Source organism: Citrobacter europaeus (assembly GCF_037482245.1).
GTDB classification, from domain to species: Bacteria; Pseudomonadota; Gammaproteobacteria; order Enterobacterales; family Enterobacteriaceae; genus Citrobacter; species Citrobacter europaeus.
Genome location: NZ_CP148084.1, coordinates 4373400 through 4431070, shown reverse-complemented (window position 1 = coordinate 4431070; position 57671 = coordinate 4373400). Strand labels below are relative to the sequence as shown.

Sequence of the window (57671 nt, the reverse complement as noted above, 5' to 3'; positions counted from 1 at the left end):
GAATCTGCTGCGCCCGCGCTGGCGAGTTTCGGCCAAAGCAGTCACGGCCATCCACTGTTTCCGTTTAATCCGGAAGCAATTGGACAGTTGGTTGAACGCCACTGTCAGGATAAAGAACACGGGTTAGTTTTTGTCCCGCGAAATATACTGAATGCTATCCTGCGTGAACCGCTAAAAAATTATCGCCAGAGCTATCTTGATGGGCAATTCCCACCGTCAGGATATGAAGGGATTGTTTGTGGTCAGGAACTTCAGCAAAGGGTGCGCCTGTCCGGTGTTAGCCAGCCCGATCGGGTCAATTCACTTCTGGCCATTTGGGGCGGTAACAGTGCCCACTTGGTTGGCCTGACACCAGCCATCTGTGAAGAATTTGGCCTGCCGCAGGCGGCAGAGTTGTTGGGTGATCCACCACCACCACCACCACCACCACGACCACCACGACAACCCGGAGGCAAGGGGCCACTGCCACCCGGAGGCGATGATCCACTGCCATCCGATGAAGCTCCAGCCATCCAGGAATGGAAAGCCGCGCTGGAAAAATGGAACCAGGGCAACACGCTCGATCAAGCCAAAGCGCGTGATATCCGTAAGTGGTTACTTGAAGCGTTGATTGCGCGTATTGACTGGTCAACTGAGCTGATCCAAACCTCGCTCACGGCCAGTTCAGCAAAAAACCAAGGAAGGATCCACTTACCCCGCGTGCTGGTGGGTAATCAGTCGCGCCCGCTTGTGACGCTTGAAGATACTCCCGAGCTGTACAGCGCCTGCTTAGCGATGGCACGCTTCAACCTTTACCAGAACTGGGATTTCGAAGGTAGTGAGATCGATTACGCTGCCTTCCATAACTTTGTCGACCGTATTGAAGCAGAAATAAAATTCACCGTGTTGCAGGAAGAACGCGAGGAGCTTTCCAATATTGTCAAAGACCTACAGTTGAGTTGTGCCTTCCTTGGGCTGGATGGCTCTTCATCTCCAGTCTCGACCACCCTAGTGCAAGCCCTGTTAACAGAACCACAGTCTACGGACGAAAGTCATCCGCTGCTGGACGACTTCTTAACCCAGTCGCGAGCTAGCGTGATCGATGAACACCGGAACCTACGCGAGCGTTTGATCGCGCTTACTGCGGCGAAAAAGTCAGGCGCCCAACCTTATGCCATCAACGGATTAATGTTGGTGGAAGCGGCAAAAAGCCAACAAGTCGCCGCCGGGAAACGACCGAGTAAGATCCACGAAGTCAAAAACAGACTGGGTAGTTACCGGGCTCTGCTGCTGAAGACTCAGGAGGGCATTACTGAACGCCTGAGCGATGGCAAAGGCTCCAGTCTGGCAGCAGTTAATATCTGTGACATCATGAAGGAGATAGTCGAATTGGCGAACAGCGCTGATGTCGTCCGCCCTGTGGGTGAAACAGTGCCGGTTCTGCTGAAGTTGTTGAAGGGCTGGAAAGAACTGGAGTTGAAAAACCAGATCAGACAACTGGAGAAACTGACTCTGCCAGCCGATAAACCTCAGGTTCTGATGAGGGAAATTCTTGCCGTCAACGGCAAACAATACGAGGCATTTCGGCAACTGCTGGAAGCCTGGAGCAAGTTCGAAGATGCTACCGGCTGCCATCTGCAGCAGCGACACCGTGATGAGGGCGGCGACCAAATTGAGGGAGCCGAAAATGAGATCGCACAGACCCTGACAAGGCTGACTGAACAGTTAGCGCTGCTGGAGAAAAACTTAGCATGAGTGAAGTAAGCATCAGTGAAGTGGTAATCTCCAGCGCGTCGGAAGAGATTAGCGTTTTTGCACGGCGCAGCGGTGAATTTAAAACGCGCCTTGAGCGCCATCAGCAACTGAAAAAGGCTCAGGAGATACGCAATAGCTTGCTGCAGGTGGCGCAAAAAATCGATGCCCCGGCGAAAAAACTAGCGCAGATCCTCACGAGCTATCTGCTGCTACGACAGGTTTGCGATAGTGAGAGCGGTAATCCAATTGTTGGCCTGTTTGACCGCGAAACATTTGGCAATCCACAGGCCCTGCTGACGGCCTTTCTTCAGCAGTACAGGGCGCGTACATACGATGTTGCTCAAGCCCAGGAGTTTGGTCTGCTGGTTTTGGAAATTGAGCGCTTAGCCAGTACTCTCAATGAACATACCAGCACTGCGTGGCGTGAATACATCCGTACGTTAAAAGCGCAGTGGGAAGTGGACCAGAGGCTTTTCAGCAACCTTGCTCATCAGGAAGGGCAACGAAAAGTACAACAGCACTACTGTGACCTTGTCGCTCAGTTCACCAACAGTAGTCGTGGGCTGCCAAAAACTGCTGACGAAGTTGAGGCCATAATCGCTCTGCATGAGCAACTTTGCCACCAGCGCGATGCACTCAAGCTGGACGTGCCGGAAGAGGTCAATCTCTTCCTCAAAGCCGTATCTGGGCAAGGTGCCACGCTCGATATGTTGACGCCTAATGTACTTAGTTGGCTGACTGAAGAAGACGACCCGACGCGCTATCGTATAAGACGTCTATAAGGAGCCGTAGTTTCAATGGAACAGATTATTCGCGCAGTGCTTGATGAGTTGGAGTCGCAGGAGTCGGTATTGCTCACTTGGGGTAACACCCAAGGTTTTTTCACTCAGATCGAGTTGAGCAATATCATCACTCAGGTTCTACAGAGCTTCCCGCTCGACGCCGGAGGCCTTACAAGCTTCGGCATAGCGAAAGTTATGATCGATCGTGGATTGCTACTGCGTCACCAGCAAAATGGTGTTTCGGTGTTTCGTACCCGCATGGCGGAGGCAGTGCGCCTTTACAGCCAGTTGCGCCAGATGTTTCCTAAGCACGGCCTTAATAATAACTGGCGTACCGCATCGACGTTGGTGTCTGACTATCGCTTCTTACGCCGCCAACGCAAATACCCGAAGCGTAACCAGCAGGCTGCTGAAGTTTTGCAGCAACTTGATGAAATAGCAGGTTTTACCTCTACGCACCGCCAGTTACTATCGGCCCTGCTCAGCCACTCGAGCGGAATGTACAACCTCGCCTACTTTCAACAAGAAGCCTGCAAAAACGTACTGCGCGGATTGCAGCAGAGCCAGCACCGCTCGACTGCTACCATTGTCTGCGCCGGAACTGGGACTGGTAAAACTTTGGCGTTCTATCTGCCTGCTCTGACCTTTATCGGCAGTGAACTGGTCGCCAAAAGAAAAGATGCGGTAAAGGCGCTAGCAATTTACCCTCGCAATGAACTGCTGAAAGATCAGTTTATCGAAACGCTGCGTCAGGTACGTAAACTGAACGGTTTGCTGGAAGAAAAAGGCGTGCGCAAAGTACGTATCGCCGCTCTTTTCGGCATGGTCCCGCTAGATAAAGACGCGATTTATCGTGATTACATGAAAACGGCTTGGAGCCGGCATCGTGACGGCATGTCCTGCCAGTATATTCCCTGCCCGACGGATAGCTGTCGTGGCAAAATGGTCTGGCGCACCGCTGATCTTGAAAACAGCTTTGAACGTCTGCATTGCGATAGCTGTAAGCAGACCATCGAGCCTGATGAAGTGATCCTGACGCGTAAGCGTATGAAGATCGAGCTGCCAGATATTTTGTTTACCAGCACCGAAATGCTGAATAAGCAGATGGGCAACCCGTTTCTGGCATCGCTGTTTGGCATCGGCAAAAATGTCGTCCCGCCATCGATGATGCTGCTTGATGAGGTGCATACCTATTCCGGCGTCAGTGGTGCACAGAACGGCATGCTGATCCGCCGCTGGCGGCATCTGTCCGGTGCTACACCGCACTTTGTTGGGCTGTCCGCAACGTTGGAGCAGGCGACACGCTTTATGGCTTCGTTAACCGGGTTGGAAGAGTACCTAGTGGCGGAAGTTAGTCCGATCGAAGACGATATGGAGACAGAGGGCGCGGAGTATATGCTGGCTCTACGTGGCGACCCGGCGTCCCGCTCTAGCCTTTTGTCCACCACCATTCAGGCCTCCATGCTAACCAGGCGTATGCTCGACAACGCCGCAGTGCCGGTCAGCAACGGAATGTACGGCACGCGCAGTTTTGTATTTACAGATGATATTGACGTCATTAACCGCCTCTATTTCCAGCTACTGGATGCCGAGGGTCGTTACTCGAATGGCAATATCAATGCCAAAAAAGAACCGCTGGCGATGCTGCGCGGCGATGCGCCAAATGAAGAGAAATTTACCTTTGGTCAGCAGTGGCCGTTAGCTAAAATGATTGGCCATACACTCGATTCTGCTGACCGCAGCAACGTTAAGCGCACCTCTTCGCAGGATGCTGGCGTCGACCATGCAGCGGATCTGATTGTCGCTACCGCGTCACTTGAGGTCGGATTTAACGACCCGAACGTCGGTGCCGTTATCCAGCATAAAGCCCCGCGCGATAATGCCCAATTCCTGCAGCGTAAAGGACGTGCTGGACGTCAACGAACCATGCGCCCGTGGACCGTGGTTGTGCTGTCCGACTATGGCCGTGATCGCATGGCATTTCAGTGCTACGAAAACCTCTTTGAGCCGGTACTAAAGGCGCGCCAACTGCCGGTCGGCAACAGTTACGTACTGCGTATGCAGGCGGCCTTTGCCACTATGGACTGGCTCTCCAGCCGTAACGAGTATCTTAATCAGTGGAATCGTGGTATTTGGGATGACCTATCCATCCCGCAGGACAAAGGTAAGCCATCTGAAGCTCAGTCAAAGCTGGCCGATCTGATTGAAGACCTTCTGAACAGCCAGAAAACCCAGCAGGAGTTTAACTCATGGTTGGCTGAAGCTCTGGGGATTAAGGACGAAAAACTGCTGCAGTCATTGCTGTGGCAACCCCCGCGCGCGATTATGACCGCGTTTCTTCCTACGGTACTTAGAAGACTGCGCTCCAACTGGTCGCGCCTTGGCATTGAGCAGGCCGATAACTGCCGCAAAAGCACGCCGATGCCTGATTTTATACCGTCCGCGTTGTTTAACGACCTCTGCCTGCCGGAGTTACAGATTAACCTGCTAGGTGAAGTCGGTCAGGAACCCGATGCGCACAGCATGCCGATTCTGCAGGGGATGAAAGATTTTGCCCCGGGGCGTATCAGCAAGCGCTTTGCCATCAAAAACATTCGCGAATGCCACTGGCTAGTGCCGAAAAAACTCGAGCTGAAAGATGGTTCGCATCCATTCCCGATTGATGATTACTGCCCGCCAGACAAACGGGAGTCCATGCCCGATTGTCACATTACCACTCGCACTGGCATGCAGGTTATCTCTTGCTTCCGCGCCTGGGAAGTGACTGCAAGCACGCCGCCAGATGACCTTAAATTGAGTGAAACCTCAAACGCGTTTCTTAACTGGCACAGCGAGATCCGTCCACCTCAGAACGGCATCCCTGCGGAAGTGCCATCCAACAATGACTGGCAGGATATTTTCCAGCAGGTGGAATTTTACGGCCACCAGCAGCACTGTCCGATCGAAGCCGTGCGCTTTGCCAGCGGATCACGTGCCAATATTAAATTCAGTGACCAGCGTGAAGACCTGCAGATTGACTTCAAATTTGAACACCAAGGCGAACCCGCTGCGTTCGGCTTCTCGCTGTGGGTAGATGCGATAAAATTCCAGTGTCGGTTACCTAATTTTGATCTCGCTAGCATCAGCAACAACCGTGAACTGGTGGCCGGATTGCGCACAGCGCGCTTCCTGTATGAAGTCAGCAACGACGAGGCAATCAGTGTCAATACTTTCCTCGGCGGTTGGCTGGCAGAAACTGTCCTGGCAGGTATTGGCAGCGAAGCAGTATTGAAAAACTGCACCCTGGAGCAGGCGTTCCGCGCAATGGAACACAACAGCGCAGGGATCGCCTTGATTGACGTTCCTGCTCGAATCTTCCAGACGTTGTATGATGCGCAGACCGGTGAAGAGATAGAGCAGGATCTACAGCAAAGCTTGCGTGAACTGTTGTCCCAGGCTCCGGTGATGGCAAGAATTGCCGACTGGGTGGAACTGCTGTGGCAACCGCTGGATAACACCTGGTTGGAGTGGTTGACCCTCAACTTCACCAACACACTGGGTGCGGCGCTGCTACAAACCGCTATGCAGTTGTGCCCAGATGCCGACGACAACGACCTAATCCTTGACCTCAACGGTGGGCCGGTGCGCACTGCGCTGCTCGCGCCTGACCAGCGCGAAATCTGGCTGTCGGAAACCACCGTGGGCGGTGGCGGTATCGTTGAGAAGATCCAACAGATTTACCGTGAAGATCCGCGCAGTTTCTTCGAGTTGCTAGACTTTAACCTCAGTCCAGGCAACTACGAAACAATGGACAATAACGTCTGGCATCTGCTGCAAACCATGGTAAACCCGGCATCATCTCTGCCTGCGTGTATGAACGAAATGCGCCTTGCCAACAATCATGCCAGCCGGGTTCAGGCGCAGCGCAACTTGCTGGGAGAATTGCAGCGCAGCGGCTTTATGACCAGCCACAGTTTCCTGTCGGCGATCAACACCCGCCTATTACGGCCGGGGACCGATGCCAGTAGCGACGTCTTTTTACTGCAGCTGCAACAGGATTGGCGACAGCAGGAGCAGCGACTTGGCATTGAACTACCACAGCGTGTCTATGCCTTTACCTGTAGTCAGTCCAGCGCGCTTGACCAGCAACTACAACAAGCGAGCCATGGGCAGCACAACTTGGAGACTTGGCGTTTAAATACCTGTAATGGCCTACTGTGGCCACGTGGGTATACCATTCGTGATAGCTGGCTAACTTGGTACAACCCTTACAGCTTTGCCGGGCCAACCGAGCGCCTCCTGCTGGCCCATGTGGTGCAGCATAGTTGTGCTCAGGTGGATCTCAGCCAACCAGACTGGATGCAGCAGTGTCACCAGCATCTGGAAAATAATGGCAAATGCGAGTTAGTGGCCAAACCGGGCGATGCGATAAATGGAGCCATCGCCACTCTTTTAGTCACCCCAGTAGAAATGTATGGGTTGTTCTTCTACCCGCGCGTCAGTGCCCTGCGCCGCCACAGCAATGTCACCTTCGCTATGATTGAAATTCCGGAGGCGATCCAATGAATACCCGTCGTATCTTTAAATCCAGGACCTCACGCCAGAGTGAAGTTCTTGATGTACTCAGCTCCTTGTTGGTAGCGGAGATCGCTCAGCCCAGCACGGAATTGTGGATTGTCTCGCCGTGGATCACCGACCTCGACCTGCTGGATAATCGCACCGGCCGTTTCGACTACCTCGAACCGGCCTGGGGACAGCGTCAGGTGCAGACCTCCGAACTGCTGGCGCGTGCGGTAGCCAACGGCGGTACGCTTAAAGTGATGACCAACGAAACCCAGCATAATGCACGCTTTATCCGCCAGTTAACCGAACGCGTCGCCAACTACGGCATGCTGGGTAGCCTGTACATTGGTCAGAAAGAAGTGCTGCATACTAAAGGGTTCCTCGGAGATCATTTCTTCCTAAGCGGCTCAATGAATCTGACGATCGGCGGGATCGTGATCAACGATGAACAGATTAACTTGACCACAGACAAAACCGCCATTGTGCAGGCGTTGTTAGCATTTAACGACTTTTACCAACCGGCACAGGGAGGTGTGCAATGAACAGCGCTGATAGCGAACAGTTCCTGCGAACCTTTTTCCATAGAGAAAACAATATTATCTCTTGGGAAAAAATCGCGGGTGGCCTGCTAGAAGCATCAACCCAACAGCGGTTGACCCCCTGGCTTGACGATGTCCGCAACGGATGCTTCCCGGTGATCCTTCCGCGCGTTGTAAAGGGCAGCAACGACAAAGTCACTTGGTATGCAATGGCCGATGAGGAACGAGACTATGCGGAGTTGCGCGAGTTATTAGACGCGCACGTCGGCACCTCTTGGTCAGACTTTAACCGCCAGCGCACGATGCTGGATCCGAGCGATCCGGTGGAAAAAGCGTTGATAGACCACTATAGCGATAGAGTATATAAATTTAGCTCGCTTTCTCTGTCGAGGATCCCTGAGATTTTCAATGGCATAGAGCGGTTGCGCCAACAACTCGCCAGCCGCCCGAGTCACCAGCTCATACTTCTGCGCCCGCGTGGCCGTATTCTGCGTGATGTCCGTTCCGCCTTGCGTCGTCGTGACGTGCCGCAGACTCGCCTCTATCTTCAGGAACTACGTGAAGCTGGTGGCATAGGCCATATTAACGAACTGTTTATCGAACTGCGCTGCATGGCTCTGGAAGGTGATGCCAAAAGCCTGCTAGATTCGACTCAGTTGCGGCAGGTCTTGGATATGCCGCACCCGTTGGTGTTGGCTGAAGAAGTGATGACGGTCTTCTATCAGCAGTTTCTGCTGAAGTATGAGCAGTTGAGCGACCTCGCCGCCCAACGACAAGCATTTAATAATTTGCTGGTGAAGAACGTACCGCGCCTGTTCCTAGTGACCCAGGGTATCAACACACCATCGGCGATCAAAAATATCCTACTGTGGTTACTTTCTGACACACAAAGTGATCCGGCAAGACTGAGGGAACAGGCACAACAAGTGGTTGCCGGTATGAAGGATGCAACAGACGATGACCGGCACTGGATCCGCCGGTTGCTGGAAGCATTCCCGGCCGTTGCAGTGGACTCCCTACCGGCGACGAGCACCGATGAATTGCTTGCCAGAGCCGATGAATATCCTGAAAGCGTTCTGAATGACTTACTGTTGCTACCAGTCAGCGCTCGCGGCGTAGCCATTGCTTTGAAATGTGCCTGGGTCGTAAGCAGTGCAGAAGCTGCTGTGAAGGCTGTCAGTTATCTGCACCAACTGGCACAACAGGAGCGCGACTTATTGCTGGCGAAACCGGCCTTCCAGCGTTATTACATTGCCCTACAGTTGATGCTGCCATCCATACGAACAGAACAGGATACTGCCGGTATCAGTAATTGGCAGGACTGGTTGAAGGAAGTGCTAAATAACCCTCAATGGTCGGGGGCGATAGAAGCGGTAGAAAAGGCCAGCAGCCAATGGAACGCAGCAGCTTTCAACCCAGAGGCATTTGTTTCGTTGCTGGATAAAACCAACAACTGCGCCAGTATGGTGTTGCGTGATGCTATCCCAGTGCTGCTCGAGTGGCTGGATAACTATCAAACCAACTCTTCCTGGCAGTCTGTCCGGTTGGCATTGCTGCAACAACTGACGCTGGACGACAATAGTTCACGCGAAGATATCTTTACTGCCTGTGAACTAGCACGCGGTTATTTAGAGGGCGACAGTAATGCGCAAGATTACCGCGAATTAATAGAAAATCTGCAGATGATGATCGAGAGTTCAGGTACCACCAGCGCTAGCGCTTGGCTGGATATACTAGAACTGTTCTTGGTCTACCCGACTGCTGACCAACTTGCCAGAGAACAATTATTCAATCTGGTACTCAACATGTTTTACCGCAACCCAGCCCGCTATAGTGAATTGCAGTGGAGCCTATTGGCTCAGTTTGCTGGTGAGTGCGGGCTAATCTGTGAAGTTCCCCATCAGATTTTAGAAGACAGCGGTGAGAAAGCTGATGAGGTTCATGTCGGAGCAACATTGAATGACAAGGTAGTAGGCATTTATACATTGACGGATTCGGTAGCGCAGCGTGTGAAAACACAATTACTAGCCGATTACCCTCAGGCCGATATTCGCCTCAACAACGATAAAGGCGGCTCAACCATGCTGCGTTCATTGGCTAAAGAAGCGGATGTATTTATTTTTGCTTGGCTTAGTTCTAAACATTCTGCTTATTACGCGATAAAAGAAGAACGAGGGGATAAGCCTTTACTGCAACCTTCCGGCAAAGGAAGTACCAGTATGCTGGACTGCATACGTAGTTATCTGAAAGTCTAGTAAAGGTAAGACACTTAGCTGTGACGTAAATACGTTACAGCTAAGGTCAATCTTGGGCTACTCACCCCGATATACGCAACCCGCAGTACAGGTTTCTTTCACCATGACAGCACTCAGAATCGGCAACTGTGTTTTAACCTGATTCCAAATCCATTCAGCAAGCACTTCGCTGGTGGGATTTTCCAATCCAGGAATATCATTGAGATAGTAATGATCCAGGCGATCTAGCGTTGGCTTGAAAATGGCCTTGAGTTCAGCGAAATCAATAATCCAACCTGTGTGTTTATCAACTTCACCAGTTATCTCAAGGCGCACGACAAAAGAGTGTCCGTGTAAGCGGCCGCATTTATGGCCTTTAGGAACATTGGGAAGACGGTGTGCGGCTTCAAATGTGAAATCTTTGTATAACGTAGTTTTCATGGTGACCTCATTTTTTGTTATACAGTAACAATAAGAAGCAAGATTTCCTAGCATTTAAGAATGAGCATTAGCACGCTTGCGTATTCCGACCCAAACCGGATTGTTTTCGATTGTGAGCCTCTTTGCAGGATGAGCATGCAACTCAATTGGACGTTATCGCTAGTCACAGCCCTACATCGACTAATATCACCGCTTCGTACGTAAGTTTAAAGATTGGCGGCAAAAAAGAGCTTCAGCATTCTCATGACGCTATTTCAGTTGGATAACTGAAATCTCCACTACGACAACTCAGGCTATAACTAACTGGTCTCGCATGGTGCGCAGAGCCAGACGGCTTTACTGACCCTGAGGATAGCATTGGGGAGGAAGTGCTGTAGCCGTCTGGCTAATTGCCTTTCACCCGAATCAGGATTTACATACGGACAGTGCTGTCGCCCGTTCTCTGTTAGATCGCCGTGCCAGTGTGCAAACCACGGGCGTTCGGTGATGTATTCAGGATGGTATTGCGGCTTACTGCCGCAGAAGTGGCAGGTGTAGCTGTCGTAAGGGTGAAGCTGTCCAGTGGTTGCTCCCGTGAGACGCTTATTAGCGTCAAGCGCAATAAAACATTTGGCGTAAATCGTCATAGTATTGGTCCTGTGCCATGCGACACGCAGGCGTAAGCCGTCCCGAGGAGGGCAGCAGTGCGGGTCATACGACTGGTTGATTTAAATTAGGGGGAGATGTGATTGCGTTCGACAGGTTACTGACGGGACTGCGCTATGCGTTGCTGTAGCCAGGCTTCCACTTCGCTTTCAAGCCAGCGGGAGCTGCGACCCAGTTTGATTGGCTTCGGGAATAGACCATCTTTAATTAGCTTGTAAAACCATTTGTCCGTAAGCCCTGTAAGCTTCGTGATGAACCGCATATCCACCAACTGGTCATCAAGCAAAGAAATTTGTTCTGTCATGTTGCTGTCTTCCATTGTGGGATAATCCTGAGCTGGCGGTTGATTGCTCGTTACCACCAGCCCTTCCACATCAATGGATTGATACGTAAAAAGTGCAGAACGTGAGTTACACCGTGCGAGGACGCCCCAGTCCGCTGGGTGGCGGTACCTCGCTGGCTCCGTAATGATAATGACCGTGCTTTTGCTCTTCTTTGGCAAGGTAGCTGATGATGTAGCGCAGGTTATCGATGGCTTCGGTATCATCATAGTTCACTGGCTTATCAATACTGACTTCATAAGTGGGTTTGTATTCGCAGCGGTTGTAATAGCCTTCTCGTTGCGTTACTTCCCGCCATATTGTTCCGACTCTCTCAGCTATTGGGTAGGTAGCCTGGTTAAGGTGCCTGTCGAGATAGAACACGATATGAGCATGGCAGCCGTGGTCTACAGAGCTCTCCAGTACCCAGAAATATCCTGACAGATTTGTGTGCTGCAGGGTGCGTTCAACCAGCATGCGCACCTCTCGCTCGGTTTCATTCCATGAATGACGTTTATAGCGCTCTGTACCTTTCTGATAGAACAGGTCGAGTCTGAGTGCCTGTATTCGGGAGTATCGGTTCAGTAGCTGATTCAGGTGGTCATTGATCAGAGACAGTAGAAACCAGTTCATCGTGTATCTGGAATTAAAAGGGTAAGGAGTGTGCATTGATTTATCCTTTGTCAGGTGGAGTACAAAGGATTGGGATGAGATGTAATTTTTAAGAGAAGCGGGGATACGGCAGATACAGGGAGCTGTGTATCCGGGGCAATACAGGCAGGGTTGCTTGTTGGGGGAAGGAGCTGTGAACAGGGCGGTATAGAAACAGGGAGTGCCCCTTAATTATACTAAAAACCCAAATGTTCATATCAGCTGTTTGAGGATTCTAATGAGGTGAACAGAGGAGATTCGTAGAGTAAAAACTACAGGAATAATGCAGTAAAACGTCAAAGTAATATCACAATAAAATCAGTAGGATATCAGTAATAAATCAGTCATTCCTCAGCCTGTGACCCGTCTCTCTCCACATAAAAGATGCTCATGCTAATCTGTGTTCAGGAGCCAGAATTAGAGGGAAGAGACGATGTTGCATTACGATATGATCCGCTACGAGATAATGTATCTAAAAATGCTTGGTGCGCTTTCCAACACTGATTACTCCTTACAGTGGAGTACTTATGATTCGCCGGATCAGTTTCGACGTTTAATCTCTGAGATCCTTGAACGGCATTTCCTGGGCGATCAGGACAGGATCAAAGTTGGCCGGAAAACTCTTAAAGAATGGGCTGAGTTGCTACTGATTGATAAAGGTTATTTTGATTGTTTCAAAGGTACACCAAGAGCATTGTGGTTTGCTCACCATTATATTTTTGAATACCCAGTATTATCTGCAGGGCTGACGCTTGGTGGGTTGGGGAATGACCTCGGTTGTTCAGGAAGATTTAATTCTCTTTTAATGGATAATAATATCTTCACAAATCTTGATTTCCCTAATTTGAATATCGACCTGGACGATATCGATTGGGACCTGATAACCAATCCAAAGGCCACAGCCTCGAAAAAACCGAAACGTGTTTTCTCCCGATTTTATCTGAACGCGGGAGCAAGTACCGATCTGTACAACCCCACCCCGGTAACTGAGCGTGAACTCATCAATGGTGTGATGAGATACATTGATGAAGCTCCATGCTCACTTGGAGATAAGATCTCTTATTTCAAAAAACTGCACGAGCGCTGGCTTGAGCAATATGATTTTTTTCTGACAGATTTTGACTGGATGTCACGTCATGATGAAATTCAATTAGTCTATCTCTGGGACTATCTCAAAGGAAAAGAACGAATAGCGGGCTATCTTCGCCCTTATAATACGTCCATGCGTTATGACATGATTATTGCGGCTATGGATGTGTGGAACGTCCAACCTGAAGAGAAGCTGGAGTTTATTGAGAAGATGAAACATGCCTGGCAAGCATCAAAATCTTATCGGCGATCTGCTAAATAGCGTTGTGATCTCAGTGGTTTCTTCGTCTGATTTCTCATTGTAGTGATGAATCTGAGTCGACCCTTTGAGTCGATCTAGGGTCCTCTCACTATCTCCTCCTTGTCCCGTTAAGTACAGAGCACATAGTCGAGGTATGAAAATTAGAACGTTTACTTCTGGCTCGAAGCGTGCAAGCTAGCTGATCTGAAGGTCCGCTCTGAGCGAGGAACGGAAGTTAAAAATAAAAACACTGATACAAGATATAGTGCGGTGATTCAATTAGACACGGTGGAAGCGTGCCTCCACCGCGTTAATTATCTTGTGAATTGGTGTCTATTACCGGGTACAGCGTGGGAGAATATTTCACTATAAAGATCAGCCACATCTGGTCAGACAGCGGTTATTGGCGCCATCCTGGCCGGTCATTATCAAGGGTTTCGGAGTCCGTAAAAATAGCAACTCGAGGTGTGATACCAAATTCAGGTGGATAACTCAGAAATTCATCTGATGTTTCATCGACCATCCAGGCTGAATCTTCATCAATTCTGGGAACCATGTAATGCACCATTGTTCGGCATAGTCTGGAATCAGGCTTAAAGCGAGAGATGGCTTCTATATTTTTCTGGCGACGCTTGTCGGCAACGTCACCTTGCACATCCACATCAATGGCAATGTGGGCAATGCCGGGTCCAAAATTCAAAAGCTGATCATCAATTGTTTTCAGAAGTGAAGTTACATGTTTCGAACGTCCCTCAAAAGAGGTTTCATTTACGCACCGCCAAGTCACAAGCGCTGCTTGGTAAACAAACTCAACGAATCGATTGTCGCGGTCATCTGGTTTTACCCGTGCATAGATATTATAATATTCATCGCGCAGCACATCTCCCTTAATCAGACGAGCAAACTTGGTATTAAACATGATGGATCCATTAATCAGAATATCTGTAAGCAGAGGGGTAAGGCTTATGGGTCTCACTACGCCCTGACCATAAATATCATTCCAAGTGTAGATATTTCCTTTATAGTGCTTGAGGTGTTCATATATATAATCATGGGGAATATCTTTCACCTCGGACTTATAAACAATGTCCATCCATAAATTGAATTCTTCAAGGATTCTCATCGTTTTTTCATGGTTTATTATTTCCCGATGATGTTGTTTTTCAATAGTCTCATACTTTCCTTTTTGTAGCCTTTTACACTCAATATAAAAATCCTGGCCGTCTTGATTTTTATATTTTAGATCCGGAGTTTTAGCGATTCCTTTCTGCTCGGGTATAAATTCTACTTGAAATCCCCTGTCAGCATAATTACCAGCTACAACTAGCTCAAACAAGGCCGTGTCGGGGTAGACCGTTTCGTCTTCTAACATTCTCCTAGCTCGCTCCCTGGCACCTGGTATGGCCTCAATAAGGTGGCAGTTTCTTCCAAGTTGCTTGACCCAGGGGATAATATTAGAAGCTATACTAATGTCGTAAACCCTCCGATTGTCGAGTAATGATTTCGCCTGAGCAAAGAAGCTCGCGACAATATCATGCCCATAAAGCTTGATGTCAAAATCCTTGCCAAAATTGGTAGGGTCATTTGTCGAAGAGATATATTTACATTGTGCCTTTTCAAGGCGCGATAGGAATGCATCACTATCGCCTTGCACTTTGCATAGCCATTCAAGGCCCATGGAAACGAACTCATCGTCCATGACACCAGTATGTTCATTGAATTTCATCACATTTCTCCATAATGATAACACTTTGCATTATATACTTTAATAACGAATGCTTAATATTGCCCATCAACATTGTTGATGGATAAGTGGATTCTCAATCGTCAAAAAAGAGTTAGCCGCTAAAATTGAGCCGATAGTTACGTTAGCTAGCAACATTAGCTTCTGGCACAGAGTTACCCTAGTGCAGGGCATAATGGGCAGTTAAGAGCGAGAGGCGGATAAATGCTAAATCACGTCAGCACCACATTGCAGGTAACAAGCAGTAGACTGGAAGTCGTCGTTCTAGGGCGATAACCGTACCGGCACTTGCTATAGTCCTTTACGTCGCTTTCTCATATGTTTGCGAAAAAGAAGAAGTGCTCAAGCGATTATGTTCAGATTATGAGGTGGGGGTTATATGATTGATTTAAAATGCTCTTTACCGCATTATGTATCAGACAGAGCGAAGTAGATGGAAGGAACTGTTAATGTATTAATACAGCCTTCCATCTAATCACTGTTAGCCGTATCAAGGAGCGGCAAGCGAACCTATGAACTTGAAATTGCACATACTTTCTCTCTCTGCACTGTTATTCGCTTTTACTCCTGTGTGGGCTGAAGAGTCTGGAGAAAACACCATATGTGAGCTTCCGCGTCCACCACAGCCTCGCAAGTCTGCGCAGCCTGTTAGGCCCGAAATAAGCCTCGTCTGCGGATCAAACACCGTTACCCAGACAGTCAGCATGCAGCCAACACCAACCACAACTACAGTCCAGACTCCGAGCGGCAATGTGCCCACGGCTTCATCAACCCTTATCGCGCTGATCTCTGCTGCTGCTGGGGTATTCGGCGCACTGGCCGGCGGACTTGTCAGCTACCTAGTTGCCAGGCAGAAGGCGAAGTCTGATTTGGAACTCGAAACCAAACGCCTGCAGGCGAATCTGGTAGCCACAGAACGGCTTCGTTGGTTACAAGATATTCGTGAAAGGTTTTCGAACTTATATAAACAGCTAGATATGCAGTATAGTTTTGCGAAGCGTCCAGTGGCTCCCAACAACATTGCTACCATACAGAAGCAACTTGATGAGATGTCTTCTGAGATTATTGAGCAATGCAACATGATCATGCTAATGCTTAATCCAGCAAAACCTGATCAAGCCAAGCTTTATGACACGCTTCAACTGGTGCTTACATTCATACTGAGAATATTCCAGCAAACGCCAGCTAGAATCACGAACTTAGATGACTCCGAATATGCCACATATAAGCAAGCCGCATTCGACGCAATGACAAGCCTGGGCGTAGAAACTTGGCGACAAGTGAAATCCTTGTCATGAGCGTGCGACGGCTAACATTTAAATAGATGTTAATTGATCTGCACTCCAAATTTTACTTATCGTTGTGCTAGTTACGTCCCTTTATGGCACAGGGCTCCTGTTGCAGCCCTAACAACCTTAGACTTCAATCAATTCAGATATCTCTAACGTATCATCTACCTCAATTCCCAGATAACGGACTGTGCTTTCCTGTTTCTTATGGCCCAACAGACGTTGGATCACCCGAAGATTCTTGGTTTTCTTGTAGATCAGGTATTGTTTTGTTCTTCTAAAGGAATGTGTGCTGTAAACTGAATCTTCGAGACCAAGCTTTTCTACCCCCCATGAAAGATTCGGTTGTATTGTCGGGTTGATATGTGCTGGTTAGTTCCGACTCGAGACCGGAACAAGAAGTCTTTACTGTCCAAGGCCATATTGAACAGATCCAAATCGTGCATTTTACCTTCTAGGTCAAGTCTGATTTGGAACCTACTGATATTAGATATCTGAAATGGTCTTTTATGGCCGATGATATGGTTTTTGCTCCACGGTGACATGTTCACACTCAAATCTCCTGCAATGGTGAGATTTGAGTGGAATTATCGTTCATGAGCGAAAAAAGAACATGTATTTTTTAATGTGCCTCTACCTGAATTAGAGGATAAGTCTCTTTTTATATATTTAGTGCATTTAGTTGGTCACGCAGTCTTTCTATTTCTTGTTCCAAGCGTAGCTTTAAATTTTCTTGTGAATCCGTACGAGTTAGCCCTTGAGTCTCATTAATAGAATCAATTTCAAGCCCTTCTAATTTAAAGTAATTATACGTAAACTTTGACTTCTCACAATCCTCATCATAAATATACTTTATTGCGCAATGATCACCTACTTGTTCTTGCCTTCTGATTATGAAGTTAGAGTATTTCTCATGATTTGGATGAATGAAGAGATATTGAGATTCATCATCAAAATTGGCCTCGATATCCTGTATGGAACGAATAAAGCCAAGCTCGTCTTTTTTTATTTCCATATTGCATCTTTTACAAGCAACGGAAAGATTTGATATATTGTAAGTTAATTTACTATATTTACTTTTCGGTAAGATATGCTCTCTATCAATCATAAAACTACCAGTACCATGTAATATTGTTCGACAATAGCAGCATTGGTTTGACTGACGTTGCATATGGAAATCACGTATTCTATTCTTTATATCTTTAATTGTATCTTTGACGCTGAATAATTGCTTATCATCATGAGCCCAAGGATTTTCTTTACTTAAGGCAAATTCAATGGCCTCTTCTTCTTTTTTTGAAAGCTTAAATGTAGTTAGCTTAGGTTCTAAAGGATCGTTAGGCATTTTTTAATTCCTGTGCAATTGCTTTAGCCAAACCTACAGCGGCTTTAAAAGTGAGTGTTTGAGATTTATCAAAGGTACCTTTTTCCATAAGATTAATTTCAGAAATTGTCTCATCAAATGATCGCTTTCTAGACTGAAATTCATCTAGAATAGTAACTATTTTCTCACTGAGATATGTGCTCTTAGGCCCAATGGTTTCAAATTGCTCCCATAAAGTAGCTTCGATATTTATTGATGATGACTTGCTCCACTCATTACTTTCTGGATGATAAAAGGATGGGGAGATATATTCCTCAAGCTGAGCTCCAGACACAATAAGAGGGGAATGGGTAGCAATAAATATTTTTACCTCTCGATATCCAATTAATCCAACTAGTTTGCTCACGTACTCTTTTTGCCATTGAGGGTGTAAGCTATTCTCAGGTTCGTCAATGAGTAACTGTTCTGCACCATCTAGTTCACACAAGATATAAATGAATGAAGTAATTAAACTTAACTCCCCAGAACTAGCTCCGGCTAATGGTATTTTCCCTCCATTTATCTTGTGAAGTGATATTTCTATAGGTTTAATTATTTTCCTGCCACGCAGTTCTCCTTCAGAACGTAATATTTCGTTTAGAATGGATAGTTCTCTAAAGTTAAAGTCTTTATCAGCGCGACCAAAGTCGAAGTCGAATTCCAGAGACTCACTGCCATGATTCATTATTTCATTTATTATATAACCGCTTGAATTATCATTATTGAATCTTGATTCAAATATTTCGTCTCTGTTTCGTATAGGTTTCACTGTGACTGTAATTACTGGTTGATAGCCACAATAAATGAGTGTTCTGGAAATATCGCTAAGCTTGTGAGGGCCTTCAGATAAAGATAACATTATTGCTTTCTTCATCACATTGTTAGGCAAGGACATTGAATTCTTAGCAGAGAGACGTTTAATTTTAGGGGAAGGGATGAATCTGTCGTGTATAGAATTACATATGACTATTGATTTAAATACGGTATCTTCGTACGCTCGTTTAAGAAGGAACTGACTTTTTCCAACTCCATTTTGACCGACTACGAAATAGACGTTCATTCAGGCATCTCCAGTTTATTGTTGAATAATCATCCTACAAAAAATATAATTATATTTCAAGTTCTGTTCAGCAAATAATTTTTAATGGTTCTAGAATGGCACCAACGAGAATGCATGATTCTAAATAGATATTTCAAGATAAAGGAAGTAAGGTCTTTTATATTTTAATGGATATAACATTCTCCCCGGGAATTTAAATTAAAAAAACATCAGCCAACGTCCCCTCCTGGCACAAAGCGAACATTCCTTGACGTCCTGTCAGGGAAACCCACCTGGACGTTCAGGTGATTCTGTCGATTATAGTCATAAAAAAGCCGCCCCGGAGGGACGGCTATAAACTCGCCAGTAAACAACCTGATTTTACCGCTTACGCGGTTCTGTCGTTGCGGTGTTCGCTGACCCACTGCGCCTTTACAGTTTATCGCTTATGAATCCATGAGCCTTAAATGTCCTGACAAAATCCTCATAGCGCGCAATCATCACCCCCGATGTTTCACGCACATTTTGCTGATGAAAGCGGAAGTTTGCCTCCGATTCAACACTCTTACTCTTCCAGTCATGGGGAAGGCTTAGCATCACTGGCTTTCTGTTCGGGTAATCAACACTCATAAACGGTAGCGTACTATCTACATATGCGGTCATAGCGTCCAAAAAAGCGTCTTTCGCACCATTCACTTCAGTATTGAATAACCGATACTTTTCACCGCTAAATTTTTCAGCTTTTTCAATGTTTAAGCAAACATCTTGCCGTATACCGCTCAGGTAGCTCTGCTCAACCCATTGAGTAGTATCCTCATAAGGCAGTAATTCAAGGATCTGGTCGATGATCTTCAGATCATGTTCATCTTGCTTTTTTTTTACAGGGTCCTCAGCAGATTCATTGGATGTGTGGTAAACGTTGGTGGTCTGATTAATATCCCGCCCGGCCTGGTTCACATCACCCTCGGTTTTCTTTGCCTTCTGTTTAATGTTGTTTTGCTGTCTGATTCTATATGTAACACCGCCCCCAATACCAAACAGTGCCAGTACGCCGACTAATAAGCTAAGATAGGTAGCTGCGTCTGCACCAAAATGTGCATTAAGCCATTCAGTCATTTGAACTATGTCCTTACAGTGTGAGTAAGGATTATAATAACAGAGCTAACTTGTGCAGAAACGAAAAAAGGCAGGGGAGGTAACCCCCTGCCTTTAATCAAGTTCCTCCATCCCTTACGGGCGTCCGGTCAGTTGCTTTATGGCAACCAGACCAGCTAGCATTATCTGCATCACCAGTAAGACTGTTGTTAGCGTTATCACTTCGACGTCTCCTCTTCCAGGAGAGCGCCACACGTAGTAAGTGCTTTTGGTTCTACCCGCCCCCTCACTCCGCATACCATTAGTTAGCAGGTACAAGCAGTACTCTTTTGTGTGGTAAGCAAACAGGTCAGCACTGGACTGACGCCTTGAGCTTTAATATTTCCTTCCGATCCATACAACTAGGTCTGTTAAAAGCCCCTAGGACGAATTCTACAGAGATGGCTATGGTGCAGGTTTCGGCTATAGGGCTCTTTGATGTAATCGAGGGTCATAACGTTGGCAATGTCTGCTCCTGGCACGAAGCGGATCTCGTTTAGTCCTGGGCTACACAAGGTCCTTTGTGTATTAATCTAAAATTCAAAATAATTTCAGATAGATATTATCTCTGTGAATCCCCGCTTTCCTGACTGGAACTCGGGGTTTTTTATTTTTCACGCTGAGACTACTGTATGAATAAACCTGACGGCCTTCAGGCCCTTGAACCACCGCTCGCGTCGCTTCCGCACACGCTTCGCCAGCTTATTCTTGAACGTATCCAGAACCTGACCCATTACGAGCCGGTAATTGGCATCATGGGCAAAAGTGGTACAGGTAAATCCTCTCTTTGCAACGAACTTTTCCGGGGTGAGGTGTCCCCGGTGAGTGATGTGAACGCCTGTACTCGCGACGTACTGCGCTTCCGGTTGCGCAGCGGTCGTCACAGTCTGGTGATTGTCGATTTACCGGGGGTTGGTGAAAACGGGCGGCGGGATCAAGAATACCGTGCCCTGTACCGTCGAATCCTGCCGGAACTGGATCTGGTGTTGTGGGTCATTAAGGCCGATGATCGGGCACTAACCGTGGACGAGCAGTTCTGGCACGGTGTGATGCAACCTTACAGGCAAAAGGTACTGTTTGTGATTAACCAGGCCGACAAAATCGAACCCTGTCATGAATGGGATACCCTCACCAGCAAACCTTCAACACACCAACAGGGAAATCTTAAAGCGAAGCAGGCTGCGATTATGGCGATGTTTAAACCGCATCATCCGGTCTGTGCGGTGTCCGCCAGCACTGGATGGGGCATTGAGGATATGGTGGCAACCATGATGCGCTGTCTGCCTGACCGCGCCACCAGTCCGGTGGTGACACAACTGCACGGGAGACTCTGCACAGAGCCGGTAAAGTCGCAGGGCCGTGACAGTTTCGGTGACGCTGTGGGTTGTGTTTTCGATACGGCTGAGTCATCGTCATTCCTGCCTGCGCCACTGAAAACGGTGATTCGAACCGTGCGGGAAGCCGTGGTAACCGTTGCCCGTGCCGTCTGGGACTGGATTTTCTTCTGAAAAACCGCGTATAGCGGACACTTCCCGTCCTTCCTGTGCTCAATTAATGAGCGATTAATGCACCTTCAACGCGCAAAGGCGCATTACAGCTGTAATCCTCGCACTGAAAAAATACGCCTTCCCATGTCCATACCCTGTCCGACCCCTTCGTTACACTAATCACTTAATTTTCAGCCTGTTAACGGGATGGAGAAAATCTAATGTCCCAGACTGAGCGTCGCCATGAGCGGCTGGCGGTTCGGCTGTCCCTCATTATCAGCCGCCTTATTGCTGGCGAAACACTGGATATGGGCCTTCTTGCCGCAGAGTTTGGTGTATCGCTCCGTACCCTCCGCCGGGATTTTCGTGAGCGACTGATGTACCTGGACCTGGAATATCGCGACGGCACCTGTCGTCTGCTTTCAGGTAGCCATCAGCGCGAACTGGCTGTGCTGGCTTTTGCTCGTCAGTCAGGTGTGGAGGCCTTGTTTCCTGACATGGATAACCACATGGTCAGCTCACTGCTGAGTGGGCCCGGTGAGTCTCCGTGCCTCATATGGGCAGAATCGGAGTCATTGTCGCCGCCCAGGCCAGGCATATTTACACGCCTTGTCAGGGCTATATCAGAGCATCGTCGCGTGACGCTGCTGGCTGAAGATTGTCGTTGCTCAGGGCTTGCACCATACCGCCTCGTACTCTGCGGCGGGCATTGGTATCTGACTGGCGAGCATCATCATCGCGTGGCAGTGTTTCCGCTGAACGATATCCATGCGGTTACCTTGCACCCGGAACTGTTCGTGCCCGACCTTCAGATTCGTAACGTTCTCGCCGAACCGGAATTACTCAGAGCCCTTCCCCATTTTCACGTTTTTCACTCACTGCTCGCCAGAACCGGCGACGGTCTTTTACCTCATAAGGAATCATGATGAAGAAATTACTGATTACAACGGCACTGGCCGTCAGTCTCTGCGCAGGCGCTACCTTTCCGGCGTCTGCTGAAACTGTCGTGGGTACCGTCAAATTCTGGCAGTACATGCAGGCGGATGGCTGGAAATCAGCAGATGGCATGGACAACGACGCGCTGAACAATACGCTCTATCAGGCCAGTGTGATTGGCAATTATCCCTGGACCAGGCAATTCCTGCTGCGTCAGCGTGGTGGTGGTGCTTATTTTCTCGCCGACAATAAAACACATACCGTGCGCAAGCTGAATCTGAAACCTGCCAGCGGTTATTATTCCGACCTGACATCGGTCTATCAGGGTGAAGACCAGGGGAAAGGGTGTTACTTCACTATCATCGACACCCAGTATCAGTTGGAGCTGGTTAATGAACCTCACAGCAAGCAGGTGCTTGCTGCATTTCCGGAAAACTGTGTCAACAAACAGCAGCAGGCTGCCCTGGCGGCGAAGCGTTCTGCCTCAGAGCAGAAACTGCAGCAGTGGGTAGCTCAACAGAGTCTGGCAGAGTTGTGCCGGCGCACCGGCAATTGCTGAAGCCAAGGAACGGACGATTAATAAGGTATCTGCACCATGAAGAAATTGTATCGACCTGTTCTCACTGTTTTGATGGTTATCGGTGCCATGGGGGTTTCTGGCTGCGACCGCAAGGAAGATGCGGGTGTGAAAACGATAGCCAGTTTTAAGGACCTGACTCCGCCACCGTTCAGCAAGGTTGTCTCGCATAAATCCGATATTGCCCAGGAATGGGTAAAGAAGGATGCTTTCGGCACACCGCAATATACGGTGATGAAAACCAACCAGTCGCCGGAAGGCTGTGAGTCAGGCAATTATTACTACATTGCGGATATGCAGCAGAAAACGGTGCAGCCACTGATGGCAGCCCTGTGCCTTGCGGACAATATCACTCTGAGCTTCAGAATTGAAACCGACAGCTATACGGGTGAAAAATCGGTGGTGTATTCGCACGATGGCAAGGAAATGGGGAAACTCTATCTGCCGGAGAATCAGGAGAAAAATCCATGAAGAAGCTGAAAGGCGTTATCTCAGTTTTCGCTCTGAGCCTTTGTCTGCTTTCACCGGCTCAGGCCGAAGAACAGCGTTAAATCAGCATCCGCAACACAGACATGGTCTGGGTGCCGGGCAATGTCTGCGTGTGGCAGTTTCGCCTGGACAACGGCGGCAGTGGTGAGGGGTTTGGGTCTCTGACGCTCTCCCTACGTCTGAAAGACAAAGGGGGAAACACGCTGGTTAAGGGGAATATGGCGGTGGCTGCATTTGGTGAGAGCGATGCGACTCGCTCTCAGGAAGCCTCGCTGGAGAACGAATGCGTGGAAAACGTCAGCTCTGTCGAAATCATGAAGGCAACGGAAGAGCGTAATGGTTACCAGATTGACCTGCCACTGTCTGTTTTCGACCCGCAGTATTACCAACCGCTGCAAGTCACGGTTGTCGGAGGTAAGGCGTCTTAGCCAATTCTTTACCCGTTTGATTCAGCCCCTGTCGCTTATGCCACAGGGGCTTTTTGTTTTAAGGAGCCTGTATGCCTGAACTCACTGAACTACCAGAGGGACCGTTTTCGCGCCAGCAGGCAGAGGCGGTTGCGGCTCAATATTCCAACATTGCTATAGAGGACGACCAGGGTACGCATTTCCGTCTGGTTATCCGTCATGAGCGTTGCATGGTTTGGAGAGCCTGGAACTTTGAGCCGGATGCCGGTTACTGGCTGAACCGGTATATCACTCGTTATGGCATCCGCAAATTTCCTGCATAACCACCACCAGCACATCACCGATACAAACAAAGTCAGGGCACACCTCTTTCGGGAAGTGTGGCCTTTTGTCTTTTTACCCACTGCATAAGGAGTTACCCATGCGATTAGCCAGCCGCTTTGGCCGTATAAACCAGATACGCCGTGACCGGCCTCTGACCCACGAAGAGCTGATGAGTCATGTCCCCAGCGTGTTCGGGAGCGACAAACATGAATCTCGTTCAGACATGTACACCTACATCCCGACCATCACCATCCTTGAAAGCCTGCAGCGTGAAGGCTTTGAGCCGTTCTTTGCCTGCCAGACGAAGGTTCGGGACCAGAGCAAGCGGGAGTACACCAAACACATGCTTCGCCTGCGTCGTGCCGGTCAACTGTCAGGACATCAGGTGCCGGAAATCATTCTACTTAACAGCCATGACGGCTCATCAAGCTACCAGATGTTGCCGGGGCTATTTCGAGGCGTCTGTACCAATGGTCTGGTCTGCGGCCAGTCATTCGGAGAAGTGCGGGTACCGCATAAAGGCAATGTCGTCGAGAAGGTGATTGAAGGGGCTTACGAAGTGCTCGGGGTCTTTGACCGGGTGGAGGAGAAGCGCGATGCGATGCAGTCACTGGCGCTGCCAGCCCCGGCCCGTCACGCGCTGGCGAATGCCGCGCTGAAATATCGCTTTGGCGAAGACCACCAGCCGGTCACGGTATCGCAGCTGCTGACTCCGCGTCGTCGGGAGGACTACGGCGATGACCTGTGGACTGTCTACCAGCGCGTGCAGGAGAACCTGATGAAAGGAGGTCTGTCAGGGCGAACCGCACAGGGGAAAAGCAGCCGCACCCGTGCCGTTACCGGCATTGACGGCGATGTGAAGCTCAATCGCGCCCTGTGGGTTATGGCAGAAAACATGCTCGAATTTTTCGGGCGTTAAACAACAGTTCCGGTATAAGGAGATAGTTTAATGAATACAAAAAATCATCAGTTCGAGGAGCATACCGTAATTACTGCCTCAGCGGTCCCTGACGAGTTACGCATTGGCTTCTGGCCACAGCACTTTGGCACCATCCCGCAATGGATAACGCTTGAGCCCCAAATCTTTGCCTGGATGGATCGGCTGTATTCCGATTACCAAGGTGGTATCTGGCGCTTTTCGACACTCAGCAACCGCGGCGCTTTTATGGCTCCCGAGTCAGATCACGATGAGAAGTGGACATTGTTCAACAGCATGAACGGCAATGGCGCAGAGCTTACCAGTGAAGCTGCAGGGATGGTCGCCTGTCTGATGACTTACAATCACCACGCCTGTCGCACCGAGTGTGACGCGATGACTGAGCACTATTATCGCTTACGCGACTACGTGCTGAACCATCCAGAGTGCAGCGCCATTATGCATCTCATCGACTGAGGGATACCGAACATGAATACCGCATTATCCCCGCTGTCATCTCAGCCTGAACTCTTTCCACTGGCGATTATGACCCAGCATGGTTGTTTGCTCCCCGCGACCTCCGGATTAACCCCCTATGCCCAACGCACCATTCGCCGGGCTATCAATCTGCTGGATAAATATCTGCGCCACCCCGGTATATCCTTTACCTCCAGTACTGCTGCCCGTGACTGGCTTCGGTTACATCTGGCAGGACAAGAACGGGAAGTGTTTATGGTGCTCTATCTCGATAACCAGCATCGTTTACTGGAGAGTGAAACGCTATTTGCCGGTTCGATTAACCATGTGCAAGTCCATCCCCGTGAGGTAGTGAAATCAGCGCTTCGCTTCAATGCTGCAGCTGTCGTACTGGCGCATAACCATCCATCCGGTGACCCGGAGCCCAGCCAATGCGACCGCAACATTACGGGCAGGCTTAAAGAAGCGCTGGCACTGGTTGATGTGAACACGCTCGATCATCTGGTCATCGGTTCAGAGGGCATTGTGTCGTTCGCAGAGCGAGGCTGGATATGAAAATCATCAGCAAACGCCAGGCAATGACCCTGTACCGGCAACATCCTGGATCCCGACTGTTTCGCTTCAGTACGGGCAAATATAAATGGTCAGGTAGTATCTGCCATTATGCTGGCCGCGAGGTGGAGGACATACGCGGCGTTCTGGCCGTGTTTGCTGAACGTTGTCAGGACCGCAATGGCCCCTATGTCATTCTTCGAAGCGTTACTCTCAATTAATCCTTCACTTTAATCAGGAATAATAATGAACATTCACTCAGAATCCGGTGCCATACCGGAGAATTCCCCCTGCCAGCAGTGGGGGCTAAAGAGTACGATCACACCCTGTTTTGGAGCTCGGCTGGTGCAAGAAGGCGACCGCCTGCATTTTCTCGCTGACCGCGCCGGGTTTAACGGTGCTTTCAGTGACGAGCATGCGTTGCGCCTCGACCAGGCCTTTCCGTTAATACTCAAGCAGCTGGAGCTGATGCTCACCAGCGGAGAGCTCAACCCTAGGCACCCGCACAGCGTCACGCTTTATCACAACGGACTCACCTGCGAAGCCGACACACTCGGCTCCTGTGGCTATGTCTTCATTGCTATCTATCCTGAGCATACTGAGCCGCAGTAACTCACCGCTTATCCCCTTAACTTCATAGAGTAAACCTCATGCAAACCATATCATCACACCCGACACGGGCGGCTCAGCCCTGCCTGTCACCCGTTGAAATCTGGCAGTTGCTGCTGACTCATCTGTTATCGCAGCACTATGGCCTGACGCTGAATGACACACCGTTCAGTGATGAAGCCACCATCCAGGAACATATTGATGCAGGAATATCGCTTAGCGATGCGGTAAACTTTCTTGTCGAAAAATATGAACTGGTAAGAATTGACTGCGATGGTTGCTCTGTCATGGAGAAGTCACCGTTTATCACCAGTATCGATATTCTACGTGCCCGGAAAGCCTCCGGTCTGATGAAACGCAACAGTCACAAAACTGTTACCAGGGTAACGGCAGGTCAACATCAGGAGCTATAAGCTATGGGAAGTCAATTAATGTTGATATCGACAACATTGATACAATGCTGTCCAATGTAGGGAAAGCTAACAGTAACCAGATGATGAGGAGTTCGCGAAGGCTAAAGCCAGCTTCTCATCTTTATCTGTATCATCTACTCATAGGGGGATTTTGTTCAGTTGGCTTTGCCCTGATTCGAGTCCCGAATCCAATGAATTAATGTGTTGGTATCTGCGTTGGTACACATAAAATTAGTTTGTTTTTATTGGTTTTAATTCAAGGAGTTAATTTTAATGTGCGAGTCCGGCCTTCGCACTTACCCTCTAAACACCTCCTTTCTGTGCCACTCCACAAACCCTTCTTTTGGATAATTCTCGCGTATCATCGGTAGAGCAATCTCCTTCCCGTCGAAATCCCAGAACAGTCTGCCCACCATGCCGCTGCCATTTACTGCGGGCGACACTTGAACTCGCATACTCTCATCCAGCCCAATCGAACCTTTATCAAAGGCTTTATGGTGGATTGCGCACAGCGCAAGGCCGTTTGAAATCTCGCATGGGCCGCCGTGCTGTTTCCATTTGATATGGGCGGCTTCCAGGGCGACAGAGGTGCTGTCGTGGCGCATATTGAAGCCACAAATGGCGCATTCATAGTTATAGGCACGTAGAACCTGCTGGCGGAACAACGGGTCCCGCTGTTTGCGGATTTGCAGGATATCAAATCCCAGCTCATCCGCGATCTCTTCCTGAATGCTTTCGGTGAAGTGCGCCTCGAGGATCTGCTGGGCCAGGGCGTTAATGAGATTCTTGCTTCTTTTCAGCAGGGCAAAATGTTGTTCATCAAATCCTCCGGCAACGTTATATGTCACCAGTTCTCCGGCTGGGGGCTGTTTGCTGCTGCCGGATGTTGAACAATGCTCGGCGTTTTGTAGCTCCCAGAACCCATCTCCCTGTAAGCGCCAGAAGGGCATATCGGGGCGGTACTGCGCGCGCTGTGGCCCAAATCGCTCCAGCAGGCTATGCAACGGGTCGCGAACTTCCGTACCGTAGTTAAACAGGCGACCGTGACCCTGCTGATAACCCGCCAGCACATGAAGCAGCAGCAGGGGCTTGTGCGGCGCGCGCTGCTCGCCTTTACGCCAGATGGTGATGTCGGCAATTGCCTGTTGCAGGGGGTTACTGGAAGTCATTGATTTCATTATCAGGTAAATAATTGCGATGATGCTCGCAAAATATCACCTGATCAAGAGGAGTGAGGCCGATACACTATCGATGTCACTTTATCGCTTGCCGTTATTTCAGAAAGCCTTTAGTTAAAGGAACCTGCCCCATGAATGAATTACCTGACACGCTGCCGCGCGAGTACATCATCAAGGCCATTCACGCCTATGACTCGGGCTTCTCGCATCGTTTCAAAGAGGCACGACTTTATGAGCTGGAATTTCAGGGGCGACGCTATCCATCAAAAGCTATTGCCGGAATTGCGGCGACGCTTTTGACGGGCAAAGCGTTTACCCCTCAGGATTTCTCCGGCGATATCAGTTCGAAATGCGTTAGATTATTGACTGAGCAAGGTTTTCATATTGTTCAGGATAAAAATCGTGCTGCGGTGGTGAGCGACACGATCTTCCCTGAAGAACTCGAGGCGCAAACTGAATATATCGAGGGGGCAGCGACTCAGGTGACCGTGAATCGCTATGAGCGCGACCGCAACGCCCGACAGGCAGCGCTTCACCACCACGGCTATCAGTGCAAAGTGTGTGGCATGGATATGTCAAAGGTCTACGGTAAGATTGCTGAAGGGTTTATCCATGTACATCACCTGGTACCCTTATCGGTAATAAAAGAAGACTACCGCCTTGATCCCATCAATGACCTGACCCCTGTGTGTCCAAATTGTCATGCTATGCTGCACCGGCGCATGCCGCCGTATACCCCAGAAGAACTGAAAAATATGCTGTGCTAAACGCTCAAAAAGGCGCCCACAGGCGCCTCAATGACAATTCACACTCTCACCCCTTCAACCCTTTCCCCGCAATCACCCCGATAAACTCCAGCACCTGCTTTTGCTTGCGCGCGGAGAGCTTTTCCACGGCGCGCAGGGATTGCATCAGTTCTGACTCTTCGGGTTCAGCGGCGCGGGCGGTGAGTACGATGCAGCCATGCATTACGCGTACATCAACGCGGGTGCCGGTGTCGAATCCGGCGGCTTTCAGCCACTGGCCCTTCATCAAGATGGATGGAAACTGGACGTACTTCACCGGCAGACGGCTGTAATCAGGATAGCGGCTCGCATAACCCACCTTCAGGCGACGGTTATCTACGGTGTGCACTTCTGGATCAAATGAAACTGCAATACAATGCGTATCAGTCATGGCGACTATTCTCACTTAATAGTTACTGTGATTAGCGATGCGCAGGTGTTGGCGCACCTTCTCATCGCGCTAATAAAACCCCTGTAAATTCCCCCAGTAATCTTGCGAAAGTCCAGATGTAAATAAGATGAAATAAGCGCGAATAGCACGCTTTCGGAATAAATAGAAAACCCCCTCATCCCAATAAATCCGGTATTATTCACCGGATAAATTCATTGCCTTTTGCACGCCTGAATATCCCCTCGTTCCAGAAAACAGTGCCTGTCGGCATCTGGATAAAAATGTGATCTAACTCACTGAAGCAAATAGTAAACTCTGAAACAAGACTGTTTTGTACACTTTGCTTTACACTTTTAGTGATGTGAATCACAAATATAAACCCGCGAAGTGATCTGACTCTCACAAAATGGGGTGTACTCATTGAGCAATACATTATGAGCACAGCCTGGAAAGTTAAGTTTTCAGTATTTCCCCCCTCTGTGGGCGCACTACCGCAAACGGCAAATCAACCCGCAAAAAAAACTCGTTGAATATGAACGGGTAAAAAAATGACGTGTGATTTGCATCACTCACATTTACAGCTTTTTAAATTATTGCCAGTGATTAATGTTGACCGGGCTATTTCCATAATCAATTAAATCTTGCATAGTGCCTCCACATTATTTCTCCCCCTGGATCAGGAGGCGAATAGTTATATTTCATCAGACTTTATTGATGAACTCGATATGCTTTACTTCACATTAATACGTACATGACCACTGTTACTGGAGAAACAAAATGAATTATCCGGCAGAACCCTTCCGTATTAAAAGCGTTGAAACTGTATCTATGATCCCGCGTGACGAACGCCTTAAGAAAATGCAGGAAGCGGGTTACAATACTTTCCTGTTAAATTCAAAAGATATTTATATTGACCTGCTGACCGACAGTGGCACTAACGCAATGAGCGATAAGCAGTGGGCCGGAATGATGATGGGTGATGAAGCGTACGCGGGCAGCGAAAACTTCTATCATCTGGAAAGAACCGTGCAGGAACTGTTCGGTTTTAAACATATTGTTCCGACTCACCAGGGACGCGGCGCAGAAAACCTGTTATCGCAGCTGGCAATTAAACCGGGGCAATATGTTGCCGGGAATATGTATTTCACCACTACCCGTTATCACCAGGAAAAAAATGGTGCGGTATTTGTCGATATCGTTCGTGACGAAGCGCACGATGCCGGTCTGAATATTGCGTTTAAAGGTGATATTGATCTTAAAAAATTACAAAAGCTGATTGACGAAAAAGGTGCCGAGAATATTGCCTATATCTGCCTGGCGGTGACGGTTAACCTCGCGGGCGGACAGCCGGTCTCGATGGCAAACATGCGTGCGGTACGTGAACTGACAGAAGCACACGGCATTAAAGTGTTCTACGACGCCACCCGCTGCGTAGAAAACGCCTACTTTATCAAAGAGCAAGAGCAGGGCTTTGAGAACAAGAGCATCGCCGAGATCGTGCATGAGATGTTCAGCTACGCCGACGGTTGTACCATGAGTGGTAAAAAAGACTGTCTGGTGAACATCGGCGGCTTCCTGTGCATGAATGATGACGAAATGTTCTCTTCTGCCAAAGAGTTAGTCGTGGTCTACGAAGGGATGCCATCCTACGGCGGCCTGGCCGGACGCGACATGGAAGCTATGGCGATTGGCCTGCGCGAAGCCATGCAGTATGAGTACATTGAGCACCGCGTGAAGCAGGTTCGCTACCTGGGTGACAAGCTGAAAGCCGCTGGCGTACCGATTGTTGAACCGGTGGGTGGTCACGCGGTATTCCTCGATGCGCGTCGCTTCTGCGAGCATCTGACGCAGGACGAGTTCCCGGCGCAAAGCCTGGCCGCCAGCATCTATGTGGAAACGGGCGTACGTAGTATGGAACGCGGAATTATCTCTGCGGGCCGTAATAACGTGACCGGTGAACACCACAGACCGAAACTGGAAACCGTGCGTCTGACTATTCCGCGCCGCGTTTATACCTACGCGCATATGGATGTCGTGGCTGACGGTATTATTAAACTTTACCAGCACAAAGAAGATATTCGCGGGCTGAAGTTTATTTATGAGCCGAAGCAGTTGCGTTTCTTTACTGCACGCTTTGACTATATCTAAATAATAATTATGGCCCCATCTCATGATGGGGCTTTTTTGTCTTTCTTTTCCATGAACAGGAAGCCTTTGCGGTGCCCGTTACCGTGACATAACTAAAAAAAGTAAACCCTGACTCCGACATTTTTATTATCCGCATGATGTACAAATGACAGCTGTAATTATAACGAATAGTCTACAGGAACATTTATCATGGATATTAATGCCATTGAGCGACAGAGTAGTACCCCCGGACTGATTAGCGGAACCATGTTGGTTATCGCGACCGTAGTGGGTGGCGGGATGTTTTCCCTGCCGATAGCGATGGCCGGCGTATGGTTTCCCGGTGCGTCAGTTATTCTTCTCTTTATCGCCATCATGATGTTATTAACCGGTCTGATGCTGGTCGAAGTAAACCTGCATTATGGCGCTGGTGCCAGTTTTAATACCTTTACCCAGGATTTATTAGGCCGTAAGTGGAATATCGTGGTCGGTATCGCTTTCGGCTTTGTGCTGTATATTCTGACCTATGCCTATATCTCCGGTTCGTCGGCGGTGATGGCGCAAACCGTGTTCAAATACAGCGGCGTGCGCTTTCCGGCGAATATCTCGGTGGTGATTGTCAGTATGCTGGTCGGGGCGATTGCCTGGTACAGCTCCCTGCTGGTTGGACGTATTACTACCGTGTTGATTATCGGTAAGTTTATCGCGTTCTTTGCCACCTTCTCCGGGCTGGTTGGCCATATTGAAGTGGCAAAGTTGGTCGATAGCGTGGCGGTGGCGCTGCCCGATTCGCAGTACCTGCCGTATATCCTGATGACGTTGCCGTTCTGCATTATTTCGTTTGGTTTTCACGGTAACGTGCCGAGCCTGGTTAAGCTGTATGGCACGAGCGGGGTCCCGAATATTACGCGTTCGATTATCATCGGCACACTGTTTGCCCTGCTGCTGTATATCTTCTGGCTGGGCGTGACGATGGGCAACATTAGTCGTTCCTCGTTCCCGCCAATTATTGCCAAAGGCGGCAATATCGACGTGTTTGTCGAGGCTATTAGCGGGCTGTTCACCAGCCGTTATATGGATCTGATCCTCACCTTCTTCGGCAACTTCGCGGTAGCCAGTTCACTGCTGGCGGCGACGCTTGGCCTGTTCGATTATATCGCCGATCTGTTTCACTTCCCGGATGACGGCATGGGCCGCCTGAAAACCGCGCTGGTGACCTACTTCCCGCCAGCCGCCGTGTGCTTCTTCTTCCCGAACGGTTTTGTTCACGCGATTGGTTACGCCGGTCTGGCCTTTACCATCTGGAGCGTGATCCTGCCGCCGTTCCTGGTGAAAGCGGCACGGAAACGTTTTCCGACCGCCAGCTATACCGCGCCGTGTAATAACACCGTGCTCAACCTGGTGATTGTCTGTGGGGCGGTTGTTTATCTGACGGTTGTTCTGGACGTATTTGGTCTGCTGCCAACGTTTCGTTAGACGGAGTTAAAATGAAAAACGTGTTGTCTGTTCAGTCGTCAGTCGTTTATGGCTATGCCGGAAATAAAGCCGCCGTGTTGCCGATGCAGCTTTCGGGGATCGATGTCTGGCCGTTTTACACCGTACAGTTTTCCAACCACACCCAGTACGGGATGTGGCAGGGCATGGCGATGCCGCACGGTGAGTTGAGCGCCATCATCAGCGGGCTGGATGACCTGCAAAAGCTGACGCAATGCGATGCCGTATTGTCCGGGTATCTTGGAGATAAACGCCATTGTGAAGAGGTGAAACACGCGGTCACCACCATTCGTCAGCGTAATCCGCAGGCGCTCTATTTTTGCGATCCGGTAATGGGCGACCCGCAAAAAGGCTGTATTGTCGCGCAGGGCGTGGAGTCCTTTTTTGTCGATGACGCCATTCAACTGGCCGACATAATGGGACCGAATCTCTATGAGCTGGGCGTGCTGACGGGCAGACAACTGCGTAGTTTTGACGAGGTAGTGGAAGCGGCGCGGCAACTGGTGTCGTGGGGCGTAAAGAAGGTGCTGGTCAAGCATCTCGGCGACTGCTCGCGTGACAAACAGGCGTTTGAAATGCTGCTGGTGACGGCGGAACAGACGTTACACATCGCCAGGCCGCTGTATAGCTTTGCCAAAATGCCGGTGGGCGTAGGGGATTTGATTTGCAGCGTGATGCTGGCCTCACTGCTCAATGGTTATGAGGACAAGCTGGCGCTGGAGCGGACCACCAGTGTTGTTGACGCGGTGATGCGACTAACGAAAGAGCGCGACTCGTATGAACTGCGGCTGATAGACGCGCGTCACCAGATAATGGAGCCGCAGATTCGCTATCAGGCAACGGTACTGTAGCGCCGCAAGGAGGCTGTATGTTTCTGACATTGCTGCGGCTTCAACATCCGCTGGTCTACCGTTTTGCGTGGCTGCGTATTTGGGTGGTGATGTTAAGAGCGTGCGGACTGCGTAAGAGAAAGGGGTGAGCATTTGCTGCTGTCGCTGCCGGATGCGGCTCGCGCCTTATCCGGCCTACAAATGAGCGTGAAACGCAGGCCTACAAATGAGTGTGAAACGTAGGCCTGATAAGCGAAGCGCCATCAGGCATAAGTGCCTGGTATTACACGCGGAAGTAGCGTGGTGGGATCAACGCGGAAAAGGCGTCGAACTTCTTCACCATCTTTTTCCAGAACAACATAACAACAATCCTCGATTTGAAACATCGGCGCTATTTTAGTCAGCGCCGACAAATCGTAAAGTCTGTCACCCCGTTCCGTTCCCGGGGCGGTGTAAACCTTTTTGGTCACCGCGTCGTCAAATACGGTTGCCGCGAATTTGACGGGGTTGACAAGGGTTTACGCCATAAACCAGTAATAAAACAGACCGACTTTCAGGCCGAGGATCACAATGTAGGCGCAGCAGTATTTCATGGTGCCAGACATTATCTGGTTGGCCTGGCCGTCCATTTTTGTGGCCGAAACCGCAATAGCGATGCTCTGCGGCGAAATCATTTTTCCGCCCGTTGCGCCAGAGGTGTTGGCCGCCGCCAGCCAGTTGGGATCGATATGCAGTTTACTGGCGGCAATGGTTTGCAGCTTGCCGAACAGAATGTTCGAGTTGGTATCGCTGCCGGTAACGAACGTGCCCAGCGCGCCAATCACCGGGGCGAGGAAGACGTATGAGCTGCCGGTCAAATCAACAATCGACTGGGCCAGCGTGGAGATAATCCCGCTGAGATCCATCACCGTGGCCAGCGCGACGATCGCCATAATCGCAACAATGGAATTTTTAAGCTGGAAAATGGTTTTGATAAACACTTCCAGCATTCCGCGCGCGGACGCTCCCTGAATGAAACCGCCGATAATGGTCGCAAAGATTATCAGCATCCCCGGCGTGGTCACCCATTCAACTTTCAGCGCCATCGTTTTGCCGTCAGCCAACGTGAAATGCAGCACCGAGGCCAGTTGAGACGCTGCGCCTTTTATTGTCGGGAACAGTGGCGAACACAGCAGGATAAACACAAAAATAAACAGATAGATAGAGCCAACGCGGAACAACACTTTTGCCGAACGCGGCGTGGTTTCGCGGGTATGGCTGACCTCAATGCGCCACTCGGGATCGGTTTTCCCTTTGCGCAGGCGGCTGACCATCGCCACGGCAAGCAGGCTGACCAGGCTCCCGGCAAAGGCAGGTAATTCCGCGCCAAGATGGATAGCGACAAAATACTGTGGAACCAGCGTGGTGATACCGCAAATCAGCGTGATCAGAAATACGCCGCGAATGGCTTTCAGGCCGCCGCCAATAATGCAGACAATCACAAACGGCAGCAGAATATTAAACAGCGCGAGCTGCAGAATAATAGTTCCGCCTAAGGTATAAACCGGCAGGTTAACCTGTTCCGCCAGAATAGAAACCGGGATCCCGACCGCGCCGAATGCAGTGGGAACGGTATTTGCCACCAGAGAGGCAATCGCCGCCTTCAGCGGGTTGAATCCCAGCGCAATAAGAATGCCGATCGGAATGGCGACCGCCGTACCATAACCCGCCGCGGCTTCAAGAAATCCACCAAAGCACCATGAAATCAGCAGCACCTGAATACGCTTATCTTCGCTAATGCTGGCGAGAATATCGCGCAGAATATCCAGCGCTTTGGTCGCCTGCATGACGTTATAACTGAAGATAGCGCCGAGGATCACAATCACAATCGGCCATAACCCCTTCAGTGCGCCATAGCCTATCGCGACTTTCAGATTCTGTACGGGCATCTCCCAGAATATGGCCGACAGCGCGGCGGTGAATACTAAAGAGATCAGCACGGAATAATGGATGGGCATTTTCAATTTCAATATTAAAAATACCATCAGTAGTAACGGAGAGAGTGCCAGGGCAAACATAAAATATTCGTTCATTGCTATTCCCGATTGGTTCATTAAACCTGATTTATATTTATGGCGGGGAGGCTACATTGCTGTTGTAATAAAGTATGTAAACTGAATCGCTTCAGTGAATAAAGTAATTATGATTTGTAGTTTTGTAACTATTGTAATCTTTTAATTAAAATTTAATGCCGGGTAAATATACTTAAATGCCGGTTAAATACCTATAAGTAGTTATTTCATAACCTTTTTAATAATGGTAGTGACAACAGTGGTAATCACCTGAAACTGTTTTCTAAGGTGTTAATAACGCTGTGGTTTGCAATATAAAAATGTGAGCGAGGCCGAAATAAATAAACCAGGGTATTGCATGTGTGAGTCGATTAGGGGATTATTTGGTTTTGTCATACAAATGAAAATACAGACATTTGCGACTGTCCTGATATAAGAAGAGGAGAGTCGTCATCAAAGGAAAACGATCAGAGCATCACCATGAACCCAGGCGTTGGTAGAACCAAAAAACAGAAAACTGGGCGTGAATTACGGCTGAACCTTTGCTTGATATAGCGATATCAAGCGCAACAAACAGAAATGAAGCAATGGAGTAGTTATTGTGAATGTAAATTTCTTTGTTACCTGCATTGGTGACGCACTGAAATCACGGATGGCACGAGACTCCGTTTTGCTGCTGGAAAAACTGGGTTGTCGCGTGAATTTCCCTGAGAAGCAAGGGTGTTGCGGTCAGCCGGCTATCAACAGCGGTTACATCAAAGAGGCGATCCCCGGGATGAAAAACCTGATCGCCGCGCTGGAAGACAACGACTACCCGATTATCTCTCCGGCGGGCTCCTGTACCTACGCAGTAAAAAGCTACCCGACGTATCTTGCCGATGAACCGGAATGGGCGCTGCGTGCTGAGAACGTTGCCGCCCGTATGCAGGATCTCACCTCCTTTATCGTCAACAAACTTGGCGTGGTGGACGTGGGCGCCAGCCTGCAGGGCCGCGCCGTGTATCACCCCTCCTGTAGCCTGACCCGCAAGCTGGGGGTGAAGGAAGAGCCGCTCACGCTGCTGAAAAACGTGCGCGGGCTGGAGCTGCTGACATTTGCCGATCAGGACACCTGTTGCGGCTTTGGCGGGACGTTCTCGGTCAAGATGGCCGAGATATCCGGCGAGATGGTGAAAGAGAAAGTCTTACATCTGATGGATGCGAAGCCGGAATATTTGATTGGCGCGGACGTTAGCTGCCTGCTGAATATTGGCGGTCGACTGCAACGAGAAGGCCAGCCGGTCAAAGTGATGCATATTGCTGAAGTGCTGATGAGCCGCTGAGGAGAAAGAGATGTCGATAAAAACCAGCGATGTAGAATTTAAACTGCGCATCCGTCAGCAGATAGAAGATCCGATCATGCGTAAAGCCGTGGCCAATGCGCAGGAGCGTATCGGCGCGAATCGACAAAAAATGGTCGATGAGTTAGGCCACTGGGAAGACTGGCGCGATCGTGCCTGCCAGATCCGCGATCACGTTCTGAGCAACCTCGACGCTTACCTGTATCAACTCTCCGAGAAAGTGACGGAAAACGGCGGGCACGTCTATTTCGCCAAAACCAAAGAAGACGCCACCCGCTATATTCTGCAGGTTGCGCAGAGTAAAAATGCGAAGAAGGTGGTGAAGTCCAAGTCGATGGTGACCGAAGAGATCGGCGTCAACCATGTGCTGCAGGATGCCGGAATTCAGGTGATCGAAACCGATCTCGGCGAGTACATCCTGCAACTGGATCAGGATCCGCCTTCGCACGTCGTGGTCCCGGCTATTCATAAAGATCGCTACCAGATCCGCCGGGTGCTGAACGAACGTCTGGGCTACGACGGCCCGGAAACGCCGGAAGCCATGACCTTATTCATTCGCCAGAAAATCCGTGAGGATTTCCTCAGTGCCGAAATCGGCATTACCGGCTGTAACTTTGCCGTGGCGGAAACCGGCTCGGTGTGCCTGGTGACCAACGAAGGCAACGCGCGCATGTGCACCACGCTGCCGAAAACGCACATTGCGGTGATGGGCATGGAGCGTATCGCACCGACTTTTGCCGAGGTGGATGTGCTGATCACCATGCTGGCGCGCAGCGCCGTGGGCGCACGTTTGACGGGCTACAACACCTGGCTGACCGGCCCGCGTGAGGCGGATAACGTTGACGGACCGGAAGAGTTCCATCTGGTGATTGTCGATAACGGTCGCTCGCAGGTGCTGGACTCAGAGTTTCGCGATGTGCTGCGCTGCATTCGCTGCGGAGCCTGTATGAACACCTGTCCGGCGTACCGCCACATCGGCGGACACGGCTATGGCTCTATCTATCCCGGCCCTATCGGCGCGGTGATTTCTCCGCTACTCGGCGGCTATAAAGATTTTAAAGACCTGCCGTACGCCTGTTCTTTATGCACGGCCTGTGACAGCGTCTGCCCGGTGCGTATTCCGCTATCAAAACTGATCCTGCGTCATCGCCGGGTGATGGCCGAGGAGGGCATTACGCCGAAAGCCGAGCGGCGGGCGATCAAAATGTTCGCCTATGCCAATAGCCATCCGGGGCTGTGGAAAGTCGGGATGATGGCGGGCGCGCATGCGGCGAGCTGGTTTATCAATGGCGGCAAAACGCCGCTCAAGGTTGGCGCGATTGGTGACTGGATGGAGGCGCGCGATCTACCTGATGCTGACGGCGAGAGCTTCCGCAGCTGGTTTAAGAAACATCAGGCGCAGGAGAAAAAGAATGGATAACCGTACCGCGTTTTTAAACACCATCGCCCAGGCGCTGGGTCGCCCGCTGCGTTTCGAGCCGCAAGCGGATGCCGCACCGGTTAACAACTTTGCCAACGAGCGCCTGACCGAGCTTAGCCCCGAGCAGCGCTGCTCTGCGTTTATCCAGTTTGCCAGCGAAGTGATGCTGGCCCGCTGCGAACTGACCCGCGAGGACCAGGCCGCAGACGCGGCGCTGCGCCTGTGCGAAGAATTGGGTCAGCAGCCGGTGGTGCTGAGCGGCGACAGCCGGCTGGTGGAGCTGGGCATCACCGAACGCTTGCAGCAGGAATGCAACGCCGTGGTCTGGGATCCGGCGCGAGGTAGCGAAAATATTACCCAGGCCGAGCAGGCGAAAGTCGGCGTAGTGTTTGCCGAATATGGCCTGACCGAGTCCGGCGGCGTGGTGCTGTTTTCCGCACCGGAGCGCGGGCGCTCCCTCAGCCTGTTGCCGGAGTCCTCGATTTTCGTGCTGCGTAAAAGCACCATCCTGCCGCGCGTGGCGCAGTTGGCAGAAAAACTGCATCAGATGGCGCAGGCCGGTGAGCGTATGCCATCGTGTATTAACATCATCAGTGGACCCAGCTCGACGGCGGATATTGAGCTTATCAAGGTGGTTGGGGTGCATGGCCCGGTGAAGGCGGTGTATCTGATTATTGAGGATTGTTGAGGCAGGATGGAAAACCGCTCTGGCGCTATAAGCCAGAGCGGTATCGATGTTATGCAATCATGCTGATGATCAACACGATTATCAACCCAACCACGGAGTTCACCAGCTCCAGCAGACCCCAGGTTTTCAACGTATCCTTCACCGACAGGTCAAAGTAGCCTTTGAACAGCCAGAACGAGGCATCGTTGATATGGGTCAGGGTGTTGGAGCCTGCCGCTGTCGCCAGCACCAGTAACGCCGGGTCGACGCCGACCAGTTGACCGGTAGCCGGGTCGAGTATGGCGGCGCTGATAATCCCCGCCGCCGTCATGGCGGAGACCACGCCCTGACCGGTTGCCAGACGAATAAGCACGGTTATCAACCACGCCATGATGTACGGAGAGATATTGCCGTGCGACATCAGCATGCCGATGGTATCGCCAATACCGGTATCGATAATGGTCTGCTTCAGAACGCCGCCCGCGCCGATGATCAGGATCACCATGGCGATGCTTTTCACCGCGTTTTCAAAGGCGTTCATCACCCACTGCATGTCGTGACCACGCGCGGTACCAAACAGCACGAAGGCGACAACCATGGCAATGAACATTGCGATTGGGGAAGAGCCTAAGAAGTTGACCACTTCCCACGCCTGCGTCCCTTTCACCAGCCAGATGTTGGCGATGGTGGTGGAGATCATGATGATCGCTGGGATCAGCGGCACCAGAATAGACACACCGAATGACGGCAGATTGTTCTGGTCAACCGGTACGTCGGCCTTCATGAATGACGGCGTTGGACGATCGAGGTTGCCGAGGAATTTCGGCAGGATAAGCCCGGCGCAGATCACGCTCGGAATGGTCACCAGAATGCCATAGATGTAGACCATGCCCATGTCAGCGCCGTAGGCGTTAACCAGCGCGACCGGACCCGGCTGTGGCGGGAACAGCGAGTGGGCGGTGGTAGCGGCGGCAACGGCCGGAATGGCCAGCTTGAGGAACGGGATCTTCGCTTCCGCGGCAATGACGATCACCAGCGGCGCCAGCATAATAAATGCCACTTCATAGAACATCGCCAGGCCAAAGATCAGACCAATAATGATCACTGACAGCTGCACATAGCGCAGGCCGAGTCGCGCCAGTAGCGTATGAGCAATCTGATGCGCCGCGCCGGAATCAACCATCAGCTTACCGATGACCGCCCCGAATACTACGATAATCGCCAGTTCACCCAGCGTGCTGCCAAAGCCGGATTTCATGGTGTGCAGCAGTTCCATTAAATCCATCCCCGCCAGCATGCCGACCGAGAGCGCCGCCAGCAGCAGGGCGACCATTGAGTTTATTTTGAATCTTAGATTGAGCACCAGCATCAGACCGATGCCGAATACGACCCACAGAATATTGAGAGCGTGCATATAACGTCTACCTTAATTTGGTTGAACTATTATGATTTTGGTTGAGATGTTACATATATTGGTTAACCATTGATGCGATGAATGTCACATTGCGTTACATGTTTACATTGAAACGGGTCTGGCTGACCGTAATCTGGCGATCTAATCAGCAGATATCGTGATTTGGTTAACCAATTTCTCACTTCAGGTTGACATGTAATACCAAAAGGAGGAATTTATGTGCCATATCGTCGAGTCCATAACGTAAACGAGGAATAAAACATGGAACAGACATGGCGCTGGTATGGTCCTAACGATCCGGTCACCTTAGCGGATGTACGTCAGGCGGGTGCAACTGGCGTTGTCACCGCCTTGCACCATATCCCGAACGGGGAAGTGTGGACGGTTGATGAGATCCTCAAACGCAAAGCGATTATTGAGCAGGCGGGCCTGGTCTGGTCGGTCGTTGAAAGCGTGCCGATCCACGAAGACATTAAAACCCGTTCCGGCAACTATCAGCAGTGGATCGCCAACTACCAGCAAAGCCTGCGTAACCTGGCCCAGTGCGGCATTCATACCGTGTGCTACAACTTTATGCCGGTTCTCGACTGGACCCGTACCGACCTGGAATACGTCCTGCCGGACGGCTCCAAAGCGCTGCGTTTCGATCAAATTGAATTTGCCGCCTTTGAGCTGCATATCCTCAAACGCCCGGGTGCGGAAGCGGACTACACCGCCGAAGAGATCGCGCAGGCGAATGAACGTTTCGCCACCATGAGCGATGAAGACAAAACGCGTCTGACCCGTAATATCATCGCCGGGCTGCCTGGCGCGGAAGAGGGCTACACGCTCGACCAGTTCCGCCAGCATCTGGCTCGTTATAAAGATATCGATAAAGCCGCGCTGCGCGAGAATTTTGCCGTCTTCCTGAAGGCGATTATTCCGGTGGCGGAAGAAGCAGGCGTACGTATGGCGGTACACCCGGACGATCCGCCGCGCCCGATCCTCGGCCTGCCGCGCATTGTTTCCACCGTGGAAGATATGCAGTGGATGGTCGATACGGTCAACAGCATGGCGAACGGTTTCACCATGTGTACCGGTTCCTATGGCGTGCGGGCGGACAACGACCTGGTCGACATGATCAAACAGTTTGGCCCACGCATTTACTTCACCCATCTGCGCTCCACGCTGCGTGAAGATAACCCGAAAACTTTCCATGAAGCGGCGCATCTTAACGGCGACGTCGACATGTACGAAGTGGTGAAAGCGATCGTTGAGGAAGAGCAGCGCCGTAAAGCCGAGGGCAAAGAGGACCTGATCCCTATGCGTCCGGACCACGGTCACCAGATGCTTGACGATCTGAAAAAGAAAACCAACCCAGGCTACTCCGCGATTGGTCGCCTGAAAGGGCTGGCGGAAGTGCGCGGCGTTGAGATGGCTATCCAGCGCGCTTTCTTTAGCCGCTAAAGCGAGTTGCCGGTCACCTGTCTGACCGGCGTTTTTCTTTTCTCTTCCGTTGGTCTTTCAACGGGTTCTGGAGTTCACGATGACAACGACAATTGCCAATAGCAACCTGCCGGTTGCGCGCCCAGCATGGGACAGCTCGCGCCTGCAATCCCGCATTGTTCACCTCGGATGCGGCGCTTTTCACCGCGCGCATCAGGCGCTGTACACCCACCATCTGCTGGAAACCACCGACAGCGACTGGGGTATCTGTGAAGTTAACCTGATGCCGGGTAATGACTGCGTACTGATTGAAAACCTGCGCAAGCAACAACTGTTGTATACCGTGGCGGAAAAAGGCGCGGACAACACCGTGCTGAAAGTGATCGGCTCGATGAAAGAAGCGCTGCACCCGGATCTTGACGGCTGTGACGGTATTTTACAGGCTATGGCACGCCCGCAGACGGCAATTGTCTCGCTGACGGTCACGGAAAAAGGCTACTGCACCGATGCCGCCAGCGGTCAGTTAGATCTCAATAACCCACTGATTAAACACGATCTGGCAAATCCGACCACGCCGAAGTCGGCGATTGGTTACATCGTACAGGCGCTGCATCTGCGTCGTGAGCAAGGGCTGGCGGCCTTTACCGTGATGTCCTGCGATAACGTACGTGAAAATGGTCATGTGGCGAAAGTCGCGGTGCTGGGCCTGGCGCAGGCGCGCGACCCGCAGCTGGCGCAGTGGATTGAAGCAAATGCCACTTTCCCGTGCACTATGGTCGACCGCATTGTTCCGGCGGCGACGCCAGAAACGTTGCAAGAGATTGCCGACCAGTTGGGGGTTTACGACCCGTGCGCTATCGCCTGCGAGCCGTTCCGCCAGTGGGTAATTGAAGACAACTTTGTTAACGGTCGTCCTGACTGGGACAAAGTCGGCGCACAGTTCGTTGCCGACGTGGTGCCGTTTGAAATGATGAAACTGCGCATGCTAAACGGCAGCCACTCATTCCTCGCGTATCTGGGCTATCTCGGCGGCTATGAAACTATCGCTGATACCATGACCAACCCGGCGTACCGCAAAGCGGCGTTCGCGCTGATGATGCAGGAGCAAGCGCCGACGCTGTCGATGCCGGAAGGCACCGATCTCAATGCCTATGCGACGCTGCTGATCGAACGTTTCAGCAACCCCTCTCTACGCCACCGCACATGGCAGATTGCGATGGACGGCAGCCAGAAATTGCCGCAGCGTCTGCTGGATCCTGTGCGTCTGCACCTGCAAAACGCCAGCGGCTGGCGTCACCTGGCGCTGGGCGTGGCGGGTTGGATGCGCTACACCCATGGCGTGGATGAACAGGGACAGGTTATTGATGTTGTTGACCCCATGCTGGCTGAATTCCAGCGTATAAACCAACAGTATCAGGGGGCCGAACGCGTGACGGCGTTACTGGGGCTGAGCGGCATCTTTGGTCACGATCTGGCGGAAAACGCCGACTTTGTTGAGACGATTATCGCCATGTATCAACAACTGTGCGAGCTGGGCGCGCGTGAGTGTGTTGCCGCGTTAAGCGCTGACGCTTAATTCCCCGAACTATGACGGGTCAATCAAAATACTGATTTGGTTGACCCGTTTTCTGTTTTTGACTTGCCGCAAATGCTATAGTTCGATACCTATTCACCGTATCTGATTACACGCTTCTGACGGACATAACACGATGAAATCGAACACTTCTCAACAAAGACCCTACCAGGAAGTGGGTGCCATGATCCGCGATCTGATTGTCCAGACACCGTACCAGCCCGGTGAGCGTTTGCCACCGGAACGTGAGATTGCCGAGATGCTCAACGTCACTCGCACGGTGGTTCGCGAAGCGTTAATCATGCTGGAAATTAAGGGGCTGGTGGATGTACGCCGCGGCGCCGGGATCTACGTGCTCGACAATGCGGATGCGCAGGCTATCGACAGTACGGATGTCAATCATTGCAATGATGCGGGCCCGTTTGAGCTGCTGCAGGCGCGACAGTTGCTGGAAAGCAATATCGCCGAATTTGCCGCGCTGCAGGCTACCCGTGAAGATATCGTCAAAATGCGCCAGGCGTTACAGCTGGAAGAGCGTGAGCTGGCGTCCAGCGAGCCTAACGGCTCTGAAAGCGGTGACATGCAGTTCCATCTCGCCATCGCTGAAGCTACTCATAACAGCATGCTGGTGGAGCTGTTTCGCCAGTCATGGCAGTGGCGTGAGAACAACCCGATGTGGATCCAGCTTCATAGTCACCTCGACGATACTCACTATCGTAAAGAGTGGATGGGCGACCACAAGCAGATCCTGGCGGCATTAATCAAAAAAGATGCCCGGGCGGCCAAGCTGGCAATGTGGCAGCATCTGGAAAACGTCAAACAACGCCTGCTGGAGTTTTCCAATGTTGATGACATTGATTTTGATGGCTATCTGTTCGAGTCCTGGCCGCTGGATAAAGTTAACGCCTGATTTTCCTTCCTCTCCCACGCGGGCTGTAGCGGCCCGCGCGACGCTTTTCCGCACAAGAATGTAGCGCGTAACAAACATTCTTTTCACGTCATGAACGTCACGTAAAAAATTGTTTCCATTGCCTCAGATGATGATTTTTGCTGCGCCTCTGTACGGTACAAATTGATTTATATCAATTAAAAATAACTTATTTTTGCATGCGAAAAAATGCGTTATTTACCTTATTTTTACCTTTACGTGCTTATTATTAGACAAAATGCGCCTGTGTTAAGTGAGAATCAAACTAATTTCCACAGCTTTCAGGGCGAGGCTGTCGGACATTACAGCGCGTAAAAACAAACGCTTCACGCAAATGTAGACATTAATAACGGTGCGTAACTTATTGGCTGTAATGATGTTTTGATTTGTGGCCATGGTTTTTGTCAATGATTTAAGCTTTTTTAATCAAATGAATAAAAACGAATATATGTAAAGTAATGATTACACCTTATTCTATAAACAAGTTATCTTTCATTTGAAATAGCGTTCCATTTACCTGCGTTTTATTAACAGTTTCATTACTATTGTGACTGTATTTTGCCGTTGACTTGTTTTTACACTGACTGCATATTTCATCGCCATAAGCGTGTTTGCGTTCAGGAGATGACAATGCCCTCTCGAGATTACCCTGATATTAGAAAAGCCAGGGGAACCCGATCAAAAGATATGGTTCTTTTAAGTGCCCGTGTTGATACCTCTCTGTGGGAATATGTTCGAACGCTGGCATTTGAAACCCGTAAAAGTAAACAAGATATTATTGCCGAAGCATTAATGTTGTATCGCTCTGTTAATGAGAGCGTAAACGAAGAATCCAAGTAATTACTCTCTGTTCGGGTTTTATTTAAAACCCTAAATGATATGTGTCTTGCCACTTTATTATTGCCTTCATTGGTGTGTTAGAGGCTTTCCCCTTTTCCATAGGGGACTTTTTTATGCGGGTATTCTGCCTTCATAACAAAGTTGATAGCAAAATTCACAATTAAAAGTGAGTAATAACATGAAAAAGTCAGTAGTGGCATTAGCTGTAATGGCATTAGGGGTAACCTCCGTTCATGCAGCGGAAATTTATAATAAAGATGGCAACAAACTGGATCTGTACGGCAAAGTAAAAGCGGTCCATTCCTGGACTGACGGCACCGATGCCGATGGTACCTACGCGCGTCTGGGTTTTCGCGGTGAGACACAAATCAACGATCAACTGACCGGTTATGGCCAATTTGAAAGTCAGTTTGATGCCTCTAAAGCAGAAGGTTCTCAGAATGGCGTCAATACACGTCTGGCGTTTGCTGGCCTGGATTATGGCCATGACGTTAGCTTTGACTACGGTCGTAACTACGGTATCGCTTACGACGTGGGAGCTTACACTGACACTCTTTCAGAGTTCGGCGGTGACTCCTATGAAGATACTGACCGCTTCCTTACTACACGCACTTCTGGCGTTGCAACACTCCGCACCAAAAATCTGTTTGGTGCCGTTGATGGTCTGAGCGTCGGCGCGCAATATCAGGGTCAGGATGACTCTAACGCTAACCCGGCAAAACAGCACGGTAATGGCTACGGCTTCTCGCTGGGCTATGACAACATCGCGGATTCCGGCGTATCTGCCATTGCGGCTTACACCACCAACGCGGTGACGGCTCAGCAGAAACGAAGCGACTGGGAAGGTGAAAACGCAGAGTTCTGGGGCGCGGGTCTGAAATATGATGCTAACGCTATCTACGTTGCGACCATGTACGGCGAGTCACACAACCTGATTCAGGATGCGGACAAAGCTGAGCACTTTGAAGCGATGGCTGCGTATGTGTTTGATTTTGGTCTGCGTCCGAACGTGGCTTACGTCCACGCGCGTGATAACAACAATAATGACCTGACCGAATACGTCGCGCTGGGTACAGACTACTACTTCAACAAAAACATCGTGGCTGATGTGGGTTACAAAATTAACCTGCTCGATGGCGCTGATGGCGACAACCAGGTTGTTGCGGGTCTGACCTATCAGTTCTAAGTTTTTGTTCTGATCTGCAAAAAGGCGTCTTAGTTAAGACGCCTTTTTTACCTCTGTCGGCGTTTAAACCGGCTGACTCTCTTCCTGCTGTACACCACTAAACAGCCATTGCCAGATGCCCACTTTTACCCATGCGACCACGCAGAGGATCAGATAAAAAAGCGGATTATGCGTAATAGTTACGCGCATGACTTCCATTAAATCCACATGCAAATTTCCGGCAATGGCCATATTGATAACAAAAATAGAGGCTACCGCGCTGGCCAGTAAAATAAATACGGCCTGTAACCTGGTTATCTCCGGTAGCCTGCCAGAAGCCCATTGCCATAAGAAAGTCGTTGTTAACAGGAAGATAATAAACAATCCTAGTGCGCCAAACAGGCCAAAGTCTTTATAATCCTTTAGCGTGCCAATTAAACCAGCCAAAATAATTAACCCCAGCAGTATTTTTTTAAACCACGACATGTACTTTTCCCGACGATGGTGTTGATGTTGAATTAATATGTCCATTTTTACGCATTTTAAATTGAGTTTATAAATGAACAGCCGGGAATTATAAATTGTCTGGCGGGTAATTACCGATTATTTGCGGTTTATTAAATGTTGACATTTAATTGCGGATTAATCCGAATATATTTGTTTATAGGCTATTGATTATACCCTTTTGGGGGAAGCGACACGCTGTTTATATAATTGCGTCAGGCTGATAAGCGCCGCAATGAACAACGCGACGGCGCCGCACAGCGTGGCGTTAACGATCGCCTGTGCACCGCTTCCCAGCAGGCTGGTTAATAGCGGCCCGAGTATTTGTCCAATGCCGTAAGTCAGAGTGACCAGGCCCAGCAGATTAATATTACGCGGGACGCTAAGTTGACGGGCGAGCGGCATCACCAGTGAAGTGGTCCCCATAAACGTTGCGCCAAACCCCACGCTGCTTATCACCAGCAGCAGCAAGGAGTCGCTGGCGAGCGTCATCACCACGCAGGCGCTTTGAATCAGCAAATTCGCCGTCAGGCATTGCAAAACTCCCCAGCGTCGGGCGGCCCACAGCCAGGCGAAACAACCTGGAATTATCGATATGCCGACCAGCGACCAGAGATGGGCAGTCAGCAGCGGCGAACCGGCGCTTTTCGCCATTAGCGGTAGATAGGTGGCGACAATGATGTAGCCAAATCCGGCCAACCCGTACAGCAGCGCCAGCAGCCACCAGGACATCGGCTGATGTTCCGTTTTTACCGGCGCCGCGGCGGGGAGGGCATGATCGCGAGATGGCAGGAGTATAACCAGTAGGACAAAGAACAGAGCCGATGCTGCCGCTGCGCCCAGCCAGAGGGTGTGCGATGACAGCGCAAAATGCAGACCGTTAATGACATATTCATTGCCCAGCAAAATGCCTGCGCCAACGCCGGAGAACAACGCCGCGATCACGAAGGGATGCCGGGTATGATGCAGAACGATCATTGAGCCAAAGATCATCATACCTGCACTGGCGACGCCCGCCAGAAAACGGATCAACATCACCAGCGCGGGCTGCGTAAAGCTTGCCATCGCCAGAATCAACCCCGCGGTAGCGAGCGCGGACGTTAGCAACATCGGGCGTAAGCGTGAGGGAAGATGAAAGAGCCCGAAGGAGAAGAGCAGGCTTCCTGCCAGATACCCAGCGTAGTTGGCGCTGGCAATCCAGGAGAGCTGGTCAAATGTGAACTGACCTTCCGACAGCAGCACCGGGAGCATTGGCGTATACAGAAAGCGCCCAATTCCCATACCCAGCGTTAAGACCAGCATGCCAAACAGCGCGACGCTGATGGCATGGCGATTTGAATCTGGGCTTTTCTGGGACATACTGGCTCTCATTTCACACTGCTATCTGATAATTGTTATATTACATACGTAAATGATAATGAAAAGTAAAATAAAACGCAGTGCCCTCGCGCGTTCAGGAAGGAGGGAAAGTGGCAATGCAGCGCCACTCTCCGTTTTCAAGGCGGTAGATAGATTCGGTATGACCCGCAATTACCCACTCATTCTCCTCGCCAGCAATGCAGTCGATGTAAATACACAGCCCGCAGCCACCGCGTAGCTCGCGGGGAATATCGGCCACCCGAAAGCAAATACCTGCAGCCTGTAGCGCTTTACGCGTTTTGATGACGCCGAGAGTAGTGTGAAACAAGAACAGGGCTTCCTTCACTCACGTTTCCCCTGACGTTGACCAATTAACGCGGCCCCAATTGCCCCGGCAAACTGCGCGTCGGGATGCGTGTGCACGGGAATACCCACGTGGCCTTCGAGCATACGAGCAAAGGCGCGGCTGTGGCTTACCCCGCCGGTAAATAACAGTGGAGCCTGTGCAGAAAGCCGCCCGATGAAGTTTGCGCTGCGTCTGGCCATCGCGTTGATTACGCCAGCTAAAATTGCCTCCGGCGCGACACCCGCAGAGCGCAGGCTGATGACCTCAGACTCGGCAAAAACCGTACACATGCTGGTGATGGCATGCGGTTCGACGCCAGCGGTGATCGCATCCAACTGATCTACGCTGGCGCCGAGTGTACGTGAGATGACTTCCAGAAATCGCCCGGTCCCTGCCGCACATTTGTCGTTCATCAAAAAATCGCTGAGGTTGCCATCATCATTTAACTGGATGACTTTACTGTCCTGACCGCCGATATCAATCACTGTGCGGGTACCGGGAGCCAGCAAGCGTGCCCCCAGCCCGTGGCAGGAAATTTCAGTGACCTGTTTGTCGGCATAATCCACGAGCTGCCGTCCGTAGCCTGTGAGGGTTAAAAATGGTTTATCGTCCAGCCCGGCCTGCAGCGTTTCCCATGCCTGCGCGATCGCTTCGGCAGGGCGAAAAGGCGTTGGGCAGAGGAAGCGACGTTTGATGACGTTCCTTTCCAGCAAAATACCTTTCGTCGCCGTGGAGCCGGAATCGATCCCTATTGAGAATCTCATTCCTGTTCCTCACAACATTTCAATGAACGCGGCGACACGGGTGCTAAGCTGGCCGATATCCGCGCTGGAGTAATCGGTTTCAATAGCGATGTAGGGAATGTTGTGCTGCTGGCGGACGTGGCGTTTAATGGCCAGTGATTCAACGGCGTAAGTGTGGCAAGCCTGTAAAATGACATCGACGACGCCGTCAGCCTGGTACTCTTCAACCATTTGGCTGAGCATTTTCAGGCGTTGATCGTTAGGGGAAATACAGGAGCAACCGATGGCGAGGTATTTATCGGTCAGTGCGTCGTAGACGTCGCCAGTTTCCGCCACGCACTGCTCAGTGGCTTTCGCGCCGGTGCAGTTTTCATAACCCACCACCCAGCCGCCGTTTTCTTCAATGGCACGCACCACTTTTTCTGCCGCGCCGCCAATGGGGCAACCGGTTATCAGTATGCGTGGACGTGATGCCAGGCGTTTCCCGGCCTGCCATTCCTGATGTACCCGTTCGGCCATGCTATTAAGCTCGTCGATCAACGCTTCTTTATCAAAGCGGAAGGTTGCGCCGTAAACAACTTTCAGAATGTCACTGCCGCTGAGTGCGGGTGGATTGAGTTGGCCAACGCGGTAAAAATTCGCCAGTGCGCGACGCTCCTGATTTTTTAGAATGATGGCTTCACGTAGCGCAGCTTCGGTAATCGGGGTGCCAAAACGGGCTTCGACAGCCTGCTGCAGACGTAGGATCTCGGCTTTCCATAGCGCACGCGAAGCCGCATCGTTGGCGCTGTTGGGCAGTTGCATCACATGTACCGCTTTAAATTCAGCCATGTACTCGTACATCTTCTTTTTACCATCGCAGGTCGTTTCGCCCACCACGAGGTCAGAGAAGTAGAAGTACGGGCATTTATCAGTTTTACCAAACCCGTAGCTGCTTTTGATCAGCGGACACAGATTACGTGGTAGATCTTTTTCGGCTTCTTCTATGGTTTCATCAGAGGTTGAGCATAGTGAAACGACTACCGCGCCCGCCGCCATCGCTATCTCCTGCGGCATAAAGGTGCAATAGGTTCCAACGAGCGGGATACCCTGCTCTTTAAGATCCATTACGGTGAGAAAACCTTTCTGACGGGCGTCGGAGAACTGGTTGAAAATGGCGGGTAAATCGATGATTAGCGACATGATTTTCCTTCCCCGTAACACGGGAGAGAGTAAAAGACGTCGCATTATAACCCTGCAATTTATCTGGCTTTATTGATGTACAACAATTGTACGCTTACAGGTTACGACTGTAGACCCGCGAGACTTCCCCCCACGGGTGATAGCCTGGCCCGTCAAAGTAAAATCCCGCTTTCTCGTATAACCCTTCCAGGTCGGTACATAAATGGAGCTGCATAAAGCCCAGTTGTCTGGCCTGACTGGCAATATGTTCAATCAGGCGAAATGCCAGACCGCGTCCACGGTAGTGAGGATCGATATAGAGCGCACATAGCCACGGCCACAGTTCGCCGCGACTGATAAAATCATTGGTGATCAATCCGGCGCAGCCAATAATGCTGTCGCCGTCCTGCAACCAGTACCACTGCGGTAGCGGGTTCTTTGCGCCAATACAACGGTGCAGCGCATCCTCGTAAACCTTCATGGAGTCTTCTGAGGCCCATTGTTGTTGAAAGTAAGCGGTGACCTCGTGCAGCTTTTCCGGCGTCTCGCGCAGGGAAAAAATGCGGATGTTGGTTGTCATTGAATTTTTCTCCTTAAAAATTCACCAGCGTCAGCAGGGAAGGTATTTGCGACAACAGATATAAAACCAGCCCAATAGAACCGCCGACCAGCGTGCCGTTGACGCGGATAAACTGCAAATCTTTACCGATGTTCAGCTCAATTTGCTGCGACATATCGCGCGCATCCCAACTTTTCACCGTGTCGCTGATATGGCGCGTCAGGAAAGTGGCGAATTCCGGCGCCACTTTATGCGCGGCCTGCTCCAGATGCCCATTCAGTGAGGCGCGCAGAGCGCTGTCGGCAACCAGCGTTTCGCCGAACCACTGCCCGGCGCTGGCAATGCGCTGCTTCACGCGCGAATCATCGGCGTTTATGTCGGTTTTCACCCACTGGCGCAGGTCTGCCCACAGTTCGCCAAGATAACGGTTGAAGGCTTCGTCTTCCTTCAGATAGCTTTTCATGCTTTCGGCCCGCACGGCCATCTCCGGATCGTGTTTGAGCTTATCGATGAGCTTAAACGTAGCGCGATCGAAGGCGTGGCGGATCTGATGCGCACGATCGTGGCTGATGTCATCCAGCAAGGAGTTAACGGCATCAGACACCAGTTCGGCGCTGTGCTCGCCCAGCCATTCGGTCGGCAGGATCTTCGCTTTCAGCGGATGTTCGGTTTCCAGCCAATGCACGACCTGTCTGGCGATAAATGCCCGCGAGCTGTCGCGCTGGAGCAGGGCGATCAGTTGGGCGATCAGCGTGTCGAGCAGCACCTGATGGCGATTGTTTTTAGTCATGCTTTCCAGCATCAGCGCGCTGGTACCGGAGAGATCGACCTTGTCGATGGCCTTGTGTACCGCCCGCTTGATCAGCCTCTGAATGCGCGAGTCGTCGGTCAGTTCGAGAAAACCGCTCATAATTTGCAGCAGATGCTGGCCGATGCGCTGGGCGTTTTCCGGCTGGCTGAACCAGTTGCCGATCAACAGCGCCGGTTCATGGCGGCGGATCAACGCGACCAGCGACTGGGTGTCGAGAAATTTTTCCTGCACAAATTGCCCGAGATTTTCGCCGATCCTGTCCTTATTACGCGGGATAATAGCCGTATGTTGCGAGATAAATGGGATCGGCACCCGACGAAAAAGCGCCACCACGGCAAACCAGTCCGCCAGCGCGCCGACCATCGCCGCTTCGGCGATCGCTTTGATCCCCAGCACCCAGAAGTTAGGCGGCAGAAACAGCGTGATGACGAAGGTCGCGGCGGCAATCAGCAGCAATGAAAGCGCCAGCCGCTTGGCGCGTTTGAGTTCAGCAATTTTATTCATAGGCTTAAGGATAGAGCCAGACGGGGGGATCGCGCAAAAAATGTGGAGCGCCTCCCATTTTCAGATGGGTAAAGCTTACTCCGGGATCCAGTTGTCCCAGGCGGGCAAGGGGCCGAGTTCCGCCACCAGAAAATCGATAAACGATCGCACCTTCGGATTGCTGTACTTGCTGGGAAAGTACAGCGCATACAGGGCGTGAGTTTCACAGGTGATGGTGCCGTCGAGCATCAGCGGCGTTATCTCTTCTTTTTGAATATGATCGCCAATCAGATAGGTGGGCAAATACGCCACTCCCTGATCTTCTAACACCGACTTCAGTAATACCAGGCTGCTGTTGGCCTGGATTGGCATATGCAGTTTTAACTGGTGCAGGCGATCCTGTTCATCCGCCACCTTCAGCACCGGCGTGAGGCCTGGGTAAACCAGACAATCATGGTTGACCAGGTCGCTTCGGCGCTGGGGCATGCCTTTTTTGGCAAGGTAGCCGGGTGAAGCGCAGTACGCCCAACGGACTGGCACCAGCTTGCGCATCGCATAGTTCTGCGGCGGTGCGGTGGAGATGCGCAGGGCGATGTCGAAATCCGTTTCGTTCAGATTCACGAAGTTATCGTTGAGATCGATATACAGATTCACATCCGGAAACTGGGAGCGATATTTATCCACCAGGTTCACCAGTCGGGAATAACCAAACGCAATTGAGCAGGTTATGCGTAATTCACCCTGCGGGCTGTGGTAATAACCGGAAGTGGTATTCAGCGTTTCATCGAATTCTTTCAAAAGCTTATTAGCGCGGTTGAAGAGATATTGCCCGGCGTCGGTCAGGGTAATACTGCGGGTCGTGCGTTTAATTAATGTCGTGCCCAGCGTGTCTTCCATCGCGGCCAGGCTTTTGCTGACCGCAGACGGCGATACATTGAGCTGCGCCGCGGCTTCTGACAATCCTCCGCAGTCGACGATTTTAGTAAAAAATTCCAGATGCTTGAGTGAAATCGGCGTACTCATAGTTTCCTTTAATTCACAAGTGATTTGCAAAAACGGTACGAATAGGCCGTTACATTCGCCTTTTAAACATGCAACTATTGAATCACAGGAAACAACTTGCTGGCAAAATGAAAAAATAACAACTTAGGTGAGTTACGTCACAAAATAAAAGGAGGCGAAACGGAAACTCATCACATTGTGAATTTAATCTCATTAATTATTATTCTAAAGGTACCGATTATGTGGTCACGACTCGAACCCTACAGATCGTCGATTATTTTATTAGTTGCTCTGGTGATTGGCGGCTTATTAGGTATTTATGCCCCATCGTTTGCAAGTAAACTCCAGCCAATAGGTCAGATATTCTTAAACCTGTTATTTATGATTATTGTGCCGCTGGTGGGGATCAGCGTCATGTCTTCGATCGCCAGTATGACCGACCTGAAAAGGTTAGGGCGCATTATGGCGATAATCTTTATTGTTTCGATCGCCATGGCCTTTATTCCGGCCGCCGGGATCGTCGCGCTGGCGCTATGGTATAACCCGGCGCAGGGCGTCACTATCGATCTCTCGCAGTCGGTGCAGGCGGGCAGCGGCAAGATGGATTTTGTCAGTATGATCACCACCAGCGACTTTATTGGACTGTTTTCTAAGTCCAATATTCTGGCGCTGATCGTGATGGCAATCATCGCCGGTGTGGCGATTGGCCAGTCGGATCAGGCCGGTAAACGCATTGCGTCGCTGCTGGAAGATGCCAATACCGTGATCATGAAGATCGTGTCGATCATCATGAAGGTTGCGCCAATTGGTCTGGGCTGCTACTTCGCCGCCACCATGGCCAGTCAGGACTCGGCGCTGCTGTTAACCTTTGCCCGTGCTATCGGCCTGTTTATGGTCGCCACGCTGGTCTATTTTGTTTTTGGCTCAATTCTTTATTCGTATATTGGCGGCGGTATTCCGGCGGTCAGAGCCTTCTGGCGTAATGCGATTGAGCCGTCTGCCACTGCGCTGGGGACCTGCTCTTCGCTGGGGACGCTGCCGGTAACGCTGCGTGCCGGTAAGGCGATGGGGATTAACCCGGAAATCGTTGATGTCTCCATTCCGCTGCTGGTTAACCTCAACAAAGGCGGCGTGGCGATGATTGCCGCGCTAAAAATTGTCTTTATCTATTCTGTGCTGGGTATGGAGTTCACCACCGAGACCTTCTTCCTGACGATGCTGATCGCGGTGCTCTCCGCCATTATTGTCGGCGGCGTACCGGGCGGGGCATTCCTCGGTGAAATCTTTATCGTCACCACGCTCGGCCTGCCGATGGAAGCGATCCCGATGCTGGTGGTGCTGGGCACGATTACCGATGCGCCGGCCACACTGATCAACGTTATCCATGATTTGAATGCGGCGCAGATTGTCGAACGGTTCGCTGGAAAAAAGCAGACCAACACTGAAATAAACTCTACTGCTGCGGTGGTATAGGTTTCACACGGATTAAGAACAGGAGATGTTATGAAAGACGCAATGAAGCTTGAGACGCACCTGGTTGTTGCTGGTCGTGACAAACGCTACACCCAGGGAGCGGTGAATCCGGTTATCCAACGCGCCTCTTCACTGGTATTTGATACCGTGAAGGACAAGAAATTTGCCACCGCCAATCGCGCGAACGGCGAGCTGTTTTACGGTCGTCGCGGAACCTACACCCACTTTGCCTTTCAGAAGGCAATGAGCGAGCTGGAAGGCGGCGTTGGCTGCGCGCTGTACCCGTGCGGCGCTGCGGCGGTGACCAACGCGATTCTGGCGTTTGTTCAGGGTGGCGATCATATTCTGATGACGGGCGCGGCCTACGAGCCAACTCAGGATTTTTGCAATAAGATCCTGAGTAAATTCAACGTGGAAACCACGTATTACGATCCGCTGATTGGCGCTGGGATTGTCGATCTTCTGCGTCCGGAAACGAAGGTTGTATTCCTCGAGTCGCCGAGTTCGGTCACTATGGAAGTTCAGGATGTGCCGGGGATGGTGAAGGCTATCCGCGCGGTGAATCCAGAGATTGTCATTATGATCGATAACACCTGGGCGGCAGGCGTGCTGTTTAAAGCACTGGATTATGGCGTGGATATTTCCATTCAGGCGGGAACGAAGTACACCATCGGTCATTCGGACGGCATGCTGGGCACGGCGGTGTCGAACGCCCGGTGTTGGGATCGCCTGCGCGAAAACTCCTATTTGATGGGGCAAACGCTGGACGCCGATACGGCCTACAACGGCAGCCGCGGATTGCGCACCCTGGCGGTACGTCTTAAGCAGCATCAGGAGAGCAGCATCCATATTGCCCGCTGGCTGTCGGCAAGGCCGGAAGTGGCGCGGGTGAATCATCCGGCATTACCGGAATGTCCGGGCCATGAGTATTTTCAGCGTGATTTTATCGGAAGCTCAGGCCTGTTCTCGTTTGTGCTGAAAAAGAGACTGACCGACGAACAGATGGCGAATTTCCTCGATAACTTCTCGCTGTTCCATATGGCCTATTCGTGGGGCGGATTTGAGTCGCTCATTCTGGCTAATCAGCCGGAAGAGCTAAACAGCATTCGACCGGCAGGAGAGGTGGATTTCAGCGGTACGCTGGTCAGGGTGCATATTGGCCTCGAGGATATCGACGACTTGATTGCCGATCTGGATGCGGGATTTGCCCGCATTGCGTAAGGTGACGTGATCGTAGCCGGATGCGGCGCAAGCGCCTTATCCGGCCTACTACAACTCTGCAGGCCGGATAAGCGGGCAGGTTAGTTTTCAGTGGCTAACGTGGTTACCTCATGCTGGCGTACCCGTTTGAGCAAACCTGCCAGCGTGAACACGACAGCAATCCCCGCCACAACCGCCAGCAGATGAAATGAAATCCTGCCGCCGTTAAACCACAGCCAGCGTCCGATTTCGACAGAAACCGCCATGACTGTCAGAATCACCATATTCAACGACGCCGAAACCGTACCCTTCGGTAAGTTGTTGGAAAACAGCGTAAAGCGGAACAACGTGGGGAAAATCATTCCAATGCCAAAGGCATACAGGCTGGTTCCCAGCACCGACCACAGCCAGACGTGCGGCCACAGTAAATTGCCGGCAATCAGCACCGCCAGCCCGCTCAGTTGAATGGGGACCGCTCGCCAGATAAAGTGCGGCCGGGTCGGATCCTTCACAAAACGAACAACCACCATATTGGCGACGATCACCGCGCCAAATACCGGCGCCTGGGCCCAGGCAAACTCCGTTGTGCTCATACAGCCTGCGTCGATCAGAATAACCGGCGAGACCGCCACCCAGCTCATCATCGGGATATAGCTTAACGACAGCGTGGCTGCGCCAGACAGGAACACCCGATTACGGAAAACGTCACGGAAATCACGCAGTACGCCGCGTGCACTGAACGGCACTGCGCCGCGCTGGACGGTTTCCGGCATGGCTAACGCTAATCCAATCAAGGCGATAAGCCCCATGGCGGCAATAATGGCAAACAGGATCTTCCAGTGTACAAAGTGCATCAGCGCAGCCCCGGAGAGCGGGCCAATAACCGGCGCCACCAGCACTATGGAAGTGATTATCGCCATCAACTTAATGGCCTTTGTTTGCCCAAACGCCTCCTGTACCGTGACGTAGCCAACGGTCGCGATAAAGCAGATGCTGGTGCCCTGCACAAATCGGGCGACCAGAAATTGCGTCATTGAGGTGGTGAACAGTGTGGCAGCGCAGGCGAGCGTAAAGATTAACGCCCCCGCAATCAGCACCGGTCGACGGCCAATCCGGTCGGAAAGCGGCCCCAGCAGCCATTGCAGCGCCATGCCGCCCGCCAGATAAAGGCTCACTGCAGCGGGCGCCAGGCTGACGTCGGCGTTGAAATCACGCACCACATTGATGATGCCGGGCTGGATCAGGTCCGTGGACAGATAGGCGGCGAAGTCATATAAAATCAACGCGACAGGAAAAAATAGCGTTGTGGCGCGTTGGGAGAAAAACGCGAGAATCCGTTGCATAAAACAGCTCCTTGTCGGGAGAAAACCCTCAACGGGAATAGCGAAATTCAATACCGTCTTTGAGACGTCAGACCGATGACAGAATA

53 protein-coding genes and 2 pseudogenes (1 of these 55 only partly in view) are annotated in these 57671 nt (G+C 50.8%); 33 read left to right on the top strand and 22 right to left on the bottom strand.

Annotated features, from left to right (window positions below; all coding sequences use genetic code 11):
• The 5 genes in view from dpdH to dpdD are tightly spaced (at most 15 nt apart) and all read left to right on the top strand, a layout consistent with a single transcriptional unit that may run on beyond the window.
• A protein-coding gene (gene dpdH / locus WHR59_RS20775) for a protein DpdH (RefSeq protein ID WP_338843430.1) crosses the window boundary here: on the top strand, positions 1 to 1734 show its 3' portion. 1347 nt of this gene lie to the left of the window's left edge; only the last 1734 of its 3081 coding nucleotides appear in the window; its start codon lies off the left edge, out of view; it ends in the stop codon at positions 1732 to 1734.
• Positions 1731 to 2516 (top strand): hypothetical protein, encoded by a 786-nt coding sequence (locus tag WHR59_RS20770; protein ID WP_338843429.1) that lies wholly within the window; start codon positions 1731 to 1733, stop codon positions 2514 to 2516. The genes dpdH and WHR59_RS20770 overlap by 4 nt, the downstream gene beginning before the upstream one ends.
• A 15-nt stretch (positions 2517 to 2531) precedes the next feature.
• Positions 2532 to 7061 (top strand): protein DpdJ, encoded by a 4530-nt coding sequence (gene dpdJ, locus WHR59_RS20765; RefSeq protein ID WP_338843428.1) that lies wholly within the window; start codon positions 2532 to 2534, stop codon positions 7059 to 7061.
• Positions 7058 to 7600, top strand: a complete 543-nt coding sequence (gene dpdK, locus WHR59_RS20760) for a phospholipase D-like domain-containing protein DpdK (RefSeq protein WP_338843427.1) — start codon at positions 7058 to 7060, stop codon at positions 7598 to 7600. Before dpdJ ends, dpdK begins: the two co-directional genes overlap by 4 nt.
• Positions 7597 to 9852 carry a protein DpdD gene (gene dpdD, locus WHR59_RS20755; RefSeq protein WP_338843426.1) on the top strand — a complete coding sequence of 752 codons (2256 nt, stop codon included), beginning with the start codon at positions 7597 to 7599 and terminating at the stop codon, positions 9850 to 9852. The genes dpdK and dpdD overlap by 4 nt, the downstream gene beginning before the upstream one ends.
• Before the next feature lie 57 nt (positions 9853 to 9909).
• Here dpdD and queD read toward each other — a convergent pair whose 3' ends face one another.
• The 4 genes from queD to WHR59_RS20735 all read right to left on the bottom strand — a co-directional run bounded on the left by queD (position 9910) and on the right by WHR59_RS20735 (position 11906).
• Positions 9910 to 10272: a 6-carboxytetrahydropterin synthase QueD gene (queD, locus tag WHR59_RS20750; RefSeq protein WP_338843425.1), complete on the bottom strand. Its 363-nt coding sequence runs from the start codon at positions 10270 to 10272 to the stop codon at positions 9910 to 9912.
• A 299-nt stretch (positions 10273 to 10571) separates the two neighbouring features.
• Positions 10572 to 10898, bottom strand: coding sequence for a putative zinc ribbon protein (locus tag WHR59_RS20745; protein WP_422388585.1), 327 nt, complete (start codon positions 10896 to 10898; stop codon positions 10572 to 10574).
• Between the two features lie 116 nt (positions 10899 to 11014).
• Complete coding sequence (locus WHR59_RS20740; protein WP_241515502.1) at positions 11015 to 11221, bottom strand: helix-turn-helix transcriptional regulator; 207 nt, start codon at positions 11219 to 11221, stop codon at positions 11015 to 11017.
• 106 nt (positions 11222 to 11327) lie between these two features.
• Positions 11328 to 11906 (bottom strand): YagK/YfjJ domain-containing protein, encoded by a 579-nt coding sequence (locus WHR59_RS20735; protein ID WP_241515494.1) that lies wholly within the window; start codon positions 11904 to 11906, stop codon positions 11328 to 11330.
• A 415-nt stretch (positions 11907 to 12321) separates the two neighbouring features.
• On the opposite strand from WHR59_RS20735, the gene WHR59_RS20730 reads away from it, so the two are divergent.
• Complete coding sequence (locus WHR59_RS20730; protein ID WP_338843424.1) at positions 12322 to 13239, top strand: hypothetical protein; 918 nt, start codon at positions 12322 to 12324, stop codon at positions 13237 to 13239.
• A 379-nt stretch (positions 13240 to 13618) separates the two neighbouring features.
• Here WHR59_RS20730 and WHR59_RS20725 read toward each other — a convergent pair whose 3' ends face one another.
• On the bottom strand, positions 13619 to 14944 hold the full coding sequence (locus WHR59_RS20725; protein WP_338843423.1) for a hypothetical protein: 1326 nt from the start codon (positions 14942 to 14944) through the stop codon (positions 13619 to 13621).
• 530 nt (positions 14945 to 15474) lie between these two features.
• Here WHR59_RS20725 and WHR59_RS20720 point away from each other — a divergent pair.
• Entirely contained in the window at positions 15475 to 16260 is a 786-nt protein-coding gene (locus WHR59_RS20720; RefSeq protein ID WP_338843422.1) for a hypothetical protein, read from the top strand.
• 117 nt (positions 16261 to 16377) lie between these two features.
• On the opposite strand, the pseudogene WHR59_RS20715 reads toward WHR59_RS20720, so the two are convergent.
• The 4 genes and pseudogenes from WHR59_RS20715 to WHR59_RS20700 form a co-directional block, all read right to left on the bottom strand.
• Positions 16378 to 16802: pseudogene (locus WHR59_RS20715) on the bottom strand (tyrosine-type recombinase/integrase).
• 110 nt (positions 16803 to 16912) lie between these two features.
• Complete coding sequence (locus WHR59_RS20710) at positions 16913 to 17596, bottom strand: HNH endonuclease (RefSeq protein ID WP_338843421.1); 684 nt, start codon at positions 17594 to 17596, stop codon at positions 16913 to 16915.
• The gene (locus WHR59_RS20705; protein WP_052443901.1) at positions 17589 to 18674 is read right to left on the bottom strand and encodes an AAA family ATPase; all 1086 of its coding nucleotides are present in this window, start codon (positions 18672 to 18674) and stop codon (positions 17589 to 17591) included. Before WHR59_RS20705 ends, WHR59_RS20710 begins: the two co-directional genes overlap by 8 nt.
• Positions 18675 to 19085: 411 nt before the next feature.
• On the bottom strand, positions 19086 to 19769 hold the full coding sequence (locus WHR59_RS20700) for a hypothetical protein (protein ID WP_000141342.1): 684 nt from the start codon (positions 19767 to 19769) through the stop codon (positions 19086 to 19088).
• A 650-nt stretch (positions 19770 to 20419) separates the two neighbouring features.
• Here WHR59_RS20700 and WHR59_RS20695 point away from each other — a divergent pair.
• From WHR59_RS20695 to WHR59_RS20640, 12 genes and pseudogenes are all read left to right on the top strand, one after another.
• Complete coding sequence (locus WHR59_RS20695; RefSeq protein WP_338843420.1) at positions 20420 to 21295, top strand: GTPase family protein; 876 nt, start codon at positions 20420 to 20422, stop codon at positions 21293 to 21295.
• A gap of 200 nt (positions 21296 to 21495) precedes the next feature.
• Positions 21496 to 22200: a helix-turn-helix transcriptional regulator gene (locus WHR59_RS20690; protein WP_338843419.1), complete on the top strand. Its 705-nt coding sequence runs from the start codon at positions 21496 to 21498 to the stop codon at positions 22198 to 22200.
• Positions 22200 to 22769 (top strand): hypothetical protein, encoded by a 570-nt coding sequence (locus WHR59_RS20685; protein ID WP_338844086.1) that lies wholly within the window; start codon positions 22200 to 22202, stop codon positions 22767 to 22769. Before WHR59_RS20690 ends, WHR59_RS20685 begins: the two co-directional genes overlap by 1 nt.
• A 36-nt stretch (positions 22770 to 22805) precedes the next feature.
• On the top strand, positions 22806 to 23258 hold the full coding sequence (locus WHR59_RS20680; RefSeq protein WP_338843418.1) for a YfjS/YafY family lipoprotein: 453 nt from the start codon (positions 22806 to 22808) through the stop codon (positions 23256 to 23258).
• A pseudogene (locus WHR59_RS20675) lies at positions 23255 to 23704 on the top strand (IrmA family protein). Before WHR59_RS20680 ends, WHR59_RS20675 begins: the two are co-directional and overlap by 4 nt.
• A 71-nt stretch (positions 23705 to 23775) precedes the next feature.
• Positions 23776 to 24006, top strand: coding sequence for a DUF905 domain-containing protein (locus WHR59_RS20670; RefSeq protein WP_063925496.1), 231 nt, complete (start codon positions 23776 to 23778; stop codon positions 24004 to 24006).
• A gap of 98 nt (positions 24007 to 24104) precedes the next feature.
• Positions 24105 to 24926 carry a DUF932 domain-containing protein gene (locus WHR59_RS20665; RefSeq protein WP_338843417.1) on the top strand — a complete coding sequence of 274 codons (822 nt, stop codon included), beginning with the start codon at positions 24105 to 24107 and terminating at the stop codon, positions 24924 to 24926.
• 30 nt (positions 24927 to 24956) lie between these two features.
• Positions 24957 to 25400, top strand: coding sequence for an antirestriction protein (locus WHR59_RS20660; RefSeq protein WP_338843416.1), 444 nt, complete (start codon positions 24957 to 24959; stop codon positions 25398 to 25400).
• Between the two features lie 12 nt (positions 25401 to 25412).
• Positions 25413 to 25955: a RadC family protein gene (radC, locus tag WHR59_RS20655; RefSeq protein ID WP_169330390.1), complete on the top strand. Its 543-nt coding sequence runs from the start codon at positions 25413 to 25415 to the stop codon at positions 25953 to 25955.
• The gene (locus tag WHR59_RS20650) at positions 25952 to 26173 is read left to right on the top strand and encodes a DUF987 family protein (protein WP_063963757.1); all 222 of its coding nucleotides are present in this window, start codon (positions 25952 to 25954) and stop codon (positions 26171 to 26173) included. The genes radC and WHR59_RS20650 overlap by 4 nt, the downstream gene beginning before the upstream one ends.
• A 25-nt stretch (positions 26174 to 26198) precedes the next feature.
• Positions 26199 to 26564 carry a type IV toxin-antitoxin system YeeU family antitoxin gene (locus tag WHR59_RS20645; protein WP_338843415.1) on the top strand — a complete coding sequence of 122 codons (366 nt, stop codon included), beginning with the start codon at positions 26199 to 26201 and terminating at the stop codon, positions 26562 to 26564.
• A 38-nt stretch (positions 26565 to 26602) separates the two neighbouring features.
• A complete protein-coding gene (locus WHR59_RS20640; RefSeq protein ID WP_064324662.1) occupies positions 26603 to 26974 on the top strand; it encodes a TA system toxin CbtA family protein in 372 nt (123 codons plus the stop codon).
• Positions 26975 to 27270: 296 nt separating this feature from the next.
• Here the strand turns inward: WHR59_RS20640 and WHR59_RS20635 are convergent, their stop codons facing one another.
• The gene (locus tag WHR59_RS20635) at positions 27271 to 28143 is read right to left on the bottom strand and encodes a phosphorothioated DNA-binding restriction endonuclease (RefSeq protein WP_087052232.1); all 873 of its coding nucleotides are present in this window, start codon (positions 28141 to 28143) and stop codon (positions 27271 to 27273) included.
• A 140-nt stretch (positions 28144 to 28283) separates the two neighbouring features.
• Here WHR59_RS20635 and WHR59_RS20630 point away from each other — a divergent pair, with 140 nt between their 5' ends.
• Complete coding sequence (locus WHR59_RS20630) at positions 28284 to 28919, top strand: HNH endonuclease (protein WP_338843414.1); 636 nt, start codon at positions 28284 to 28286, stop codon at positions 28917 to 28919.
• 46 nt (positions 28920 to 28965) lie between these two features.
• Here WHR59_RS20630 and symE read toward each other — a convergent pair whose 3' ends face one another.
• Positions 28966 to 29328, bottom strand: coding sequence for an endoribonuclease SymE (gene symE, locus WHR59_RS20625; protein WP_338843413.1), 363 nt, complete (start codon positions 29326 to 29328; stop codon positions 28966 to 28968).
• Between the two features lie 777 nt (positions 29329 to 30105).
• Here symE and WHR59_RS20620 point away from each other — a divergent pair.
• The 3 genes from WHR59_RS20620 (at position 30106) to pdxY (ending at position 33800) form a co-directional block, all read left to right on the top strand.
• On the top strand, positions 30106 to 31476 hold the full coding sequence (locus WHR59_RS20620) for a tyrosine phenol-lyase (RefSeq protein ID WP_003837154.1): 1371 nt from the start codon (positions 30106 to 30108) through the stop codon (positions 31474 to 31476).
• Positions 31477 to 31665: 189 nt separating this feature from the next.
• Complete coding sequence (locus tag WHR59_RS20615; protein WP_043018282.1) at positions 31666 to 32931, top strand: aromatic amino acid transporter; 1266 nt, start codon at positions 31666 to 31668, stop codon at positions 32929 to 32931.
• Positions 32932 to 32942: 11 nt separating this feature from the next.
• The gene (pdxY, locus tag WHR59_RS20610) at positions 32943 to 33800 is read left to right on the top strand and encodes a pyridoxal kinase PdxY (RefSeq protein ID WP_043018283.1); all 858 of its coding nucleotides are present in this window, start codon (positions 32943 to 32945) and stop codon (positions 33798 to 33800) included.
• A 497-nt stretch (positions 33801 to 34297) separates the two neighbouring features.
• Here the strand turns inward: pdxY and WHR59_RS20605 are convergent, their stop codons facing one another.
• Entirely contained in the window at positions 34298 to 35851 is a 1554-nt protein-coding gene (locus tag WHR59_RS20605; protein ID WP_043018284.1) for an L-lactate permease, read from the bottom strand.
• A 580-nt stretch (positions 35852 to 36431) separates the two neighbouring features.
• On the opposite strand from WHR59_RS20605, the gene WHR59_RS20600 reads away from it, so the two are divergent.
• The 3 genes from WHR59_RS20600 to WHR59_RS20590 are packed head-to-tail and all read left to right on the top strand — an operon-like array spanning position 36432 to position 39277.
• Positions 36432 to 37151: a (Fe-S)-binding protein gene (locus WHR59_RS20600; protein WP_043018285.1), complete on the top strand. Its 720-nt coding sequence runs from the start codon at positions 36432 to 36434 to the stop codon at positions 37149 to 37151.
• A 10-nt stretch (positions 37152 to 37161) separates the two neighbouring features.
• Positions 37162 to 38589: a LutB/LldF family L-lactate oxidation iron-sulfur protein gene (locus WHR59_RS20595; protein ID WP_199994952.1), complete on the top strand. Its 1428-nt coding sequence runs from the start codon at positions 37162 to 37164 to the stop codon at positions 38587 to 38589.
• Positions 38582 to 39277 (top strand): lactate utilization protein C, encoded by a 696-nt coding sequence (locus WHR59_RS20590; RefSeq protein WP_338843412.1) that lies wholly within the window; start codon positions 38582 to 38584, stop codon positions 39275 to 39277. Before WHR59_RS20595 ends, WHR59_RS20590 begins: the two co-directional genes overlap by 8 nt.
• A 49-nt stretch (positions 39278 to 39326) precedes the next feature.
• On the opposite strand, the gene gntP is transcribed toward WHR59_RS20590, so the two are convergent.
• Positions 39327 to 40670 carry a gluconate permease GntP gene (gntP, locus tag WHR59_RS20585; protein WP_191213474.1) on the bottom strand — a complete coding sequence of 448 codons (1344 nt, stop codon included), beginning with the start codon at positions 40668 to 40670 and terminating at the stop codon, positions 39327 to 39329.
• A 261-nt stretch (positions 40671 to 40931) separates the two neighbouring features.
• On the opposite strand from gntP, the gene uxuA reads away from it, so the two are divergent.
• The 5 genes from uxuA (at position 40932) to WHR59_RS20560 (ending at position 46622) form a co-directional block, all read left to right on the top strand.
• Positions 40932 to 42116: a mannonate dehydratase gene (gene uxuA / locus WHR59_RS20580; protein WP_047406444.1), complete on the top strand. Its 1185-nt coding sequence runs from the start codon at positions 40932 to 40934 to the stop codon at positions 42114 to 42116.
• Positions 42117 to 42195: 79 nt separating this feature from the next.
• Positions 42196 to 43671: a fructuronate reductase gene (locus tag WHR59_RS20575; RefSeq protein WP_087050965.1), complete on the top strand. Its 1476-nt coding sequence runs from the start codon at positions 42196 to 42198 to the stop codon at positions 43669 to 43671.
• A 133-nt stretch (positions 43672 to 43804) separates the two neighbouring features.
• The gene (gene uxuR, locus WHR59_RS20570) at positions 43805 to 44578 is read left to right on the top strand and encodes a Uxu operon transcriptional regulator (protein ID WP_043018290.1); all 774 of its coding nucleotides are present in this window, start codon (positions 43805 to 43807) and stop codon (positions 44576 to 44578) included.
• A gap of 648 nt (positions 44579 to 45226) precedes the next feature.
• Positions 45227 to 45436: a hypothetical protein gene (locus WHR59_RS20565; RefSeq protein WP_043018291.1), complete on the top strand. Its 210-nt coding sequence runs from the start codon at positions 45227 to 45229 to the stop codon at positions 45434 to 45436.
• Between the two features lie 178 nt (positions 45437 to 45614).
• A complete protein-coding gene (locus WHR59_RS20560; protein ID WP_338843411.1) occupies positions 45615 to 46622 on the top strand; it encodes a porin in 1008 nt (335 codons plus the stop codon).
• 63 nt (positions 46623 to 46685) lie between these two features.
• On the opposite strand, the gene WHR59_RS20555 is transcribed toward WHR59_RS20560, so the two are convergent.
• From WHR59_RS20555 to WHR59_RS20520, 8 genes are all read right to left on the bottom strand, one after another.
• Positions 46686 to 47087, bottom strand: a complete 402-nt coding sequence (locus WHR59_RS20555) for a hypothetical protein (protein ID WP_043018293.1) — start codon at positions 47085 to 47087, stop codon at positions 46686 to 46688.
• Between the two features lie 189 nt (positions 47088 to 47276).
• On the bottom strand, positions 47277 to 48464 hold the full coding sequence (locus tag WHR59_RS20550) for an MFS transporter (protein WP_213731763.1): 1188 nt from the start codon (positions 48462 to 48464) through the stop codon (positions 47277 to 47279).
• A gap of 94 nt (positions 48465 to 48558) precedes the next feature.
• Complete coding sequence (locus WHR59_RS20545; protein ID WP_213731764.1) at positions 48559 to 48810, bottom strand: DUF3343 domain-containing protein; 252 nt, start codon at positions 48808 to 48810, stop codon at positions 48559 to 48561.
• The gene (gene yjiL / locus WHR59_RS20540) at positions 48807 to 49574 is read right to left on the bottom strand and encodes a putative 2-hydroxyacyl-CoA dehydratase activator YjiL (protein ID WP_338843410.1); all 768 of its coding nucleotides are present in this window, start codon (positions 49572 to 49574) and stop codon (positions 48807 to 48809) included. Before yjiL ends, WHR59_RS20545 begins: the two co-directional genes overlap by 4 nt.
• Positions 49575 to 49583: 9 nt before the next feature.
• A complete protein-coding gene (locus tag WHR59_RS20535; RefSeq protein WP_043018297.1) occupies positions 49584 to 50735 on the bottom strand; it encodes a double-cubane-cluster-containing anaerobic reductase in 1152 nt (383 codons plus the stop codon).
• 94 nt (positions 50736 to 50829) lie between these two features.
• Entirely contained in the window at positions 50830 to 51294 is a 465-nt protein-coding gene (locus tag WHR59_RS20530) for a GNAT family N-acetyltransferase (RefSeq protein WP_338843409.1), read from the bottom strand.
• Positions 51295 to 51307: 13 nt separating this feature from the next.
• A complete protein-coding gene (locus WHR59_RS20525; protein WP_043018299.1) occupies positions 51308 to 52588 on the bottom strand; it encodes a DUF445 domain-containing protein in 1281 nt (426 codons plus the stop codon).
• 75 nt (positions 52589 to 52663) lie between these two features.
• Positions 52664 to 53590, bottom strand: coding sequence for a LysR family transcriptional regulator (locus tag WHR59_RS20520; RefSeq protein WP_003830068.1), 927 nt, complete (start codon positions 53588 to 53590; stop codon positions 52664 to 52666).
• Between the two features lie 219 nt (positions 53591 to 53809).
• On the opposite strand from WHR59_RS20520, the gene WHR59_RS20515 reads away from it, so the two are divergent.
• Together WHR59_RS20515 and metC are read left to right on the top strand one after the other, a co-directional pair.
• Positions 53810 to 55042, top strand: coding sequence for a dicarboxylate/amino acid:cation symporter (locus tag WHR59_RS20515; RefSeq protein WP_043018300.1), 1233 nt, complete (start codon positions 53810 to 53812; stop codon positions 55040 to 55042).
• A gap of 30 nt (positions 55043 to 55072) precedes the next feature.
• Entirely contained in the window at positions 55073 to 56263 is a 1191-nt protein-coding gene (gene metC, locus WHR59_RS20510) for a cystathionine beta-lyase (RefSeq protein WP_080625771.1), read from the top strand.
• Positions 56264 to 56343: 80 nt separating this feature from the next.
• Here metC and mdtM read toward each other — a convergent pair whose 3' ends face one another.
• Positions 56344 to 57585 (bottom strand): multidrug efflux MFS transporter MdtM, encoded by a 1242-nt coding sequence (gene mdtM, locus WHR59_RS20505; protein ID WP_227093382.1) that lies wholly within the window; start codon positions 57583 to 57585, stop codon positions 56344 to 56346.
• Positions 57586 to 57671 lie beyond the last annotated feature (86 nt).

Coding starts and splice junctions, on each gene's coding strand:
- WHR59_RS20770 (WP_338843429.1), top strand. CDS start 1,731: ATGAGTGAAGTAAGCATCAGTGAAGTGGTAATCTCCAGCGCGTCGGAA.
- dpdJ (WP_338843428.1), top strand. CDS start 2,532: ATGGAACAGATTATTCGCGCAGTGCTTGATGAGTTGGAGTCGCAGGAG.
- dpdK (WP_338843427.1), top strand. CDS start 7,058: ATGAATACCCGTCGTATCTTTAAATCCAGGACCTCACGCCAGAGTGAA.
- dpdD (WP_338843426.1), top strand. CDS start 7,597: ATGAACAGCGCTGATAGCGAACAGTTCCTGCGAACCTTTTTCCATAGA.
- queD (WP_338843425.1), bottom strand. CDS start 10,272: ATGAAAACTACGTTATACAAAGATTTCACATTTGAAGCCGCACACCGT.
- WHR59_RS20745 (WP_422388585.1), bottom strand. CDS start 10,898: ATGACGATTTACGCCAAATGTTTTATTGCGCTTGACGCTAATAAGCGT.
- WHR59_RS20740 (WP_241515502.1), bottom strand. CDS start 11,221: ATGACAGAACAAATTTCTTTGCTTGATGACCAGTTGGTGGATATGCGG.
- WHR59_RS20735 (WP_241515494.1), bottom strand. CDS start 11,906: ATGCACACTCCTTACCCTTTTAATTCCAGATACACGATGAACTGGTTT.
- WHR59_RS20730 (WP_338843424.1), top strand. CDS start 12,322: ATGTTGCATTACGATATGATCCGCTACGAGATAATGTATCTAAAAATG.
- WHR59_RS20725 (WP_338843423.1), bottom strand. CDS start 14,944: ATGAAATTCAATGAACATACTGGTGTCATGGACGATGAGTTCGTTTCC.
- WHR59_RS20720 (WP_338843422.1), top strand. CDS start 15,475: ATGAACTTGAAATTGCACATACTTTCTCTCTCTGCACTGTTATTCGCT.
- WHR59_RS20710 (WP_338843421.1), bottom strand. CDS start 17,596: ATGCCTAACGATCCTTTAGAACCTAAGCTAACTACATTTAAGCTTTCA.
- WHR59_RS20705 (WP_052443901.1), bottom strand. CDS start 18,674: ATGAACGTCTATTTCGTAGTCGGTCAAAATGGAGTTGGAAAAAGTCAG.
- WHR59_RS20700 (WP_000141342.1), bottom strand. CDS start 19,769: ATGACTGAATGGCTTAATGCACATTTTGGTGCAGACGCAGCTACCTAT.
- WHR59_RS20695 (WP_338843420.1), top strand. CDS start 20,420: ATGAATAAACCTGACGGCCTTCAGGCCCTTGAACCACCGCTCGCGTCG.
- WHR59_RS20690 (WP_338843419.1), top strand. CDS start 21,496: ATGTCCCAGACTGAGCGTCGCCATGAGCGGCTGGCGGTTCGGCTGTCC.
- WHR59_RS20685 (WP_338844086.1), top strand. CDS start 22,200: ATGAAGAAATTACTGATTACAACGGCACTGGCCGTCAGTCTCTGCGCA.
- WHR59_RS20680 (WP_338843418.1), top strand. CDS start 22,806: ATGAAGAAATTGTATCGACCTGTTCTCACTGTTTTGATGGTTATCGGT.
- WHR59_RS20670 (WP_063925496.1), top strand. CDS start 23,776: ATGCCTGAACTCACTGAACTACCAGAGGGACCGTTTTCGCGCCAGCAG.
- WHR59_RS20665 (WP_338843417.1), top strand. CDS start 24,105: ATGCGATTAGCCAGCCGCTTTGGCCGTATAAACCAGATACGCCGTGAC.
- WHR59_RS20660 (WP_338843416.1), top strand. CDS start 24,957: ATGAATACAAAAAATCATCAGTTCGAGGAGCATACCGTAATTACTGCC.
- radC (WP_169330390.1), top strand. CDS start 25,413: ATGAATACCGCATTATCCCCGCTGTCATCTCAGCCTGAACTCTTTCCA.
- WHR59_RS20650 (WP_063963757.1), top strand. CDS start 25,952: ATGAAAATCATCAGCAAACGCCAGGCAATGACCCTGTACCGGCAACAT.
- WHR59_RS20645 (WP_338843415.1), top strand. CDS start 26,199: ATGAACATTCACTCAGAATCCGGTGCCATACCGGAGAATTCCCCCTGC.
- WHR59_RS20640 (WP_064324662.1), top strand. CDS start 26,603: ATGCAAACCATATCATCACACCCGACACGGGCGGCTCAGCCCTGCCTG.
- WHR59_RS20635 (WP_087052232.1), bottom strand. CDS start 28,143: ATGACTTCCAGTAACCCCCTGCAACAGGCAATTGCCGACATCACCATC.
- WHR59_RS20630 (WP_338843414.1), top strand. CDS start 28,284: ATGAATGAATTACCTGACACGCTGCCGCGCGAGTACATCATCAAGGCC.
- symE (WP_338843413.1), bottom strand. CDS start 29,328: ATGACTGATACGCATTGTATTGCAGTTTCATTTGATCCAGAAGTGCAC.
- WHR59_RS20620 (WP_003837154.1), top strand. CDS start 30,106: ATGAATTATCCGGCAGAACCCTTCCGTATTAAAAGCGTTGAAACTGTA.
- WHR59_RS20615 (WP_043018282.1), top strand. CDS start 31,666: ATGGATATTAATGCCATTGAGCGACAGAGTAGTACCCCCGGACTGATT.
- pdxY (WP_043018283.1), top strand. CDS start 32,943: ATGAAAAACGTGTTGTCTGTTCAGTCGTCAGTCGTTTATGGCTATGCC.
- WHR59_RS20605 (WP_043018284.1), bottom strand. CDS start 35,851: ATGAACGAATATTTTATGTTTGCCCTGGCACTCTCTCCGTTACTACTG.
- WHR59_RS20595 (WP_199994952.1), top strand. CDS start 37,162: ATGTCGATAAAAACCAGCGATGTAGAATTTAAACTGCGCATCCGTCAG.
- WHR59_RS20590 (WP_338843412.1), top strand. CDS start 38,582: ATGGATAACCGTACCGCGTTTTTAAACACCATCGCCCAGGCGCTGGGT.
- gntP (WP_191213474.1), bottom strand. CDS start 40,670: ATGCACGCTCTCAATATTCTGTGGGTCGTATTCGGCATCGGTCTGATG.
- uxuA (WP_047406444.1), top strand. CDS start 40,932: ATGGAACAGACATGGCGCTGGTATGGTCCTAACGATCCGGTCACCTTA.
- WHR59_RS20575 (WP_087050965.1), top strand. CDS start 42,196: ATGACAACGACAATTGCCAATAGCAACCTGCCGGTTGCGCGCCCAGCA.
- uxuR (WP_043018290.1), top strand. CDS start 43,805: ATGAAATCGAACACTTCTCAACAAAGACCCTACCAGGAAGTGGGTGCC.
- WHR59_RS20565 (WP_043018291.1), top strand. CDS start 45,227: ATGCCCTCTCGAGATTACCCTGATATTAGAAAAGCCAGGGGAACCCGA.
- WHR59_RS20560 (WP_338843411.1), top strand. CDS start 45,615: ATGAAAAAGTCAGTAGTGGCATTAGCTGTAATGGCATTAGGGGTAACC.
- WHR59_RS20555 (WP_043018293.1), bottom strand. CDS start 47,087: ATGTCGTGGTTTAAAAAAATACTGCTGGGGTTAATTATTTTGGCTGGT.
- WHR59_RS20550 (WP_213731763.1), bottom strand. CDS start 48,464: ATGTCCCAGAAAAGCCCAGATTCAAATCGCCATGCCATCAGCGTCGCG.
- yjiL (WP_338843410.1), bottom strand. CDS start 49,574: ATGAGATTCTCAATAGGGATCGATTCCGGCTCCACGGCGACGAAAGGT.
- WHR59_RS20535 (WP_043018297.1), bottom strand. CDS start 50,735: ATGTCGCTAATCATCGATTTACCCGCCATTTTCAACCAGTTCTCCGAC.
- WHR59_RS20530 (WP_338843409.1), bottom strand. CDS start 51,294: ATGACAACCAACATCCGCATTTTTTCCCTGCGCGAGACGCCGGAAAAG.
- WHR59_RS20525 (WP_043018299.1), bottom strand. CDS start 52,588: ATGAATAAAATTGCTGAACTCAAACGCGCCAAGCGGCTGGCGCTTTCA.
- WHR59_RS20520 (WP_003830068.1), bottom strand. CDS start 53,590: ATGAGTACGCCGATTTCACTCAAGCATCTGGAATTTTTTACTAAAATC.
- WHR59_RS20515 (WP_043018300.1), top strand. CDS start 53,810: ATGTGGTCACGACTCGAACCCTACAGATCGTCGATTATTTTATTAGTT.
- metC (WP_080625771.1), top strand. CDS start 55,073: ATGAAAGACGCAATGAAGCTTGAGACGCACCTGGTTGTTGCTGGTCGT.
- mdtM (WP_227093382.1), bottom strand. CDS start 57,585: ATGCAACGGATTCTCGCGTTTTTCTCCCAACGCGCCACAACGCTATTT.